The sequence below is a fragment of the Solibacillus cecembensis genome, assembly GCF_050272495.1.
GTDB lineage: Bacteria > Bacillota > Bacilli > Bacillales_A > Planococcaceae > Solibacillus > Solibacillus cecembensis.
On sequence record NZ_JBNNMF010000006.1, the window covers coordinates 104,923 to 162,593 of the forward strand.

Sequence of the window (57,671 nt, forward strand, 5' to 3'; positions counted from 1 at the left end):
ATATTTCTATTTTACCGAAATTTCTGTAAAAATACTATATGCAGTTGACGAATATCCTAAAGATATGGGTATTCATTATGTATATTTCACTAAAATGAAATTTTTTTAAAATAATTGTAACCTTTTTGATTAACATGCTACTAATCTAACGAGAACACGGAGAGGAATGACAAAAAATGAACATGAATATGAAACGTATTACACCATTAGCACTATCTGCATTATTACTAGGAACGGTAGCAGTAGGCGCAGAATCACCAGCGAACACAAGTCAACCAATACAAATCGAGGAAACGAATAATATTGCTTCGTTCGTACAAATGCAAGGTACAATCGATTCTATTGAAAATCGCAAAGACCAAACATTTTTCAGCACAGCGGATAAAAATAATCCATTCAATTTCACAACAAATGAAGACACACTTGTTTTCGATAAAAAAGGAAATAAAGTAGAGCTGAAAAAAGGCGATAAAGTTTCGATTTATACGCATGCAAATCAGCCGATGCTAGCGATTTATCCACCACAATATAACCCAGCTGTAATCATTGTAGAGGATGACAAAGTAGCAAGTTCTGCGAAAGTAACTACTTTTAATAAAGAATTTTTAAGTGAAGACGAAGATTTAAAATTAAACATTGGCGATGACACAGTGATTGTGAATGAAAAAGGTGAAAAACTAGGTAAGGAAGCACTTGCAGGTAAAGACGCGATTGTCTTTTATACATTTGCAACATTCAGCATCCCAGCTCAAACAACACCTGAGAAAATTATCGTATTGTCAAAAGATGAGAACGATTCAGCTGACGAGAAACCAGCACTTGAAGTGGCACCATTCACAAATGTCAAAGGGGCTATTAGCTCAGTTGAAAAGCTAGCGAACGGCACGACTCAGTTCAGCGTAACGGATGAAAACAATCCATTCCATTTCACGACTGACAAAAATACGATTGTATTAGACAAAAAAGGAAATAAAGTAGAGCTGAAAAAAGGCGATAAAGTTTCGATGTATATGCATGCAAATCAGCCAATGCTATTGATTTTCCCACCACAATATAGTCCAGCAGTAGTTATAGTAGAAGATGAAAAATCACCAACAAATGTTGTTGTAACAGATTTCAATGAAGAGTTCATCAATAAAGAAAATGATTTAAAATTAAACATTAGCGACAAAACAGTAATCGTTAATGCAAAAGGTGAAAAAGTAGGTAAAGAAGCACTTTTAGAAAATCATCACGCGATTGTTTTCTATGGCGCGACAACACGCAGCATTCCAGCACAAACATCACCAGACAAAATTGTTGTTTTCCCGAAAGTAACGGATGAAATCGTTGCTGAAGAAGGCGAAAAGGCAGCTGTTTTGGAAGAAGCAAAAGAAGTGAATGAAGTAGTTGTAGAAGAAGCGAAAGAAATCGATGCTAAAATTGCTACACTAATCGGTAAAGATATTCGTGAAGTAGACGGCAAAGTAATGGTACCACTACGTAAAGTTGCAGAAGGATTAGGATTTAAAGTGGATACGACAACAACTAAAACAGGTGCAATCGTTTCAAAAGGTGCATTATCATACACAATTACACGTGGTGAAAAAACGTACGGACATAACCGCGCGTTAGCACAATTTGAAGTAGCGCCGGCATTACTTGAATCAGGTAAAACGTATGTAGAATACGATTTTGCATTACAGTTATTAAACTAAACGGCTCAACCAATGATCGCATGAGAATCGAACGGTGATTCTCATGCTTTTTAGTTGAAACCCGTACGGAAGATAACTCCAAGTTTTGGTGATTAGTCCAAACGGTGTAAAATGTAATAGCATTGTAATGGAAATGTAACAAGATTTTGATGTTTATTCCCATTTTACCTATATAAATTTAGCATTCACTCCGATACAATAACTAGTGACTAGCTTGAGAAAGGAACTAAAGACAATGAAACAAAAATTGATGACATTTTTTGTTGCGATTCTCCTTGTTTGTACGCTAGCCGTTAATCCAACTTCGGCAAACGTCAAATTTGTAGATGTTGCGACAACCCATCCTGCATATGATGAAATTCAGTACTTGATTAACCTGGGTGCAATCAGAGGCTATGATGAAAAGGGAAAGACTTATTACAAGCCAAATATTAGTGTTACGCGCGGACATGCAGCGAAAATGGTTGTCATTTCTGCAGGTCATGAACCACTAAAAGTGAGCAAATCTACATTCACTGATGTAAAAGCAGGTACAGAAATTTCTGGTTATGTAGAGCGTGCCATTGAACTTGGCATATTCGAAAAGAAATCGACTAAATTTAATCCAAATGATCCATTAACACGTGAAGAAATGAGTTCAGTTTTAGCAAAAGCGTTTGATATTAACATAGCGGATTATCAAAGTTTGCCAATGGTATTCCCAGATATTCCTGCAACAAATACATATGCTTCATCGATTAAAGCGATTTATTATAATGGTATAACAAACGGCAGTGATGGAAAGTACATGCCGAAAAGTGCGGTGACACGTGCGCAGTTTGCATCTTTTATCGCACGTGCGAAAAGTGATAAATACCGTTTAGATTTACCAGAAATTCCAGAGCAAGTCGATACATCTCAAGTTATTGGTACCATTGCAGTGACAACGGACGCATTAAATGTCCGTAAAAAACCGGATACAAATGCGACTGTGTTAGGAAAAGTTGATACGGGCGGTAAGCTTTCCGTTTATGCGATTGAAGGTAGCTGGCTAAAGGTTTCTTACAAAGGTCAGTTTGGCTATGTGAGTAAATCTTACACAAAATATTTGGATGCTAATGGAAATCCAATCGGTGCTGCAATTAAAGAAGTAATTGCAAATGAAACATTAAATTTGTATGTGAAACCGACATCAAGTTCAAAAAAAATAGGGACAGTTGTACAAGATGCGACCGTTTCAGTTTATAACGAAAGTAGCGGTTATTATTTAACAACAGTTGACGGCTTACCAGGATATATTGTAAAAGCAAATACGACAACTGTGGAAAATGAAAATGAAACCCCAGATGTAGAAAACCCGGAACCAACGCCAACACCTGATCCAATTCCGGATGATTCAGTGAATACTTCAGACTTAATGGGTAAGGTGACGGTGAATGGATTAAACATGCGTGAATCAGCGGACAATAGTTCGAAATCAGTTGCAACATTATCGAAAGGCTCGATGGTATCGGTAAACTCGATTTCTGGTTTTTGGGCAAAAGTGACGGCAAATGGTCAAACAGGCTATGTGCATAAATCGTATATTAAACTCATCAATCAAGCAGGGAATGCTGTAAAAAATCGCGTTATTATCATTGATCCAGGGCATGGTGGGAAAGATCCAGGTACTGGGAAGGATGGACATACTGAAAAAGCCATTACGCTTAAAGTTGGAAATCTAGTACGCCAAAAGTTAGAGGCTGCCGGTGCGACTGTTCATATGACGAGAACGGGTGATTCGTATCCGACACTACAAGACCGTGTCGCTTTTACAAAAGCAAAGCACGGTGAAATTTTTGTCAGCGTCCATGTCAATTCCGCTTCATCTACTTCAGCAAGTGGCACAGAAACGTACTACAATGTTTCCGCTGGTGACCAATTTGAAGAGGATAAATTATTAGCGAAATATATAAATAATGAAATTGTAAAGAATGCGAATATGAAAGACCGTGGTGTCAAAGAAGGTCCGTTTTATGTTATTAAAAATATGATTATCCCATCTGTGCTAGTAGAGCTTGGTTTCCTGACGAACGCATCAGATCGCGATAAACTAACAAACGATAAGTATGCAGAAATTTTTGCACAATCGATTTATAACGGGATTGTTCAGTATTATACAAAGTAATCATATTAGCCTGTCAAATCCTATTTTGGAATTGGCAGGTTTTTCTGTTGTGCAAACGAAAAAATTTCCTTATACTGGATATGGTTGGGGCTTTACATGAGTAATATTAAATAAATGAAACTTATTAATCTAAGATAACGTATAAAAGGTTATGAGAAGATAATGATAAAATGTATTTTCTTTCAAAAGGGCCTATAAAAATCAATATTGTGAAGGCTTATTAAATAATTAGCACTTCATGAAATTTAGGGGGGAAACCGGTGACTTTACAGTTAGAAAAAGTAACAAAGCGTTATAAAGATTTTACCGCGGTGCAAAATCTGAATTTTACCATTTCAAAAGGTGAAATTTTTGGCCTAATTGGTCAAAATGGAGCAGGGAAAACGACGACATTCCGCATGATATTGGATTTGCAAGATACAACGGAAGGCATGATTATGTGGGATGGCAAGCCGATTAAGAAAATTAATCGTGACATTTTAGGGTATTTACCGGAAGAGCGCGGGATCTTTCCACAAATGAAGGTGGAGGAGCAGTTGTTTTTCTTTGGTGAATTACGTGGCATGGAAAAGGAAACGCTCAAAAAGGAAATTGACTTTTGGATTTCGCGTTTTGATTTGCAGGAAAAGCGTCATGATAAGGCGGAAACATTATCAAAAGGGAACCAGCAGAAAGTACAGTTAATCGCGAGTTTCCTGCATCGTCCGCAGTTTTTAATTTTAGATGAGCCATTTAGCGGACTGGACCCTGTAAATATGGAGCTACTGAAAAATGCGATTTTATTTTTAAAAGAGCAAGGGATGACGATTTTATTTTCAAGTCATCAAATGGATAATGTCGAGGAATTATGCGATCATTTATGTTTACTAAAGCGCGGTGAATCACTGTTTTCTGGTTCATTGCTCGATTTAAAAAAGCAATATGGCAAAACGAAATTAACGGTCCATTCTGATATGGCTGATACCGACCTTGAAAAACTGTCAGGGGTAAAGCATGTTGGGCGTGATCGCGATGGTCATGCGGTACTGACGTTGGAGGATGAATCTTATGCGCGTGAGTTATTTGAGCATTTTTCGAATGGGCAGTACATTGAAAAATTCAGCCTAGATTATTTATCTCTTCATGAGATTTTCAAAGAGAAAGTTGGTGCGACTCATGTCTAAATTTTCTGTGCTGGTGAAGCAATTATATAAACAAAAAATACGTACATTAACTTTTCGCCTAATGACCTTGTTATATTTAGGACTCATTTGTGCATTTATCTTTTGGCCGGAAATTAAAGGGCTACTGTTTTCAGATGATGCTGAAATCGTAAGTGTTGTGAACGAAACAGATTTTGACGTAGCACCATTTTTACAAGGCAATGATCAATTTGACTGGCAAGTAGTCGATGCGGATAGTGCGAAGAAAAATGTAGAAGAAGGCGAGTATTACGCAAATGTAACGCTTACTGATGACCAAGGGAAGCTTTCTGCAAATATTACGTCATTAGATCCATTACCACTAAATGACCAACAATCGATTTCTGGTCTTATAAGTCAAATGGGCCAAATGTATGCTATGGCGCAAATGGATTTAACAGCGGAGCAGCAGGCGGTATTATTATCAGCGGAGCCAATCATTTCGATGCATACATTAAATGAGCAGGCAAGTGATGGCAAATCGACAGAAGAAAAACAAGCGGGCATTTTTGTATCGTATGCAATAGGCTTTGTTATTTATATTTTTGTTGCAACGTATTTATCGATGATTACGACAGAGGTTGCATCGGAGAAAGGCTCGCGTGCACTGGAAATGCTACTCGTAAGTGTGAAGCCTGAAACGCATTTCCGTTCGAAACTAATTGGGGTCTTTTTAGTGGCTATTACGCAATTTGCCATCATATTTGGTGCACTGTTCCTGTTGTTACGCTTTACGTATGGTGGCGAAAAATGGACGCTTGTCACGGATTTACTAGAATCGATGTCAATCGGTTATTTCTTATACGTCATCGGTTTCTTATTCGGAACAATCTTAATGTACTTAATTTTAGGGGCATTATTCGGTTCGCTTGTGTCTAAAGTAGAGGAAGCCGGACAGGTAATGATGCCGGCACTCATGATGACATTAATCGGTTTCTACGTCATGATTTCAGGTATGGGTAACCCGGATACACTGTTAATTAAAGTATTCTCGTACATTCCATTTACATCTGGAATGGTGATGCCAATGCGTATTGGAGCAACGGATATAACTAGTATTGAGCCGATTATTTCATTCGTGTTACTTGTTGGGACGACGTTATTGCTATACGTCATTAGCTTAACGTTCTATAAACGCAGCGTGCTGACGTATTCATCTGGTGGATTGATTCAAAAAATTAAAACGGTGTTTAAAGTGACGACTTAATGTGCTAGGTGGAATGAATATTTTGCGGAAATCGCTAGAACTATGAGGTAGACGGATAACCGTAAAATATATATCAACGAATAAGGGCACTCCTACTTATACTAGCGGGAGTGTCTTTTTCTGTTGATTTGCCAAAAGAGGAGTGTTAATGCGAGTAAAATAATCGGAGTAAAACCTACATATCGCCATGCATTATTTGCACCAATAAAATAATAGGCAATCGGTAAAAATGTTAGCGTACTCAGCAGTAGTGCGTGCCATGACTTTTTTACAATACCAACAAAAAAAGCAACGATTGAAATGAGAAATGAAAGATACCACAAAGATAACATTTGATGGACGCCTCTCTATTTCTGTTTGATCAATATCATACGCGTTTGTTTCATGATTCATTATAAAATAGTGTTAATTTTTCGGGGAATAATCTACTACTTTACAAATTAATTCGAACTCCGAAAAAAATATCACCTTATATATCAAAATATTTAATTTTTTGCTAAAATAATGAGAATTAAAAAAGAAGGTGAATATGTTGAACGTTTTTTTAAAGTTAGGCTGGTTTTTCCGACAACGAAAAAAACAATATGTTATTGGATTAATTATGCTTACATTTGTTGCAATTTTACAACTGATTCCCCCAAAAATTATCGGCTATACCATCGATGAAATTGGGGAAGGTACATTGACGAAAGTGAGTCTGTTTAAATGGTTGGGAAGCATTGTTGTCGTCGCGTTAGTCATGTATGCACTGCGCTATTATTGGCGACAGATGATTTTCGGCTCATCGAATTATTTAGCCAAAATTTTGCGCCAAAAGCTACATCAGCATTTTACAAAAATGGCGCCATCCTTTTATCAAAAGCATCGTGTCGGAGATTTAATGGCACATGCAACGAATGATATTAACGCCGTACAACAAACGGCTGGTGGTGGGGTTCTCACATTATTTGACTCGATTACGACAGGTGGTTTTGTCGTTTTAGCGATGGCGATTACAATTGATTGGCGCTTAACATTAATCGCATTATTGCCGATGCCGATTATGGCCTTTTTAACGAGTTATTATGGCAAGCTGCTTCACGAACGCTTCCGTCATGCACAAGCAGCTTTTTCTGATCTAAACGACAAAACGCAGGAAAGTATTTCGGGCATTAAGGTGCTCAAAACATTTGGTCAGCAACGTCAAGATGTAGCTGATTTCACAAAATTATCCGATGAGGTCGTGGAAAAAAATCTACGTGTGTCAAAAGTCGATTCTTTATTTGACCCAACGATTAGCTTTGTTGTTGGTTTGAGCTTTATGCTAAGTTTAGGGTTTGGTACAAAATTTATTTTAGAAGGTGCGATGACGCTCGGGGATTTAGTGACATTTACGACGTATTTAAGCATTCTTGTATGGCCGATGCTTGCGATTGGGATGTTATTTAATATCGTTGAGCGAGGTAGTGCTTCATATGACCGAATTGAAAAAATATTAAATAATCCAATAGACATTGATGATCAACCAAACGCAATTGGGGTGATGCCAAGTGGAAATATATCGTTCCAGGTCGATTCATTTACTTTCCCAGGAGACCAACAGCCGACGCTCCATCACATTCATTTTAATTTAAAACGTGGTGAAACACTCGGCATAGTTGGGAAAACAGGTGCAGGGAAAACGGCCATTTTAAAGCTGATTTTACGTGAATTTGAGGGGTATGAAGGGAAAATTATGTTTGGTGAACACCGCATTGATGAATACCAAAAAATGAAGTTGCGTGAGGCGATCGGCTATGTGCCTCAGGATAATTTCCTGTTTTCCGCATCGATTTATTCGAATCTTGCATTTGCAAATCCGAATGCAACGAGAGCTGAAGTAAAGGCTGCTGCGCAAATTGCTTCTATCGATAAAGATATAGAAGGATTTGCAGAGGGTTATGAAACGATAGTTGGCGAGCGAGGTGTTTCGCTTTCTGGCGGGCAAAAGCAGCGGATTTCCATTGCACGTGCGTTATTAATGAAGCCGGAATTATTAATTTTAGATGATTCGTTATCAGCTGTGGATGCACGTACAGAGGAAGCGATTTTACAAGCTTTGAAGGAAGAACGAAAAGATGCAACGACCATTATTACGTCTCACCGATTGAGCTCGATTCAGCAAGCGCATGTCATCATCGTTGTAGATGGAGGCGAAATGATTGAAAAGGGCACGCATGAAGAGCTAATGGCAATGCAAGGGAGCTATTTTGAAATGTATCAATTGCAGCAGCTTGAACAATTAGTAGCGCAAGGGGGAGACAGTCATAGTGAATGAAACGATTTCAAGTAAAGAACAGCGCGTCATACTCCGCCACCTATTTCATTATTTACAACCGCATAAAAAGCTGTTAATTATTGCTTTATTGTTACTTGTATTAACGGTAATCGGGGATCTTGTTGGTCCTTATTTAATTAAAGTATATATTGATGATTATTTAACCCCCCGCCATTTTGACATGAATCCAGTCATGATATTAGCGGTTAGTTATTTCACAATTCAAGTGTTGAATATCGTCATTACGTATTATCAAATGTTGAAATTCCAAGAGCTCGCGCTAAAGGTCATTCAGCAACTGCGAATTGATGTATTTTCAAAAATTCATAAATTAGGCATGCGTTATTTTGATCAAGTGCCTGCGGGTTCTATCGTTTCACGTGCGACAAATGATACCGAGGCGATAAAAGATATGTTTGTCTCGGTACTCATTAGTTTTGTGCAAGCTGCGTTTTTAATTGTCGGTGTATATATCATTATGTTTATTATGAACGCAAAATTAGCATTTGCGATGTTACTTTTACTGCCAGTCATCATTTACATTATTTATATTTATCGTAAAATGAGTGCGGTTGTGTATATGAAAATGCGTGAAAAGCTAGGGGAGTTAAATGCGCGCTTAGCGGAATCTTTATCAGGTATGAGTATTGTCCAAGTTTTCCGCCAAGAAGATCGTTTTAATGACGATTTTGACAAAACGAATGAGGAACATTTTCAGGCGATGATGGCCAATACGAAAATGAACAGTTTATTGCTTCGTCCGATAATTGATTTAGTGTATTTTACAGCGATTGTCATTTTACTCTTTTACTTTGGTTGGACATCATTTGAAACGGCTGTGGAGGTCGGAGTTGTGTACGCCTTTATTACGTATATGAACCGCTTCTTTGATCCAATAAATCAAATGATGGAGCGTCTTGCCTTGTTCCAGCAAGCGATTGTTGCAGCATCTCGTGTATTTTCGCTGTTAGATAATGAGGAGCTTGAACCTGCGCAGAAAAATGACCCAATAAACGTGTCAAATGGACAGATTGAGTTCAAAGATATTTCATTCAGCTATGATGGTAAGCAAGATGTACTGAAAAACATTTCGTTTACCGTGAATCCAGGCGAGACGGTGGCACTCGTAGGACATACGGGGAGTGGTAAAAGTTCCATTATCAATTTATTAATGCGCTTTTATGAATTTGAGCGTGGTGATATATTGATTGATGGTGCATCGATTAAAAACTATCCTCAAGAAGAACTGCGAGATAATGTGGGTCTCGTGCTACAAGATCCGTTTTTATTTTATGGAACAGTGGCGTCAAACATTCGATTATTTAATGACGAGCTGACGTTAGAAGATGTGAAGGATGCGTCGGAATTCGTTCAGGCGAATGACTTTATCGAGGCACTTCCCGACGGTTACTCAAATAAGGTGACGGAGCGTGGTTCTACGTTTTCAAGCGGGCAACGTCAACTCATCGCCTTTGCGCGAACAATTGCGACCAATCCAAAAGTGTTGGTGTTGGATGAAGCAACAGCGGCCATTGATACCGAAACGGAAGTGGGTATCCAGCATTCGCTTGAAAAGATGCGCAAGGGACGTACAACGATTGCTATTGCTCATCGCTTATCAACGATTAAAGATGCCGAACAAATTTTAGTGCTGCATAAAGGGGAAATCGTCGAGCGCGGAACCCATCAACAGCTCATCGCACAAAAAGGGTTATATGAAAAAATGTATTTATTGCAGAATGGGATTGTCGGGTAGGGTGTTAAATTAACAATCAAAGATAATGCCAATGCCGTTTCGGGCGTAGTTGTTGGATAACAACTGCGCTTTAAATTTGGCAATTAAAGATGCGTTACACGTAAAATTTCAAAATTAATGGAATAAAACAACTTGCGAACATACATTCCCTTCTGGTAAAATGGGGAAAAGGACATAATTCGATTGCTGACATATTTCCATAGTCAAGGTCTGTGAAATTACGATGGAGATCATAAAGCATAACAAGGGGAGAAATAAATGAGGATTAACTTTGGTAAATATGACATACCAGCTACACTTCAAACATTAATTGATTTAGCAAATGAACTTGGCGATGATGAACAATTTTCCCTTTGCTTTAATTTTTATCTTTCTTTAGAGAATTTCAGATATTTTAATACGCCAAGTGATGTCGTTGTATTTGGATATACTGGAATGGATGGTATACATTATGGATTTCTTACTGACTATGGAACTGTAATGGATCTTGATGTAGCGCCAATTGTTTGCGTTAGTCCAATGGATTTTGATCGTCCAACGCGCATAATCGCAAAGAATCTGCGTGAATTTTTACAGATAAATTTGACTGATAGTGAACTGTTTTATAATCAATTTGACTGTGAAGAGTCCTATGTCGCAGCTAAAAATCAATGTGCTGCAGAAAACGCAAACTCCCTATATCAACCATCTGAAAATGAGAAATTATTGAAAACGCGTGCAACAAAGTTTTTGACGGATCATATTCCGATGCCTGTTATTGAAAATGCTTATCGTTATGTACAACATATAGAGTTGGAGCGACAAAGAAATGTAACGATTCCAACGCAAGATAGAATAGGGATTGTAACGGCAGTTCTGCAAGGTGAAGAACATGAACAATTCCAGATTCACAAGGAACTAGAACCTGATTTACAGTTGTTGCGTGAATATTTTCATTCTGCACCAGTTGCCTCATGTCTCGCATTATTTAAAGACATTCAGCTTAATTTTATTATAAAAGATTACCCAAATCTTTTTAAAGTTGTAATTGCAGCAATGATTAATATGGAGCTTTTTGATGAAACGAACAGATTATTAGAAGGCATCTAAATCTAGGCTAGAACACACGTGAAACAGAGATTATATAATAGGAGATGTATAAACGATGAAACAGAATAAATATGATAACCCCAATTTCTTTGCTGCGTATGCGCAAATGCCAAGATCTATTAAAGGGCTTGAGGGAGCGGGAGAATGGCATATGTTTAAAGAACTAATCCCGAATCAAAAAAATAAAAATATACTTGATTTAGGATGCGGTTTCGGTTGGCATTGTCGATACGCTCGCGAACAGCAAGCGAGTTCTGTCATAGGTGTAGATATATCTGAAAGTATGCTTAAAAAAGCCCGTGAAATGACAAATGACCCTTTAATTTCGTATATAAAAATGCCGATTGAAGAGATTAGTTTTCAAAGTTCACAATTTGATGTAGTCATCAGTTCGCTCGCTTTTCATTATATTGAATCGTTTAAGTCAATTTGTGAAAAGATTTATGAATGTTTGAAGCCTGGTGGAACCTTTGTTTTCTCAGTAGAACATCCAATTTTCACTGCTCGAGATGAACAAGATTGGTATTATGATGAACAGGGAAATCGCTTGCATTGGCCAGTGGATAACTACCAAATCGAAGGGGTACGTGAAACGACATTTTTAAATGAAGGTGTTACAAAATACCATCGTACGGTTTCAACATATATAAATGACTTAATTGATGCTGGCTTTACAATAAATGCGGTCAAGGAGTCCGTTCCTTCAGGTGAAATGTTAAAAAGCATTCCTGATATGGAAGATGAAAATCGTAGGCCGATGTTTTTAATGTTTTCAACAGAAAAGAAAAAGGGCTAGTTGTTTAGATAATCAATGGACCAAGTGCATGAGCGTAATTTTAGTTCATCTAAATGAGATAAAAAAAGAAAAAGCAATTACGTGATTTGGATTTCCATTCACGTAATTGCTTGAGTTACATACTTTAGTTTTTTTAGTGCCTTCCTAATGTTGGAAGGTTTTTTGTCGTTTAATTTTCTGGTGTCTGTGCACGCTTTACGAAAAACGCTACTACGACGGCAAGTAGTGCAAAACCAAAACCAACGATGAATGCATTGTGCACACCTGAAACCATAGCTTCAGTCAATTGAGTTGGGTCAGTAGGATTTGATGATTGCGCCAAATATTCCTTTTGCCCAGAAGTCATGATGCTGATGAAGAAAGCAACACCAATCGCACCTGCTACTTGAGATAAGGTGTTCAAAATAGCTGTTCCGTGTGGGTATAAACTTCGCGGAAGCTGGTTCAAACCATTCGTTTGGGCTGGCATCATAATTAACGAAATGGCGATCATCATACTCACATGTAAAAGGATAAACGTTGTTTTTGAAGTGTCCGTCGATACTTGTGTAAAGAACCACATGACCGTTGCTAAAATGATTGTCCCTGGAATAATAAGCGCTCTTGGGCCAAATTTGTCAAACAGCTTCCCAGAAACAGGTGAAAGAACACCATTCAATAAACTACCTGGAAGCATAATAAGACCTGTTGCATAAACAGTTAAGCCTAATGCACCTTGGAATAAGAATGGCAGCAATGTCATTGTCGAGAACATCGTCATCATCATTATAATTAATAAAATGGTCGTTAACGTAAACAATGGAAACTTGAATGGACTAAGATCCAATAACGGTTCTTTTAGTTTCAATTGGCGTAACACAAAGAAGAATAGTGCGATAAGTCCAATGATAATTATGCCGTATACTTGGAAGCTATCCCAGCCTTTACCCGAGCTACTGAACCCGTAAACAATCCCACCAAATCCGATTGTCGATAAAATAATGGATAACACATCCACTTTTGGTTTCGTAGGTTCAGAAACATTCTTTAAAAAGATGAAGGCGAAAATGATGGAAAAGATAGCAAATGGAATCACGATATAGAACAGCCATCTCCAACTCAATGAGTCAAGAATGATACCCGAAAGCGTCGGTCCAATAGCAGGGGCGAACATCATAACGAGTCCGATACTTCCCATTGCTGCACCACGCTTTTCAGGCGGATACAAAAAGAGAATCGTGTTCATTAATACGGGCATCATTAATCCCGTACCTGCAGCTTGTAATAAACGACCGACTAATAGTACGGAAAATCCAGGTGCAAGGGCACTTACGATTGTACCGAAAGTGAAGATCATCATTGCCCCTATAAATACTTGTCTCGTTGTAAACCACTGCACTAATAAAGCAGAAGCTGGGATTAAAACGGCAACAACAAGCATGTAGCCAGTTGATAGCCATTGAAGTGTCGAGGGCTCTACATTTAACTCAATTGACAATTGTGGAAAAGCAACGTTTAATAATGTTTCATTTAAAATCGTAAAAAAGGCTCCAATGATCATGGATATTAAAATTGGCAGCCTTTTTATATTGTCAAGCCCCTTTGGTTGCGGAGCGTTCGGTGTAGATTGTGTATTCATAAATAAAACTCCTCGTATACATTTTTAAGTGGAAATTTGTCTTGTAATTTCCCAAATCTGAAGGGATTAAAAATTATTGAAATTCTAGTGCTATAATAGTCATGTACAATCCTCCGTTATTTATGTGTTTGCTTTTAAAGCTATATGTAAGTACACCTTATACCACGCTCCAATATGCATTTCTCTACATTTGAGCATCAATTACATTAATTAATTTTCTGAAAATATAGCGGTTTACACATTATGAGTATACAATATAGTGAGGAGACTCACTAATAGTATACAATAAAATAATCAAACCAACAAAAATTTAACTTGCTTGGGTAAAATTCGCCTGCTTACTTCTATACATAGTTTTCCGAGCAAAGCCTCAACAAATCTAGGGAAAACTTAGCTAAATGATTAAAAAAATGAAGGAGGTTTTGATTCATGAACTTAAATTCTCCAGCATCAATAGATATCATCCATATGTTAATGAAATCGACCAATTCCGTTCAGAGAGAATTTCAATCTCAATTAGTATTGCTGAACACCCCTTATCAACTGACAGGCCCAAGACTGCGTGTGTTATCGACTGTTGCTGAAAGTGGCCCAATCAGGATGAATGAATTAGCTAGTAAATTAGGTGTCAAAGCACGTACAGTGACCGATTTAGTGGATGCGCTCGAACAGGATCAACTGTTAATTCGTATACCTGATCCAACTGACCGTCGTGCGACATTAATTCAACTGACTGAAGTCGCGAAGTCCAATATAGAGCGGGCACTTACTTTTCAAGATAAAGTCGCGGACACTATTCTTGAGAACCTCTCCATCGAGCAACGTAAGCAGCTATTTGAACTTTTATTACAATTAAAAAAATGAGCTTAGAGTTACTCTAGCTCATTTTTTTACAATTTAAAGTTTTTCAGCGTACCCGTTTTTAGAAACCCTTTTTAATTTAAAACGCCCTTTTGAAATAAAATGGCGACTGCATGTGTACGGTTGAGGGTATTTGTTTTGACCATGACACTTTTAACGTACTGTTTAATTGTTGTTTCACTAATATCTAATAGATTGGTTATTTGTTTTGAACTATGGCCAAATGCAATGCACTTCATTACCTCGTATTCTCGCTTCGACAGTTTAATCTCACTTTTTTTCATAGTACTTGGATAGAGGGACAGTATTTCTCCTACCTTGTTCGTAAATAATTGCGCTTCAATTAATAGCTGTGGGCTCATGGGTTTTTTGAATCGCGTACTTAAAAAGTAGCCAATCACGACACAATTGAAAGTAATCGGAACAACGAGTAGTGCATCCATAGCTTGGGCAATAATATATTTTCTAGGAAAAGTTAAATGAAAATCGTTGCCTTCAAAATATTGAGGGCTTTGCTTTTGGATTGCTTCAAATATGGGTGGAATGGTCGTTACATCATCGCGTACAGATGTGATGCTTTTAAATTCAGTTTCAGTTGCTGAAAAAATGCCTTCTGCTAAATGGTCGATAGGGGAATAACGAAAAAGTAGTGTTTTTTCTAATGAAAAGGTGGAGAGAAAACTTTCCATTAACAATTTAATTTTTTTGTCTGGATCTTCTAGAGTTTTAATTTTTTCTAGGTCACTTTCCCAACAATTCATGCCAACCTCCAAATGAACACCCCTTTAAAATAACCGATTTCATTATTCAATATATAACTTATGTTACGAAAAGTTGGTGTAAAATACAAATTTTAGCACGAAAGTATATGGATATTTCTCGAAAAGTAGGAATATCTATTAATTTTGATGCGTAATAAAATAATGATGTAAGCGATTGCATCATTTATTTTACCTAAAGGGAGGAAATAAAATGGCAAATTTAACGGATAAAGCAAAAGCATATTTAGAGGTATTTAATAGTGGACCTAAGATTGAATCATTTGACCCGATTGCATTAAAGGCGATGCAGGCACAAGCTCCAGCACCACCTCAAGATAATTTACCGAGCATTCATCAATCGGAGGACCGTTCGATAAAAGTAAAGAACGAGGAAGAAATTCGAATTCGGATTTATACCCCTGAAGGAGAGGGACCGTTCCCTGCATTAGTTTATTATCATGGGGGTGGTTGGGTAATCGGTTCAGTTGAGATGTTTGAAGCAGCAAATCGATTGATTGCAACGGAGGGAAATGTTGTGGTCGTATCTGTTGATTACCGTTTAGCTCCCGAACATCCATATCCAACACCGATTGAAGATTGCTATGCTGCACTTGAATGGGTCGCTGCAAATGCAGAAGAAATCAATGTAGATCCGGAGAAAATTTCAGTTGGTGGAGATAGTGCTGGTGGAAATTTAGCTACGGTTATAACGAAAAAAGCATTGGATCAAAACGGTCCAGCCATTCAATCGCAAATTCTTGTTTACCCGGTAACGAATTTAGAATTTAATACAGATTCATATAAGGAATTTGCAGAAGGATTTGGACTAAGTCGGAATTTAATGAAATGGTTTGGCAAGCATTACCTGAGTGACGAAAATCAAGCCAATAATCCAGATGTTTCACCGTTAAAATATGATTCTGTAAAAGGGCTACCTCCAGCTATTATTATTGCTGCGGAAAATGACGTACTAAAAGATGAGGGCGTCGCTTATGCCGAAAAATTAAAACAAGACGGCGTTCATGTTCAATACGAACTGATTCTCGGAGTGATTCATGCTTACTATAGTAATATGGTTTTCTTTGAAGATGAAACAAGGCAGTCTGTGCAGCATATTGTGAAGTTCTTAAATAAGGTTGAACAAGTGATTTAACTTGATTCAGCAGAAGTTCTCTACTTTTATAAGTCGGTGGTGAATGCCAAATACGCAATTTTATTCAGTGGGGTTCAAACCCTGGCTGAATAAAGTTAAGCCCCGGCGGATGTCACAGATTTTTTAGGGGAGTTTTTCGATCGAGCTCGAAAAAAATCTGGACGCAATTACGCTGAGGCGTAATTGATCTTGTACTACTTAACGGAAGGGGAATGTGAATGTCAAATCATTTTGATGCAATAGTTATTGGCGCTGGATTTTCGGGAATTTATATGACGTATAAGTTACACCAAGATGGCTTTACAGTGAAAACCCTTGAAAAGGCAGCTGGCGTTGGGGGCGTATGGAATGTCGCACGTTATCCTGGAGCGCATTGTGATTCGGAGAGCCATTGCTACAATTTTATGTTTTCTGAAGAGTTATATAGAAAATGGGCTTGGTCTAAACGATTTGCCCCTCAAGAAGAAATTTTACGCTATTTGAACTTCGCAGCAGACGAGTTAGACGTAAAAAAACAAATGCAATTTAATACGGAAGTGTCATCTGCAAAGTGGGATGAAGAAAAAACACAATGGCAAATCCTAACGAGCGAAGGGGAAGAGTTTACAGCAACATACTTAATTTCGGGTGTAGGTTGCTTATCCACTTCCAATATTCCTAATTTTGAAGGTCGCGATAATTTTGCAGGAGAAAGTTATCATACAGGTGCTTGGCCGCATACACCTGTAGATTTAAAAGGGAAACGAATCGGCGTAATTGGGACAGGCTCTAGTGGTGTACAATCCATCCCAATGATCGCACAAGAAGCAGCTGAGTTGTATGTATTCCAACGTACACCACAATATACTTCGCCCGCACGGAATCGGACAATAACAGAAGAGGAAAATGCGCAACTTAAAGCAGATTATGCTGGGATACGCGAAAGAATCGTTGCCTCTTATGCTGGTTATCCATATGTTCGATCGACAAAATCAGCTGTTGGAACTCCTGAGGAAGAGCGACTAGCGATGTTGGAAGCTACATGGGAAAAAGGCGGTTTGAGTTTCGGAAGTACTTTTAATGATATTGGTATAAATCCAAATTCAAATGACATTGTTTCCGAATTTATACGTAGTAAAATTCGCGAAACAGTGAAAAATCCAGAAACCGTAGAAAGCTTATTGCCGAATTATTATTATACGACGAAACGACCAATAATCGATACAAATTATCATGAGACCTATAATAAGGAGCATGTCACGTTAATTGATTTAAAAGAACAACCTATTGTACGCATAACAAAAAGTGGTATTCAAACGGCGGAAAAGGAATACACATTAGATATTATCGTTTATGCAACAGGTTATGATGCCATGACAGGTACACTATTAAAGCTCGATATTATAGGTCGCGACGGAGTAACTTTAAAAGAAAAATGGGCGGACGGGGAGAAAGTTGAAACTTATTTAGGTTTAGGCGTTTCTGGATTCCCGAACTTCTTTACCATTACAGGTCCACAAAGTCCGTCCGTATTAACGAATGTGCCAGCATCTATTGAGCAGCATGTAGAATGGATTTCGGACTGCTTGCAATATTTGAAAATGAATCAAATAAAAACGATTGAGCCAACCGAAGAGGCAGAACAACAATGGAGCAAACAATGTATGGATATTGCCAATAGTACACTATATACGAAAACAGATTCCTGGTATACAGGTTCCAATATAGAGGGGAAAACACGAGGCTTCTTAATCTACTTAGGTGGGTTGAATAGCTATCGTCAAATATGCAGTGATATCGCTGGAAATGGGTATGAAGGTTACCAATTAAAGACTACTGAAGCGATAAAGTAACGAAATATTTTAAGTGAAAAGGCGCTCCTACTTGTGTAAGTGGGAGCGTCCTTTTTGGGTTAAAGTAAGCTGAAATGACGCAATGTGCTTTGTCATGCTTAAAGAAATATGTGAATTAACGTGATATGGATTCCTAAAATTGAGCTTTAACAGTAAACAGCCTTATGAGGATTGAAGCAAATGAATAAGCATCTCTTTTTGCACTATGTAGCTTAGGGAATGTTTTGAAAAATTAGTAAGGGATTTTATCAGTTAATTATTTACAAATTGTTAATTGAACTTTATTGTTATGTTATACGATATATCGTGTAACATAATAGTGGGGGTGGTAAAGATGTCTTATAATGGTGGACCTATGACAGAGGCAATGTATTACGTTTTATTAGCGTTAATGCGTCCGAATCATGGTTATCAACTGATGCAATCGATTACAGAAGTCTCAAATGGACGATTAAAAATGGGACCGGGCACATTGTACGGGGTACTTTCACGAATGCAAAAAGACGATTTGATTGTTTTATCAAAAGATGATGGCAGAAGGAAAACTTATGAGATTACTTCAGAAGGTGAGCGGGCTTTAAGGATAGAGTATGAACGTTTAAAATCCTTAATTATAGATAGTGCTTTATTGGAGGAGGGTGAAAAGCATGACTAAAATTGTGCGCAAATTACGACCTACTGACTTTTGGCGCATTGGGGAACATGAAAGCTGGTTTTCAGATATGTCTGCAAAAGGATTGCATCTTCATAAAATGGGCCTGCATTTTGCACATTTTAAAATAGGCGATCCGAAGCGAATGGAATACCGAATTGAGGTTACGAAAAAGAAGGGAATGCCCTATGAACAAAGTGAAATGTATGAGGAAATTGGTTGGGATTATGTAACAAGTTATCAGTTTTTTCACGTATTTTCATCCCCTGAAGAAAATCATGCACCAGAGTTACATACAGATCCAATGGAGCAATCCTATACTTTAGATCAATTGAAAGAAAGACTTATTTTAAATTTTACTGGAACTTTAATTGGATTTCTATTTATTATCGGTATGTTATTAGCCATTTGGTTTTTAGATGGCACACCAGTATTACGATTAGTGGAAGGGCATGCAATTCAACTAACAATTTTAAGCTTAATCATTCTTTATAATGTATTTTACTCAACAAGAGCGATGATATCTATTCAAGCGTTACGGAGAAATTTACAAGAAGGTAAGGCAATTGATCATCATGCGCCATGGGAAAAGAGTCTGCATAAAAACACAGCATTTTCAATTGTATTTATAGCCATTGCTTTAGTCAGCGCCATTCTTCCATTCGTACAATTATTTAAGCATGAGACATTCACCTTACCAGAAAATGATTCGAACTTACCGATTGTCCGGTTGGCCGATATCGAGCAAAATCCGCTACTAGTACGGGATGAATATTATATCGATGAGATAGATTGGGCAAATCGATATACTACTAATTGGAGTGTATTCGCACCTGTGCAATATAAGTACGACGAAAGTGGTATGATAGAAAATCGGAAATGGTTAGATGAAAGTGGTACTTATTCACCAAGCGTATCTGCAGAAGTTTATCATTTAAGGTTTAAAGTTTTAGCAGAGCCATTAATAGATGACTTAATTAAATGGTATTCATATGGGGATGAAATGGAACCGTTTGTTGAAAAACAGCATCCTGACTTTGACCAATTAATTATTCATAAAGATGCCGAGATGAAACAACTATTTGCTTCCAAGGATAAAGTGGTTATGTATGTCCGATATAATGGATATGCAGAGATGGATGTTTTAATTAGAAATGCGGCTCAAAAAGTTAATTTACTTGAGGGAGAGTAGATTTTGGTAGAAATATACTGCAATGGGCGTACTTTTCAAATTAATTACTTTCACTACTATATAAAGAGGAACAATATCATAAATGATTAAGTGGCTTAAGACCATCTAAATTTAGGAATCAAGCCGCTTAACTCCTATTCACTAGTGCTAAGTATTTCGTATTTTGATTACTATTGGAGGAAAGACATGACTAAAATTGTGCGTAAATTACGACCTACTGACTATTGGCGCATTGGGGAACACGAAAGCTGGTTTTCAGATATGTCTGCAAAAGGATTGCATCTTCATAAAGTGGGTATACATTTTGCACATTTTAAAAAAGGTGATCCGAAGAGAATGGAATACCGAATTGAAGTGACGCAAACAAAAGAGATGCCCTATGAGCAAAGTAATATGTATGAGGTAAATGGTTGGGATTATGTGGCAAGTTATCAGTATTTCCACGTATTTTCATCCCCTGAAGAAAATGATGCACTTGAGCTACATACAGATCCAATGGAGCAATCCTATACTTTAGATCAATTGAATAAACAACTTATTTTGAGCTTTATTCCAACTGCATTCGCAGTGCTATTAATTATTGGTACGTTAGCGGCAATGTGGTTTTTAAATGACACGCCTGTATTAGGATTAGTAGAAGGACAATTAACTCAACAAATGGCTTTTAGCATAATCTATCTTTATTTAGCGTATTACTCAACAAGAGCTATGCTTTCCATTCAAGCGTTACGGAGAAGATTAAAAGAAGGAAAGGCAATTAATCATCACGCGCCATGGGAAAAGCACTTGCGAAGAAACACAGCATTTTCAATTGTACTTGCGATCACCATCTTAATCGGCTCCACACTGCCATTAATACAAATATTTAAGAGCGAAACGTTAACTTTACCAGCGGATGATTCGAAATTACCTATTGTCCGATTAGGTGATATCGAGGGAAATTCACTGCTCGTACAGGATGAGCATTATATAGAGGGAATTGATTATTCGAATTTCTACACTTTTAATTGGAGTTTATTTGCACCTATGCAATATGTGACCTATGAAAATGGTGTGATAGAAAATCAGACATGGTTAGATAAAAGTGGTACTTATTCCCCGACTATATATACAGAGCTCTATCATTTAACATTAAAACCATTAGCGAAGCCATTAAATTCTGATTTAATAAAACGGCATTCATTTGGAGTTGACAGAGAGCTGTTTGTTGAAATAAAACACCCTAATCTTGATAAATTAATCATTCATGATGCTGGGGAGATGAAACAATTAATTGCCTCTAAGGGTAAAGCGGTTATGTATATACGATATTCTGGAAATGTGGAGGTGAATGTCATAATTGAAAATGCGGCTCAAAAAATTAATTTGCTTTCGGAGGAGTAGGGTTAGTTCAACTAAAAAGGATACTCCGATTTGTGTGAGGGGAGCATCCTTTTTGTTGTAGAAAAAAACTGTATTCCCCGACGTCATTTTTTGAGTAATGAACGAAGGGTGGATAAATTTAATGATTTGAAGTTGGTGTCACTAAAATCTTTGCTTGTGATTTGTCATGCAATAACTTCTCAAAACCTTCTTCAACTAAATCATCTATGGCAATCTTATGTGTAATAACAGGCTTTACATCGAGTTGTCCAGCAGCAATTAAATCAATTACTGTTGGGAAAACATTTCGATATGCTAACGTAGAAGTAATGTGTAACGCTTTGAACATCACAAGATTCACATCAATTTCGATCGGCTTTTTAAAGGTAGCAATAATCATGATTTGCGCACCTAGTTTAGTTGTATAAAGTACATTGTTAATTGTTTGCTGAGCACCAGCGCAATCATAAATAACATCGGCACCGCCATTTGTTGCTGATAAAATAGTGGGAATTAAGTCATCTTGATCACCACGAAGAACCATAGTTGCCCCTAATTGCTGTGCTTTTTGTAAGCGTTCTTCTGAAATATCGACGACGATAATTTTCGCTGCTCCGGCTGCTTTCACACAAATTAATGTGAGCAAGCCGATTGGACCTGCACCATATATAATCGCGGTATCACCAGTTTTTAATTTACTTTCACGAACGGCATAAAAGGATACAGCTGTTGGTTCCACTAATGCCCCTTCTTCTAATGACACATTATCAGGTAATTTATGTAGTTTACTAGCATCGACAACCACATATTGCGCAAAGCCACCATCCGTGTTTAATCCAATAAAACCGACCATTTGGCATTGATTATAGTAACCACTGTTGCATGCTGGACATGTTCCGCAGAAAATTAACGGTTCAACGGTTACATGGTCGCCCACTTGAAAATGATCTACATTCTCACCAATTGCCACAAGTGTACCTGCAAACTCATGACCTAACGTTAACGGTGCTTTTCTTCCTGTGAGTGGATGAATATTTTCGCCTAATCCGTATTGATAAACCGCCAAATCACTGCCGCAAATCCCAGCCCAAGCCACTTCGATTAATACTTGATCTGGACCGTGCTGTGGCTTGTTCACTTCCTCAATTCTTAAATCATTTGCGTTATGAAGTACTGCTGCTTTCAAATAAACATCCCCCTTAAAATGATTGAATTAGAACTACTTGTTTAATTCTCTTATTGTTTCAGTAATACCTTCATAATTATTTCGCCTTCAATAAAATAGGGGGAAGCAATAAGTCTTAATCTAATGTTGGCGTTTTTTATGAGGCAGACGGATAGCCGCAATAATATACGTGAGAAAGGGGCACTGGATTTTCAAAATGGTAAATTTCATATCGAAAATGCTCATCTAGAGTAATGAACTATCAATTCATAATAATAACTTTCACCATATTAGAATCAAAGTTATTTTTCTCCAAAACGTCTTTGCCTATTTTTTGTATTTCTTTTTTTAACTTTTCACTAATCGGATCAGCAAAACTTATGATAACCTCTGTGGATTCGGGCAAAATTTCATAATCTAAACGGAAGCTTTCCACACCATTATTTAACAATAGGGAACGAATGGACTCCATTAAATCATGATAGCTTATTCTATTTGCTGTTATTAAAGCGGATGGAGTGGAATTGGATAGTTGAATTTGAAACGTGGCCGGATCAAAATGTTGTTGCGCTATCAATTGGTTTACGGATTTTTCTATCTTCTCACTTTCTCTTGGTTTAAGTTTTTGGTTATTTTCAAGTCTTTGAATAAGAATTTTAACTTTTTCATCGTTTAACATAGCGAAATCTACCGTTAATGCGTAACCATGATCCCGTAAGTTTGTATGGATGGAATGCATGAAACTAGCATATTTTTTATGGTAGTGCATTAATTGTATGTTACTGTACGTAGTCGTTTCGGTTTTATTGGCAATGTTAGCAAAAGGGTTTGTAAGAATAATAATCAACGCACCTGTTAATATCGCGAATGGTAAAAGGTACCTTTTGAAAAATTGCATAAAGGACATGCCAATACCTCCTAAAAGGGATAGTAAAGGATATGTGTACGATTTGGGAATAGAATGAAAATGAATAGATCGTAAAAAATTCACGATTTAAAGGGAATTTACATATTGTAGGGAATTATATGGATAAGGATATAAACTGGGGAGATGATTATGGATAAAAAATTACGCAAATATTTTTTTAACTTTCTCGTAATGATTAATATGATAAATCTCATTAGACTCATTTATGCTGAAGCTTTTGATATGCCCAAACCACTTTTAATTTATGGCTATGTCGCTTTTTTTAGTGTGTTTTTTGTATTTATCATAATACGAAACATTCTAAAGCTAGTGGGTGAAGAGAAGGGGAAAGTAGAACTGATTTTTAAAGGGATGATTTTTGTATTTTCGGTGCAACTATTTGTTATTTCAATTGTTCTGGTAAGTGCATTATCGCTTATGTTTTCAATGGGAATGACTGTTATATTAAGTATAGATTTTTATCAGATTTTTAAAAATTATAAACCAAAAACATTACCCCCTGAATAAATTGTTGATTCAGGGGGCACTTTCAATGCTTCTAAAATTAGATTACAACTTAGCCCATCGTTCCTCTAACCAAGTCATGAATTGATCACCTTTGTCGCCTTCAAACGCATCATATACATCTAAGCGCATACGTTTAAGCTTGTCTGCAAATTCTTCCACTGTGTGGTCCTTTGGTAAGCTTTTTTTCACACGTAGGAAAATTTTATTTGGACCTTTAATAACATCAAAACGAGCAGGTGTAGGTTTTTCTACGTTTTCACCAAATGCTACAAGCGCTTTATAAGCTGCCGTTTGCACTTTGAAAACCGTATCATTTTTCATACGATTGTTTAATAAATCGATTACTTTTTCATGTTGATAAGCGGATAACGTTGTAACTGCGTCTAAACGGTCGCGCCAGCTAGACGTATAATTGGCTTTCTTCTTTAATGCATCATAGTTTTCTGGTAATTCTTTTTCAAACGATTTCAAATAATTGCACCTCTTTTTTTAACTAGAGGAAAAATAGAATTCTTCTTCTGCTTCTTTATATTATACGTTGTCTCGATGAAAAAAGCGAAACAAATAAATTCCTCCTCGGCTAACTTTTGTCCAAAATTTTTTTTATGCTCTTTCGAAAAACTTCTCTTAAATTTTATTTACTTTACAAAATCCGACCTCTATAATTGGTTTTATCCATTAATTAGAAGAGTAGAGGTGCAGCAATGAGTGAACATAATAAAGGCGTGGTGAATGCGATTGTCGCATATGCATGCTGGGGCGTATTTCCGCTCTATTGGATATTATTAGAACAAGTGTCAAGTATGGAAATTTTATTGAGTCGTGTCATTTGGTCCTTTCTCTTTACGACGCTTTTTATCTTGCTTATCGGACAGCGAAAAAATTTGCTGCAAGATATTCGTTTTTTATGGGCCAATCAAAAACAATTTTGGTCGTTGTTCGCGGCTTCCATTGTTATCTCAATCAACTGGTTTACATATATTTGGGCAGTCACACATGGACAAGTATTACAGTCAAGCTTAGGTTACTATATTAACCCGCTCATTTCGGTGATATTTGGCATGCTTATTTTCCGTGAAAAACTATCGAAGGCCACAATTATCGCTGTGTCGATTGCAGGAATTGGGGTTACCGTCATGACTTTTTCAGCAGGAACGGTACCTTGGACGGCGTTAACGATGGCGATTTCCTTTTCGATTTACGGTGTACTAAAGAAAACAATTCAGCTTGAAGCAGCGCGCGGGTTAGCGATTGAAACGCTCTTTATGCTACCGGTTGCGCTCATTTATTATGCGTACATATGGAATTCAAATGAAATGAGTTTTTTACAAGGTGATATAAAAACCGATCTTTTATTGATGGGAGGCGGAATTATCACAGCTATTCCACTTGTTCTTTTTGCGAAAGGCGCACACCGGATTCCATTGTACTTGTTGGGCTTTATTCAGTTTTTATCACCAACGATTACATTATTTTTAGGGGTTGTGTTATTTAAGGAGCCATTTACAACATTGGAATTTTTCACATTTGGCTGCATTTGGATTGCGATTGTTATTTTCTCAGCATCTAAATTTATGGAAGCTAAACGTCGTTACCTAACTGTTTAACTTGTTATGATGAATCAATACAGCATGAAATTCATTAAAGTAAATTGTCCTAGTACAGTTTGCTTTTTTTGTTTTGGAAAAATCTATTGTCTTTTATTGTACTGAAAATAACCTTAATCAGAAAATTTAAACTTTTTAGAGGGATTGCGCGAAATTTAGCGAATATTATCGATTGGGGGATATTTTTGAAAGGGGATGAAGATGTGTTTGTTATGATTAATGAAGAGCAATTTGATTTTCAAAAGGTTGAAATTATTGTGTTAGAACAGGGGATTCGAAATTTATTTTCTAATTTTGATAAAATGACACTTCGGGAGCTAATCAGACAAAAAAAATATGAGCAAATAAAAGACGACACAGAAAAAAACTTTGCTTATTTACTCGAACAACCTGCTGGTAAAGCCATCCAGCAAATGAAGGATTATGGTCATCCATTTTATAAACAATTTTTGAATAATTATGGGGATTTGGAGTATTCAAGGTTTGTCGTGAAGGGCAATGATGAGGCGCTTCGGAAAAATGGGGTGTACATGATTATTGCCGATAATGAGCTTGTTTTTTGTGGTGTTTGTGCACGTAACTTTAAGGAAAGAATTAATCAGCATATTGGTAGTATTTATGCAAAGGGCTGCTTCCGCGACGGTACAGCAACGCATTGTCATGTCAACGCCAATATTACGCAAAAAATGCAAACGTCCAAAGTCCATTTTGGCATTTGCCCGATCGATGATAAAAAAGAAATGAACCAATTAAAAAATGCAATCATTAAACGATTTGAACCACAATGGAATTTGCGGTCTAATCAAGTAGTCATGAGCTTAAATTATTAAGGAATAGCCCATACGTAAGTAAATTTAAACACTAATCAGCTTGAATATTTGATTCCATCGCATGAAATTTATCGACAGGACATAGTTTATTATGACATGAAATGAGGGAATAATAGACAAAATGTATGGGTAGGTGATTATCTTGCGAATGGCATTGAAATTATTTCGGCAAACGCATTTAGAATACTTGTGGCTTCATTTTCTAATGGCGGTCGTATTAATTTTTACCTCCGTTTTTTGGTTTGTGTTACCTTATTTTATTATTAGCTATGGAAACTATACGCCTTCTATTTGGTTGCAATCATTTCTACTAGTAGCCTTATTTATCATTCCATCGCTCCTCATTACACTCCATTGTTGGTTCATCAATTTTCAAGCAGCACAGAAATGGAAAAAGGAGCATCCTGATGAAAATATGTGGCGCTGGGTTTTCCGCTTTCAAAGCTTCACATTTATTATTGTCATTTCATTTACCGCGATTATTTATTCACTTCTTTTTATAATAGATCAAATGAGATAAGGTAAATTTGCTAGCAAAGTAGTTCATTTCTTATTTCACAGCCACCTCACATGTCCGTCAAAAAAAGTTCACATGTAAAAAAGCAGTAATGTTGTGTGAAATTTGGTACGATTGATGCATTACTGTGAAGGAGAGACTAAGACACTATGAATACAGACATCAATATTTTTTTAGCCTTAGCTGCAGGTTTTTTAAGCTTTATTTCACCATGTACGCTACCACTTTACCCAGCATTCTTGTCTTACATTACAGGTATGACACTGGACGAACTAAAGAATGAACGGGGAATGCTACAAAAACGCGCGATCTTACATACGCTATTCTTCTTACTAGGATTCTCGATCATTTTTATTGCGATTGGATTTAGTGCGTCATTTGCAAAGGAGTTTTTCATACAATATCAAGAATTACTACGCCAAGTGGGTGCGATTTTAATCGTTGTATTCGGTTTAATGATTGTCGGACTGTTACAAGTGGACTTTTTAATGAAAGATCGAAAGTTCCAATTTAAAAATCGTCCGTCTGGTTATTTTGGCTCGACATTGATTGGTTTAGCATTTGCAGCCGGTTGGACACCATGTACAGGGCCGATTTTAATGTCGATTATTGCATTAGCAGGAACGAATCCAGAATCGGGTATTTGGTATATGCTCGCATACTTCCTTGGGTTTGCGGTTCCATTTTTCGTTTTATCCTTCTTTGTTTCACGCATGGGTTGGATTCGCAATCACAGTCAAAAAATAGTGAAAATCGGGGGATGGATTATGATTGCAGTCGGCGTACTCCTATTCTTCGATGGCTTGACGTACATCATTACGATTTTATCACCGATTTTTGGTGGTTTTACAGGGTTCTAACTAGGGTAAATGAGAGGACCACGAGCCATATGGAAGTGAGGGGATTTTCATGCCAACTATTTTAATCGTTGATGATACACTGTTTATGCGTGTTGCGATAGGGGATATGGTAAAAAAATGGGGTTTTGAAGTTGTTGGAGAAGCAGCCAATGGGCAAGAAGCTGTGCAGCTTTATGATCAATTACAACCCGATATTGTCTCAATGGATTTAACGATGCCTGTTATGAATGGGCTAGATGCAGTCAATGAAATTATCGCAAAAGATCCAAATGCTAAGATTATTATGGTGACGGCATTAGGGCAACCGCGTATAATGGTAGATGCAATTGAAAGGGGTGTGAAAGATTTTATTACAAAACCTTTTACACCAGAAAAATTAAAAAGTGTTCTTTACAATGTTTTAGGTTTAGTAGAAGATTCGTCAAAGTAGAGGAGGATTACGATGTTTGACAATATACCTTCTCAATTTTTATTGATTGGTTCGACGATTATGGCGGTAGTGATGGGTACGATAGTTATGGTCATTCGACTGCGTTCTCAAAAAAAACCAGTATCGACGAAAAAAATCATTATCCCACCAATTGCAATGTCTACTGGGGCACTGATGTTCTTATTTCCAGAATTCCGCGTTGAACCGTTACAAATTGTTGAGGCGGTGGTCGTCGGTTTACTATTTTCGACGGTACTCATTGCCACATCCAAATTTGAAATGCGAGAAAATCAGATTTATATGAAGCAATCAAAAGCATTCCCATTTATTTTAATTGGACTGCTTGTGCTGCGCATCATTTTAAAGCTTGTTTTCTCAAATAGCTTGGATGTTGCGGAATTAGGCGGCATGTTCTTCATTTTGGCATTCTCAATGATTTTACCTTGGCGTTTAGCGATGCTGATGCGCTATAAAAAATTACAAAAGATGCAATTGAGTGAATAAAAAAATCCTTACAAGGCAAGTTATTAAGCCTTGTAAGGATTTTTTTCGTTCATGGGGAAGTTTTTAAGCCTGTAATAGGTGATCATAAGGGGCTGTATCTATTTGCATTTGCGTCAGCTTTTTAAGTAAAAACTTATGGTCGCGCTTTGGTGAAGCGATAATATAGCCTCGAACAATTAAATCCAAATTGATTTTTGGTGCGTTCTCCTCTAATGCAAGCTCGCCAATCTTACCTGCAATCTTCTCCTTTGCCACTTGACGAAATAGCTCCGGAACTGGGCTAACAAGCTCTAACAGTAACGCCTTTTCTTCGTCGCCCCACAAATGAATTGTTTTATCGAGAAACATATTTTGCCAATCCAAATCGGATTTTCCATCTGCCTTTGGCAATGCTTTTAAAAACTTACGGAACATGAAGAAACCGCCAATTGCCATTAATGAAATAAGAACAACTACCCAAAATAAAATAAACCATAAAAACCAACCACTTAAGTCCACGATATTCACCTCTTTAAATCCTCTTTTTATTGACTCTCTTATCCATTATAGAAGGTTTTGACAATATTTTCACCCCCTTGTCCCTTTTTTCATGAAATCGTGACATGTATAGAGTAAGGAGGTGAACAAGATGAACCCATTCGTATTCCAATCGGCAACAATGACTGTTTTTTATCAAGCCGGTGTAGATGAACTTGGTGAGCCAGCTGTGAAAGGCACAACGTATCGTAATTTGATCAATACTGTAACAGGTGAACAAATTCAAACTGTTGCGCAAACGCTTATCGGTTTAACGGATTTTCCTTATATTGAATCCGTGAAAACGCAAAAAGATGTAATTGGTGCGTAATGATAAGGCACCAAAAACGGAAGAAAGGAGGGGGTTTCTATGGCACAAGTATTGCAATTAACTTTTGCGAATGCGTTAAATAACACGATGACATTAAACATTGCGGAGCCAAAAGCAAATTTATCAGAAACGGAGATCAATGCGGCGATGCAAATCATTGTAGATCAAGATATTTTTGCGAAGGATGGCGCGATTTTTAACTTAAAAAAATCGGCGCGTGTAGTGGAACGTCATGTAACAAGCTTCGAAATAAACGTATAATAAAAAAGCCGGTGAAGTGCCAAACTTTACCGGCTTTTCATTCCTTCATGAGGGAAGGAGGGGGCATATAATGGAACAGTGGTTTGCTATCATTCAAGAAGTCAGTTTTCCAATCTTTATTTCATTTTATTTGTTATATCGCATTGAAACAAAACTTGATGCAATTCACAGTGCGCTGATTTCATTGAAAAGCTCAGGCTAACCTTTGATGAATTGTGAAGTTTGTTTTCACAATATCGCCACACAACATTTCATAGGGAAAGTATTGTGTAAATGCGCCCGGTTCGCTAAGATGAATGTAATGATGTGTAGAGTGGAGAGAGAAGCATGAAAAAGAAATCGTTAGCATTAGCACTATTGCTCGTTGTTTCAATCGTAATGAGCGCTTGTAGCAATTATCAATTCAAACCAACAACAAGTTATGAAATTTCTGATTTTACGACTACGGATCATCGTGGTGAAGAAGTTTCGCTTGAAAGCTTGAAAGGTGAGCCGTGGTTGGCGATGTTCATCTTTACAAATTGTACGACGATTTGTTCACCAATGACGTACAATATGAGCTTAATTCAAGAGGATCTTGTGAAAAAGGGCATTGAAGATTATAAAATTGTGGCATTTTCGGTGGACCCAGCCAATGATTCACCAGAAGTGCTGTCAGAATATTTAAATCGCTTTAATGTCCCAGATGAGTCGAAATGGCATTTAGTGACAGGCTATGACCAAAAATTCATCGAGCAATTAGCGGTTGGTTCTTTTAAATCTTTAGTTAAAGCGATTGAAGGGGACGACCAAGTGATGCATGCGAACACATTTTATTTAGTCGATGAAAAAGGCGTTGCGGTTAAAAATTACACAGGCTATTCTCAAACAGAAGACGGTGTACCATATGACACAATCGCAGTAGACTTAGAATCATTAATTGAAGAACGATTAGGAAAATAATTTATTTAAGAGAGTGTAAACCAATATGCGTTTATGCTCCTTTTTTGCGCAAAAAATTTAAACGAAAGGGATGGGTACAGTTGTTTTTAAAGACAGTCAAGTTAAAGGATGGATTCGTACCAAATACAGCCATTTATCCATTTTCAATACCCGCACTGGCGCAGTTAAAAGAGCTATCTTTTGATCATGCAGTCACTTTTTTTGTTGGGGAAAATGGTTCTGGTAAATCGACTTTGCTTGAAGGAATGGCAGATCGAATTGGCTTTAATCCTGCAGGAGGTAGCAAGCAAAACTTCCAAGCATATGATGTACATGCGGCTGAATCGGCGCTTGGTGAATATTTACGTCTTTCATGGATGCCACGTGTCACAGAAGGATTCTTTTTACGTGCCGAAACATTTTATCAGTTTGCTTCTCATATTGATGAAGTCGACATGACCGGCTACCGCGATTATGGGGGGAAATCTTTGCATGCACAGTCACATGGGGAGTCTTTCTTTTCGTTATTCCAACATCGTTTTAAAGGAAATTCAATTTATTTATTGGACGAGCCTGAAGCGGCATTATCTCCAAATCGGCAGCTTGCTTTTTTGCGATTAATGCATGATTTGCTGAAGGACGGCAATGTTCAGTTTATTATCGCCACGCACTCGCCCATTTTACTCGGCTATCCGAATTCGCAAATTTATCACTTTGATGAATCGGGAATTGAATCGATTGCCTATTCTGATACTGAGCATTATCAAGTGACGTCCTATTTTTTACAACACCGTGAGCGCATGTTGGAGCAATTGTTTATAGATGAAGATGATGAGTGAAGTATAAAAACAGCAACAGGATTGGGATAAGCCCTTTCTTGTTGCTGTTTTCGTAGATTAGTGTACATGTTGTGGGATGCAATAGCCAATAAAGTTAAACACGGTAATCGACATAATTCCCATATAAAAACAAATGGTCATTGCTAAGCATAATAAAATCGGTATAATGAGTGGTGCTCGTTTAATAAAGCTCACAATAAACAGCCCGATAAAGACTGCTGTCAAAATAAAGAAGATCACGCCGATCCCGTTCATCTGAAAATGTCCTGTCATGCCATCTTCAAGTGGCATAGAAAGCATCCACTGGATGAGCAATGATACATTATCGGTTTGAACGAATGGCATTGGTGGCTGATGTTCACTAAAAATAGCCGTTACCAGCAAGATTAACAGTAATAATACCGCCTCGAGTTTCGTCCAAATGGTAGGATTGAAGTTCGGTTTAGCAAGTTGTAATTTTATCAGGACTCCATTCGCAAAAATGATGAAAATAAGTGGCATCAACAGCACATGCTTTATAAATAACCAATGCCCATAAGGACTAGACCAGCCCGTAATATAATCCGGTACAATCGTTTCTGTTAAAAAAATGCCACTCAGTGCAACGGCAGTTAAAGCAACGATTGCAGTCGGGGAGAACCACTTTAAAAAAGCTTCCCAATTGGCATAAGATGTTGTAAAAAAGCTCACTTGTAAAAGGATGCCAACCCAAATACTAAAGGCGAATAAATGAATAAAATCAATGAAAAATCCTGCTGATGACCCCATTGCATGTGCATGACTCGCAAAGGCAATCGCAGCGATGATCGCAGTTAAAATAAATAGATAGATCACTGTAAACATGTGGCTAGTACGATTTTCACTCACTTTAACCAGTGCAGCTAAAATCAACATTAGTACGACGGTAGCAAGCCAAGAATGTCCCACTTGATAGTTCGTTACGATTTTTAGTAAACTCGGAAACAACCCAAATTGTTTTGTTAAAATAGCGAGCAACTGTAAAATGGGCGCAAATGTCACGATGGGAATACTCCACAAACTTGCATAAATCCATTTAGTTGAAAGTGAAATATCCGGCTTTAACGACGTGGGAATGAGTCGCATAATAAATGAACCCATCAATACGGACAGGCTAACGTATAAAACAAATTGACTTAAAATCGTCACAACAATCATGCTTATTTTTTACGCTTCCATAAAACGAATGCACTAATCGCGATTAAAACAGTTAGAATGATACCGGCGATAATTAATGGTGTAGATGAATTTTGTTCATCCTTTTCTACAACTTCCGTTGAGGGCGTCATATATTCTGATTCCTGTTCAGTGTTTTGGATGTTTGGTTGTTCCTCAGTTTTCACTTCATCAATTTGTTCACCTACTGCTTTGTCTACTGTAAATGAAAAATCACCTGATAATGGATGCCCGTCTTGACTAATACTATTCCACTTTACCGTATACGTGTCGTTATTAAGTGGTTCATCTAAATGTCCTGTTAATTTGCCGCCATTCACTGCAAACGAGCTAACAGGAATTTCATTGCCGTCGCTGCCTTCGAGTGTAAAGAAGCTACCTTCTTCAATTTGCCCAGAATAGTTTAATTCAATAGTTTGAATATCCGTTGTCACTACTTCCTCGTTTGCTGGTGTTGTCACATCCAAATAAGTATGCGCAAACGCTTGTGGTGAAAATAGTAAAAATAATGCAAATGCTGATAAAATGATTTTCTTCATATGTGTATAAATCTCCCTGCTTATAAATGTTATGACACTGTTTATTGTAGCGGAAAAGTATTAACTTTTCATTTTTTATGAATCTAAATTCACTGCAACCTTCGAACATTTGTCATATTAACGACCAAATTGTGAAATCCTAATGTTGAAATGAACATGTTATAATAAAAACGATATGTTTGGAGGTGAAGAGATGTATATTTTATACATTATTTTAGGTGTCTTTATCATAAATGTAGGCATTATAACACCGGCCAGTTTTTTATTAACGCTTACTCTAGGGCTCGTGAGTATCTGTTTTGGCATATATAAAATGATGAAAATGCCAAAACAGATAGAAAAATAAAGCGTTATGTACGGAGGAAGTAGTATGGTAGAACTGATTATTGTTTTGGCCATTTGCGCGGGAATTGTCGTATGGAAAATGCGTCCGGTTGCTGGTGTTCAAACGATTACAACAGATGATTTACAAACAATGTTACGCGATCCAGATAAGATATTTATCGATGTTCGGAGTGCAGGGGACTTTAATAAGATGCATGTGGCGCCATTTTTGAATGATCCAAATGGGAAAGGTATTGCCGCTTTACCAAAGGACAAGGAGATTGTTGTCATGTGCCGCTCGGGTTTACGTTCACTTGAAACGTGTAAAAAACTAAAAAAGCTTGGCTATGACCGCGTGACGAATGTAAAAGGTGGGATCACGTCTTATCAGCAGCGTGGCGAGTTGTAGGGCGAGGGAATCATATGTCATGAAAAGTGTTTTAATGGATTGGATAAAATTGTATAATAGATAAAAAGGGAGTGAGTTCAAATGATTTGGATTGAAAAAGGTAAACCGATTTGGCTCGTTTTACTAATACTCGTAGTAGGGAGTAATTTCGCACTTTATCAAACCGCGATTGGCACAAGTATTTTGCCAGATGAATCAAAGTTTGTCGTACTAGGTTCGTTATTTGATTTAATACTCATTGCACCGATCTTATGGATGCTGTTCCGTAAACAATTTTCATGGAAAATGGCGATTGCACTTATTGCATTCAGCTGTATTGGCATTCGATTACTCATTCCAAGTGACCTGTTGGCGCCATTTTCGACGATCACATTGGCAGGTATCGCGATGGAAGTGCTACTCGTTCTGTTTGAGCTTTTACTCATTGTCACACTGCTGCGCTATTTACCAAAGATTATTCAAGAAGTGAAGCACGATGAGCTACCTTTATTGTATACATTTAATACAGCAGTAGAAAAATATGTAAAAAAAAACTTCCTTATTCAAATGATTTGCTCTGAGCTGCTTGTGGTGTATTATGCGCTTTTGAGCTGGAAGAAGCCAATTCCAAACGGAATTACATTGTATAAAAATTCAAGTAACATCGCATTTCAAGTGATGTTGATTAATGCCATTATCGTGGAAACACTTGGTATTCACTATTTTTTACATGCAAAGTGGCCAATTGTTTCGTTTGTGTTACTCATTCTCAATGTGTATTCAGTCATTTTTTTATTAGCAGATATACAAGCAGTGCGAATGAATCCGGTGCAAATTCAGCAAGGTCAACTTTATATTTCATTAGGTTTAATGAAGCGAATGAAAATGGATTTACATAATATTGAAAGCATCATTGAAGACAGGGCGGTGCTGGAACAAAAATGCACAAAAGATACGCTTGAATTTATCGCACGTGATTTTGAAAAAGTGTATCCTGATTTCATCTTAAAAATGAAGCAGCCACAAAAGGCGACGTTATTTTTAGGAAAAGAAAAGCACTACAACTATATTGCGATAAAATCCGATGATCCTGTGCGATTGAAACAAATGATTGCGTTAGGGATGGGAAGTAATCCTGCTGAATATAAATGAAATAGTCTAAACTAATAAGAGGATATTGTGCTCAATATAGGAGCACAATATCCTCTTTTCTTATGCGAATTTGATTTTTAAATATTTGTAATATGGTGAAAATTGGATTATTATAACAGTGATATATTTACTGAAAAGGGGGTATTTAAAATGAAAAAATTGTTCTTAGGGATGTTCCTTGCATTGATTCTAATCCTTACCTCGTCACCTACTTATGCGGCGACTACTCAAATAAAAGTTGACGGTGTTACGATTGTATCCGATGTGAATCCAGAAAGTAAGAGTAACCGTACAATGGTTCCATTACGTGTCATTAGTGAAAATTTAGGAGCCAACGTCAAATGGTCGGATTCGCAAGTCACGCTTACTAAAAAAGATATGAAAGTAATCTTAAAACTTAATAGCAATAAAGTGGTGAAAAACGGTAAAACGGAGCTTCTTGATGTAAAGCCATACATGAAGAATAATCGTACTTTTGTTCCGATGCGTTTTATTGCCGAAACATTTGGCAGTAATGTCAATTACAAAAACGGCACAGTAGCTGTTGATACAAAGCCATTCGTTATAGATGGTGTAATAGTAAAAGCGTTGCTGCACGAATATCATGCGACAATGGGCGGAGTAATACAGCAAATCAAAGGAAATGGTTATAACGAAGCCATTTATAATATTTTTATAGAAAACAAAGGAAGTAAGGTCGAACCGCCTTCAGATTACACATGGTCTGTTCATAGCATCACAACTGGGGGGTATTATAAAGGTGGTCAATATGATTTTCTAGACCAAGAAGGGAACAGCGTAGAACGTTTTGATATCTATAATTTAGTTCGAGGTTATGATGAAAAGTTGCCTATTCCACCCGAAACTTTGATTCATGTGCCTACTGAAAATCAATGGTATTTGTTTAGTGATCCCGCAGGACAAGCCATTGATCAATTAATTGATAGAGCTTCGGTGAGCGGCTTTGTAACGGTTATTATTAATACAGTTCCATAACGAGAAAAGTGTTCTTCTCGTTATGGATAAGGATAGTGTAAGTGGGGAAGAAAAGGGCATAACATATGAGCTATGTTATGTCTTTAATTTTTTTAACATAATATAAAGTGGTAGTTTTAAAAATAAAAAAATAAAGGAATTTACATGAATGGAATTAAAACAAAACTCAAAGCAATGTGTTATTCTACTTCATGAAATATATGGGGTTAATAAACATATAAAACATTATGCTCATGCATTTTATCAAAGAGGGTTTGATGTATATGTCCCGGATTTATTACAGAAAACTACACCTTTTTCATATGATGAGGAAGAACTCGCATATCAAAATTTTATGACAAACGTTGGTTTTGAAAAAGCGCAAAATGAAGTGAATGCTTTAATTCACCAATTATCAAGCAAATATTCACACATACGTATTGTCGGCTTTAGCATTGGCGCTACAATTGCCTGGCTTTGCAGTAATAATCCTTCTGTACACAAAGTAGTTAGTTTTTACGGCTCCCGAATTCGACAATATACAAAAGTAGTTCCGAATGCAGAAACGATTTTAATATTCGGAACGCAAGAGAAATCGTTTAATCCGATTGATTTAGAAGAGAAACTTTCTTCTTATCCTAATGTATTAGTAAAAATTGTAGATGCTGCACATGGCTTCGCGGATCCGTACTCTTCAAAATACGATGAACAAATCACTCATAACTTATTACCCTATTTGTTTGATTAATTTATTGTGTATCCAATGTTTGATTGGTGCACTTACTTAATTGGCAAATTGCTTTTTGTAGGGACGAAAATCATAAACCTTTAATGATTTAGTAAAACAATTATTAATTTTCTTAAAAAGGGGCTATCAAAAAATGAAAAAAATAATCTCAAGCATTTTTCTTGTACTAGTTTTAATCCTTACCTCTTCACCTAGTTATGCAGCAACTATTCAAATTAAAGTGGATGGTGTGACGATTGCAACGGACGCGCATCCAGAAGTTAAAAATAATCGTACAATGGTTCCGTTACGCGTCATTAGTGAAAATTTGGGCGCTCAAGTGCATTGGTCAAATTCACAAGTCACGCTTACTAAAAACGATATGAAAGTAATCTTAAAACTTAATAGCAATAAAGTGGTGAAAAACGGTAAAACGGAACTTCTTGATGTAAAACCATACATGAAGAATAATCGTACTCTTGTCCCGATGCGTTTTATTGCCGAAACATTTGGTAATATCGTTGATTACAAAAACGGCACTGTGTCGATTGGTACAAAGCCATTTACTATTGATGGTGTAATAGTAAGTGCATTGCAGCACGAATATCATCTAGTGATGGGCGGGGTAGTAGAGCAAAGCAATGGGAATGGTTATAACGAATCCATTTATAATACTTTTGTAGAAAAAAAAGGAAGTAAAGTCAAAGCTCCTGCTAATTACACATGGGATTTTCATAACGTTTCTGCTGGAGACTATTATAAAAATGCACAATATGACTTTTTAGACCAAGAGGGGAACAGCATCAAACGTTTTGATCTTTATTCTTTACGTGGATCGGGGCATCTTGAAGTCTTAGTTCATGAGCCTACTGAAAATCAATGGTATTTGTTTAGTGAACCTGCACAACAATCTATCTATCAATTGTTTAATAGAGCTACTGAGAACGGCTTTGTAACGGTGATTAGTAATACAGCTCCATGAGATAGACAAAGGTTTTTCTCGTTATGGTAATGTAAACGTAATTGGTTGATTTTGAATTAATCCTTATCAACTTCAATTATCGAGATAGTTGAAGAAGTGTAACTTTAATCCACTTGTTTCGTCAAATTTGTTAAGACCCTAGAGGAAGAGGAAGAGGAAGAGGATGAAAAATTTTTATCATAGTCTAATCATGTGGATACCGTTTATATTGTTGTTTTCCTTTGCAACAGTTGGATTAGAAATTGTAGAAGGGAATAAAATAAGAACAACAGAATATTTTGGGCTTGATGATATAGGACCGACATATTTGCTCCTTGCAACAGCCTTATTTGTAATTTTATACCCGATTTCATTTTTACCTTTAACATCTATCGTAAATAAATGTGTAACAAAATCGAAAATCAAAATTGCTATATTTACTTTATTTGGCGGAATCTTAGGCGCTTTTGTTTTTAAAATAATCTACAATTCTCGTTTTGGTTTTATAGAAGAATATAATTTAAATGTTTTTAGCGCCGTTATTTTATTTGCTATTGCAGGTTTAATCTTTGCTCTGGTTGAAACATCAATCAAAAAAAATATAAAATTTGTTTAGCTAAAATAGAATAATCCCAAATGAGCAAGTTCGAAAAAATCTAGACGCAATTGATAGTACAGTGTAAATTTACTTGAAAAAGGAGTGTTTAAATGATGAAAAAAGTATTCTCAGGGATTTTCCTTACATTAATTCTATTCATTATATCGTCACCTACTTATGCAGCAACCGCTCAAATAAAAATTGACGGTGTGACGATTGCAACTGACGCGAATCCAACAGTTAAAAATAATCGTACAATGGTACCGTTACGTGTAATCAGTGAAAATTTGGGCGCTACAGTCCATTGGTCGGATTCACAAGTCACGCTTACTAAAAACGAGATGAAAGTAATCTTAAAACTTAATAGTAATAAAGTGGTGAAAAACGGTAAAACGGAACTTCTTGATGTAAAGCCATTTATGAAAAATAATCGTACTTTTGTTCCGATGCGTTTTATTGCCGAAACATTTGGCAGCAATGTTGATTACAAAAAAGGTACTGTTACAGTTGATACAAAACCACTCGTTATTGATGGTGTAAAAATTAAAGCAATGCAGTACGAATTTCATATGACAATGGGCGGAGTAATCCAGCAAATGAAAGGAAATAGTTATAACGAAGCCATTTACAATATTTTTATAGAAAACAAGGGAAGTAAGGTTGAAGCGCCTGCAAATTATTCATGGTATTTTCAACTTGTTTCAGCTGGAGATTATTATAAAAATGCGCAATATGATTTTATAGACCGAGAAGGGAAAAGTGTAAAGCGTTTTGATATTTATACTTTAGTTCAATCTTCAGATGGGACTTCCTTTGCGCAACCCCAAGTTTTGATTCATGACGCGACCGAAAATCAATGGTATTTGTTTAATCAAACCTCAAGTCAGGCCATAGATCAATTATTTGATAGAGCCTCGATGAACGGTTTTGTGACGCTTATTAGTAATACAGTTGTATAGGGTAGACAAACGTATTTTTATCATAAGCCCCTTCCAGTGACAACTCATTCAAAAGGCATTCTTGGAAAGGGCGTTAAATGGAATTTTACGATGTTTAGTTGATCGTGAGGGTGAAATACAAAAAGTAATAGTTTAAGAAAATGAAGGGTTCATGCACTGATTGTGTATGAACCCTTTTTGCTTTCTTGTAAGGTAGATGACGATAAAGATTTAAGGTTCTTGTAAGCTTGCCACAACTTTCTTGTAAGTTTGGGTGGATATACTGTAGTCATATGCATAACACAGAAGAGGTGAGCGACAAATGACTCCATTATTAAAAGTACAAAATGTAGGGAAAGTTTATGGAAACGGCGCAAATGTATTTACTGCCCTTTCGAATATATCATTTGAAGTAGAAAAGGGTGAATTTGTAGGTGTGATGGGACCTTCGGGTGCAGGGAAATCGACGTTACTGAACGTACTCGCAACGATCGATACACCGACAACAGGTGATATCGTAATTGGTGACTCCAATTTAGCACATATGAAAGATGCTGGTTTAGCGGATTTCCGTCGTGATAATTTAGGGTTTATTTTTCAAGATTATAACTTGCTTGATTCGTTAACGGTACGTGAAAATATTGTGTTACCACTGGCAATTGCAAAGGTGCCAGCGAAAGAAATTAATACGCGTGTAGCGCACATTGCAGGATTATTTGGTATTGGCGACCTACTAGACAAATATCCTTATCAAATATCAGGTGGGCAAAAGCAGCGTACTGCATCATCTCGTGCACTTGTGACAGAGCCACAGCTTATTTTCGCGGATGAGCCAACAGGTGCGCTCGATTCAAAATCGGCAACGGATTTACTGGAAAGACTGAGTGATTTAAATAAATCACAAGCTTCAACAATTATGATGGTGACGCATGATGCATTTGCGGCAAGTTTCTGTCAGCGTATTCTTTTTATCCAAGACGGACAGCTATCGAAAGAAATTCACCGAGGAACGCAAACACGTAAGCAATTTTTCCAAGAGATCCTGCAGGTGTTAGCAGGTATCGGAGGTGAGGTTAATGACGTTATTTAGTCTTGCACAAAAAAATATTCAACAAAATTTATCGAATTACTTTTTATATATTGCCTCTATGGTATTCAGTATTGTTATTTACTTTACGTTTGTGACACTTAAATACAATGATGAAATTTTTGCGTTAACAGGCACATCTCAAAGAGTCCAAGGGCTGATGAATGCATCGTCTATTATTTTACTGTTTTTCATCGTCATTTTTATAGCGTATTCCAATTCGTTTTTTATGAAGAAGCGAAAAAAAGAAGTGGCGCTTTATTCATTATTGGGAGTCCGTAAGCAAAAGATTGGTTTAATGCTTTTTTTCGAGAACCTAGTTATTGGGCTTATATCACTTGTACTAGGCATTGTTATTGGATTTTTCATGTCAAAAATTTTACTAACGGTTTTAGTGCGCTTGATGGGCTATGAGGTCGTGGCAAATTTCACGTTTTCAGGACAAGCTGTACTTAATACAGTAGTAATTTTCTCTATATTGTTCCTGTTCACCTCATTACAAGGGTATCGTGTAATCTATCAATTCAAGCTAATCGATTTATTTCACGCTGAAAAGCAGGGTGAAAAAATGCCACGTGCATCCATTTTTGCAGCAATGGTAGGTACGATACTTGTCGGATTTGGCTATTACACTTCAGTTACAGATATGTTTACTAGCTCAATTTGGCGTTTTTTCACTGTACTTGGAACGCCCTTATTAGTGATTGGGGTTACAATTTTCGGGACATATTTATTGTTCCATAGTGTAAGTGTATTCGTGTTAACGGCGTTGAAAAAGGCGACGGCATGGTCATGGAGAGGGCTTAATTTAATCGGGGTGTCTCAATTACTTTATCGCATTCGTGGGAACGCTAAGTCGCTATCCATTATTGCCATTTTAAGTGCGACGACAATTACAGCAGGTGGTGGAGTATTTGGGATTTACTACAACGCGGAGAGTTCTGTGCGTTTGGCAACGCCTAATACATTTATGTGGAAAGGAGACACAGTAAATTTACCACAAAAAGACGTCGTGTATAACGAGGCACTAAATGTGAAAAATTTACGAGTCGATAGTGACTTTGCCTTTTTTGAATACACATTGTTGAAAGAATCGGATTACAATCATTTAGCGAAGTTGCAAGGTTTAGAGCGTGAATTACATGTTGTAGATGGTTCAGCGATTTTACTTGATGTTATGTATGATGAGCGCTTTTCACACGATTTCACAGGAGAAGAATTTAAATTAGCAAACAACGAATCTTTCTATGTGGAAAAAATGTACATGGAAAGTGTACTGAACTTTTTTCCAGCAGGTACAGTACTTGTAGTAAATGATCAGGAATTTGCTAAGACAACCGCTGAAGACTTGGTCATGCAAGTGGTTGGCATGAAAAATGATTTAAAACAGCAAGCAGTGTCTAAGGTCATTTATGATCAGTTGTCACCAGAGCAGCAAGAATCGTTTTCAAGTGTGCCTCAAAGCTATGAAGATAGCATGGCTAGTGTAGGCTCATTACTGTTCGTTGGTAGCTTCTTAGGGCTTGTATTCCTAGCAGCAACAGGTAGTATTATTTATTTCAAAATTTTAACCGAAGCGGAAGAAGATCAAGCAAAATATGCGATTTTAAATAAAATCGGAGTTAGTGGCAAGCAAATGGTTAAAACAATTGCAGGGCAGGTAGCTGTAATTTTTGGTGCACCACTTCTTGTCGGAATACTGCATAGTGCATTTGCTTTAACGGCACTTTCACAGCTATTTAACATGGATATTACAAAACCCGTCATTATTTGGATGCTTGCATATACAGCAATTTACGCAATTTACTACGTATTTACAGTGCGTTCATTTTATAAAATTGTAAAACAAGGAGCAAAATAATATGAAAAAAGTATATATTGGAATTGGTGCGACTCTAATCCTATTTATTGCTGCGTTGGTGGCATTATTGACTGTCGATTTTAATCGTTTAAATAAGGATACGTACTATGTACAAGTGACGATAGACGGCGAATTAGAAGAATTTAGATTAGATACAGGTGAGATAGCTGAGTCTTATTGGTATGAGCTACCGTCTTACGATGAGAGTGGAGAAGAGCAAACATTGAAATTTTCTGCTACTAAAAACTTACGTAAAGATGCGTTTTTAAAATTGTATGTTAAAGGTGGAAAGGAAGTATCATCGTATGATGAAGTACAATTCGATGAGATACCAACAAAAGCACAAGAAAAGCTGAAATAATAAATGAAAATGCCCCGGAAATTTCGGGGCATTTTTTAGTGCAACCTACTGTGTTGTTAAATGAATACTAACTGTAGTACCTTCATTCACTTTTGAGATGATGGAAACAGTACCGCCATGCGCTTCAATAATATCTCGGGCGATGGCAGTGCCAAGACCTGTGCCTAAATTATGTTCTGTATTCGTACCACGGTAATAACGTTCGAAAATATGTTCAAGGTCTTCTGCAGAAATGCCCTTACCGTTATCAGAAATGGTGATAGAGTCTGCTTCGACATGGACCTTTATCTCAACATCACGTGGATTGTGCAGCAATGCATTATACAAAAAATTCACAACCGCACGTCGCATAAAATGAGCATCAATGCTCTGTATAATGGTATCTGCAGAGGCGTCGAACTCAATATTTGCATGCTCGTACTGTGCCATGTTGAGTGTATCTATTACAATTTCACGTATAAACTGCACGATATTGGTGTTGTTCAGTTGTAAAGGTAATTGCTGATGACGGAGACGCATTGTTAAATTTAAATCATCCAGTAGATCCTGCATGTGGAGTGACTGTTTTTCGATAATACGAGCGTATTCTGCTTGCTCATTTTCCGACAAATTACCTTCGCTTAATAGCTCAGAATAGCCACGAATGGAAGCGAGTGGCGTTTTCATATCATGCGACACATTACTAATCCATTCTTCACGCATTATTTCAAGACGATTTCGTTCGATTTCGTGTGCAGCAAGTTCGCGCGATACCTCATTTAAATTTGAAATAACAGGTTTATACAAACCTTTTGGCGTTTTTACTTGTGCGTGCTTGCGATTTTTTAAATGTTGAATTTGCTCGATTAGTGCATAGAGTGGTTTCGTCAGTGCACGACCAAAAAACCATCCAACAAGGGCTGTCACAAGTAAATCAGCAATGACTATAGCTAAGCCGAACTTTCCAAGAAGCTGTAAAAAAGATGAGGGTGAAAAGTTCCATACCACACGAGACACGCTTCTATCTTGAATCCCAACTAAATAGTTAAATTCATTATTTCCTCCAATATAAACAGTTGTAGATGGATCGATTTCGCGGTATTTATAAGTTTGGATTAATTCAAGCGGTGAATAATGAACCAAGGCATTATCCGGTACATTATACCCGCCAATCATGTCTCCGTTTTGATTTAGCACTTGTACCCACGCATTATGTTCCTTCAATAACTGCAAACCTTTGTCATCAAAGGAAATATCACCATTTTGATATTGAATGTATTGCTCAAATTCCCGTGTGAATTGCTCGGAGTTAGTAGATTCTGGTGCTTGAAAATTTGTTGTTTGCTGATAAATGAACAAGCTAATGAAAATAGCTGTATTGACGAAAATCACAATGATAGCGATGGATAACACAGATAATAAAAACTGTGCAGTGAGTCTCCATTTCATAAATAACGAGCCCCCTTACTTAGCAATAACAAATTTATAGCCTAAGCCTTTTACGGTAGTGATAAAAATCGGATTAGAAGGGTCACTCTCCACTTTTTCACGTAGACGTCGAATATGCACCATGACTGTATTATCAGAGCCGTAAAAATCTTCGCCCCATACACGTTCAAACAATGTTTCCTTACTTAAAATTCGATTTGGATTGTGCATAAAGCAAGCCATTAAGCCGACTTCCTTAGCCGTTAGCTCTAGCAATATGCCATCTTTATGTACTTCCGTTTCATCAGCATTCATCGAAAAGGGACCATTTTCTAGTACATCTTTTTGTGTATCAAGTATAGATGTAGTATCTTGAGTATGATAGCCTGCTCTACGTAACTGTGCTTTCACACGATAAGCGACTTCTTTTGGGCTAAAGGGTTTGGTAATGTAATCATCTCCGCCGATTGCAAGACCTAAAATTTTATCGATTTCTTCTGTTTTGGCCGACATAAAGAGTATCGGCACATGTGAAATTTCACGAATGCGACGACATAAATCATAACCTTCACCATCTGGAAGCATGACATCAAGTAATATAATGTCTGGCGATTCCTTTTGAAAGCTTATCCATGCTTCGGAAATGGTACCGGCTGTGTGAATATTTTTGAAACCTTCCTTTTGAAGGCTTATTTTTAGGAGATTAGCTAAATCCGCCTCATCATCTATGACTAAAATTGTTGGTTCTGGCATATTGTTTCGCTCCAATCCTTATGATATTTGATTATAAATGAAAATTTTCCGAAATACGAAGTGTAGACATCACACCTGTTGATTATCTAGATTCTACCAATATAATATAGCGAAAAAGAGAGTTTCTCTTGTAAAATAGTAGTCATCACAATATACCTTTTTACAAGTGGAATCTCTCTTGGCTAAGAATAAAACGATTTTTAACCTACTTCAAAACTTTCATAAGAGGATATTATGTTTAATAAATGAGCATATATCCTCTTTTCTTTTGCAATTTAGATTTGATATATAAATATTGAAATTATGGTATTTTTATGTATAAAAAAATAGAAAGAATAAATTGGATTAGTTGGAGCGACGTATGCGGTGAAAGTCGCACGTACGGTGTAAACAGGGGGAAAAGCCAGAGATAACTTCAAAGGCTTACCTATCTGTATGAATTATACTTGGTATGGTGAAAATTGTGTTTGTAGAATAATTTTTCGGGACTAAAGATGGAGAATGAAAAAGATTATTTCTAATTAGCTTAATAATGATTTTAAGTATTAGTATTTTAGTAGCAGCGACATTATAAGTCATATCAGTACAGAACAAATTTGCGGTGTCTATACATCATTTATTCTCCTTTTTTAAAAAAATAATAGTTACTATTAAAGATGAACTTTTTTTAGAAGGGGATAAAAACTACTATAAGTGAAAAAAGGCATTAAATAATGAGACCCACCTATAAATTTAAGGTTCCTGTAAACTGTTCTAAAAGTTACTGTAAGGATGGGAGGCTATGATAGCTATAAAGTAATAAAATGCGAAAGAAAAGGAGTTTTTAAGAATGAATTCGTTTGTTACTCAGAAAGAAAGAATCGTTTCCTTAGATATTATTCGTGGGCTAGCGTTATTTGGCATTTTGTTTATAAACGTGGCGGCCTTCAAGGTATTGGTAGAGGGTGAACTGCCTGAATATAGTGGAATTAATGTTACTATTGAAACGCTCATTGATATTTTTATCGAGAAGAAATTCTTTTCGATTTTTTCATTCCTCTTCGGTGTAGGTTTTTATATTTTTGCTTCACGTGCAGAAGCACGTGGCGATAAGCCAAGATGGCGTTTTGCACGACGTTTACTAGCTTTATTATTAATTGGTATCGTCCATATAATTGTTTTTTGGGGCTCAATCCTTTCTATCTATGCAATTATTGGTTTTTTACTTATTCCATTCTATAATGCAAAGATTTCAACGATTAGTAAATGGCTATTTGCTATCATTACTGTTCATGTACTTTCCATTCTCGGACAATTATTTATGCCAAATCAAGGAACCTTTTCCACTGTATTTGGAATATTAGGAAATGATGTAGTTACTATTTTCATCATGTTTTTAACTGGTTTTTTAGTAGCAAAAGCGGATTGGATTAATCATATTAGTGAATGCTCAAAACAACTAAAGTGGATTCAATTTGTGACATTCCCCATTTTTGTAGGGATCTCTCTTTGGATTGGGTTTGCCCCAAAAGGAGATTATCAAAATCTACAATTAATTATTGGTTTAGGTGTAGTTCCGACAACATATTTTTATTTAACTTGTCTATTTGTTATGTTGGAGAACAAAAGCATTGCGAAGTTTCTTAAGCCAATTGGTCGAGTTGGTCAAATGGCATTCACAAATTATTTGGCACAAAGCTTTATTGGCCTAGCTATTATTTCTTTAATGGGGCTTGAAGTTGTTTCACCTTCTTATGTGGTTATTATCGCAATCTTAATTTTTGCCATTCAAATTATCTTTAGTGTTAGCTGGTTCAAATTCTTTAAAATGGGACCATTTGAAAAGCTATGGCGCTATATGACCTATGGAAGAAAAACAGTGCCAAAGAAATAAACAATTACATGCGAAACTCCCTGTGGTGAAAGATCCAATCCGCCGGGGAGTTTTTCGATTAAAGGACTTTCTTGTTGAAGTAACGGGAGCTTTAGTGCATCAAGGATCTTTAAAGCATACAAAAATAAACCTAATAACGTTCCAAAATGCAAGTTTAGGGACAAAATAAAACACTAAAAACATTGTCATACCAATGTTTTTAGTGTTTTTCTTTATTTTATTCCTATGCAGTTTTTGATGCACAATTGTTTGAACCTATATTTAACAAGGTTTTGATGCGGTTCAAAAGAAACTGCACAAACACACGTGTTGAATAAAATCTTGCATACGCAGCCGAAACTTTAACGCTATAAATCAATCTATTCTTTTTAACCTAGATCTTGAACAATCCATTCATAATGCTTTTAGTATAATGAGCATTCAAAAATCGTAATGCTCATCCTTTTTCTCACGTAATGCGGCATGGACTTCTACTAAATCTACCGTGTCGTCAATGAGGCGGTCCAGGCGGAATAATACATCGTCATTGACGATTTCCTTACGGTGAAAATCCTTTTCTTCCGCGAATACATACGTTGGTACGATATGGGCTTTCATGTAAGATAAAATTGGTTTTAGCTGTTGCTCAACCATCATGTAATGCTTGGAAGTACCTGCTGTCACAACCATGCTGACAACTTTATCGCGTAGTCCATTGACAGGGAGTAGGTCAAACACATTTTTCAATGTCGCCGGGATCGAAGCTTGGAACGTCGGTGTTCCGATAATAATGGCATCCGCTTGCATCATCTCTGTTGCAACAAATAATGTATCGCCTTCATATTCAGCATAATTACGGCCATCACTAAAGCGTACATCATAATTCGCTAAGTCAAGCATTGTCACGTCTGCTTGAGGGTATTTTTTTTGTAGTAATTCCACAGTTGTTGACATGGCCGTACGTGTTTTTGAGCCGATTGTTGAACCGACTAATGCTACGATTTTCATTGTACTGCCTCCTTATTTCGCTGTATGTTTTTTAATCGCCGGAATGATGTCATTGCCGATGATTTCAATATTTTTCATCAATTTATCGAATGGCACGCCACCGAAATCAATTTGCGCCATAAAACGTTGCATGCCGAATAATTCATGCTGGTACAGGATTTTTTCGATGATTTCGTCTTTACTGCCGACCATTAATGCATCACGCACATCTGTAGATTGGGCAAATTGTTGCTTTGGATAGCCCGAGCCGCGAATTGCTTGGAAACCACCATTAAGATGTGGGTACATGCCTTGCAATGCTTCTTTTGTTGTATCCGCTACATAAAATAAGCTCGTCGTTGCAATCGGTAATGTTGCAGGATCAAAACCACTTCTTTCTGCCGCTTCACGATAAATGTCAACAGAAGGTTTAAAGTTTACTGCCGGACCACCAAGTGTTGTAAGCATCATCGGAATACCCATGTAACCTGCTTTAATCGCACTTGCAGGAGGACCACCAACCGCGCGCCAAATAGGTAACGAACCGTGCAATGGCTGTGGTAAAATTCGTGCATTTTCAAGTGGCGCACGATATTCACCTTGCCAATTGATAATCTCTTCATCATTAATTTTTTTCAGTAATTCCAGTTTTTCCTCAAAAATTTCCTCGTAATCTTGTAAATCCACACCGAGTAAATGGTAGGCACCGACACGCGAGCCACGACCAGCTACGATTTCTGCACGACCGTTTGAAATTAAGTCAATCGTCGCAAAATCCTCATAGACGCGAACCGGGTCGGATACACTTAACACAGTTGCTGAACTTGTAATTTTGATTTTTTTTGTTGCCTGCGCAATTGCACCTAACACGACAGTATGTGCTTGTGTTGTGAAATATTGCTGATGACTTTCACCTACACCAAATACATCAATGCCCGCTTGCTCAGCTAACTGACTTAATTCAATTAGCTCCTGAATGCGTTGCTGAGGAGAGATAGTTTGCCCTGTTAATGGGTTTGGCATATGGTCTCCTAATGAATAAAGTCCAAATTCCATGCCTTTTGATTGATCAATACGATATTTTTCCATTTTTCATTCTCCTTTAAAATCCATTTTGCTTCCGCTGTAAGTTAAACGATTGGGTGTAATTTTTCTACGATTTCATCACGACGCTCTTCTAAAAAGTCGGGTAAATCAAGTTGTTCACCTAAAGTTTCAACGTTGCCATCACGTAAAAAACCTGGTCCATCTGTTGCGATTTCAAATAAAATGCCGTTTGATTCACGGAAGTACAAGCTCTTGAAATAGAAGCGGTCGATAATGCCAGATGATTGGAAACCGCGTTTTTTTACTTGCTCATCCCAATGCTGTAATTCTTCGTCATTTTTCACACGAATCGCTAAGTGATGGATACTGCCTTTTCCTGGTTTTTCAGAAGGTCCATCTTGCTGAATGATATAAATTTCACCGAATACTTCACCAGCTACTGATTGGAATAGGGCGTCTTGTTCATTTTCAAATACCGTATGATAGCCAAAAATTTCTGTTAACGTACGAGATAGTTTTGACAAGTTTTTCACGGTCATTTCTACGGTGCCCATCCCTTGAATTTGATGTTCATGAGGAACAGGGGAGCCGTCATACGTTTCCCAATGTGACACTTTCTCACCATTTGCAACGATAAGTGCCATGCGTAAGCCTTCCTCATCTTCAAATAGAAGAGCAGGGCGGTTCGCATACGTGGAAATACCTTCATGTTGCACTTCATAGTCATTAAAACGTTTCATCCAATAGTGCAAGCTTTCCTCTGAAGGAACGATCAAGCCAATTTTTGTAATCGCATTTGTACCGCGATGTGTACGTCCTACTAATGGGATTTCAAAAAACGATAATTCAGTCCCTGGGCTACCCGTTTTATCTCCGTAGAATAGGTGGTACATAGATGGTGCGTCTTGGTTTACCGTTAATTTGACACGACGTAAGCCTAAAATTTCACGATAAAAATGGTTATTGTCATTTGCATGTTTCGTAATCATTGAAATATGGTGATGACCTGGAATGTTATACATAAAGTTTCCTCCTAAAGTGTGATTGTTATTTTGCTTTGTTTTCGCTATTTTTTTGTACTCGAGATATTAATTCATATAATGTTTTTTGCTCTTCGACGGATAAACAATCATCGAAAAAGGAAGATTGGAAGGCGAGCTGTGCATCAAATGCATTCGCTAATTGTTGTTTTCCTTTTTCTGTTAATGAAATGTGTTTTGTTTTCCATTGTTGTGTACGTTCGATCAAACCGTCCTGTTCAAGGCGTGACAACATTCGAGAAATACCACCTTGTGTAACGGTTACTTTTTCTGCTAAATCGGATTGTGTAATCGGTGCATAGGAGTCGATTTGCATAAGCACATCAAATTGGGCTGTTGTTAAACCAAAAGGCTTCAGAAATTCATTGGATAATAAATTACTTTGGTGCGTAAAACGCGTAATCCGTAACCAAATGAGCGAGCCGCGTGTATTGTTTTTCATGCCGCCACATCCTTTCGTTACTATCACTTTACTACTCAACTGATAAAAACGCAACACAAATATCTCGATTTCGAAGTAAATTTCTAGGAACGAATTTTAAATTGCGGAAATGGAAATATTTCTTCTATATAGTGGACGTAATTTTGTGCGTTCATGCAAGATAAAATGGAACGACTAAAAAGGATGCTGGATAATCCGAGATAGGACGTATCTCGTATTTCCAGCATCCCATTAATTTGAATCATCGAACATATGAATATGCTTCATTTCATAAAATAAACCTTTCGCTAGTAAAAGTTGTTCAAAGGAGCCGGATTCTACTAGTTGTCCATCTTGCATAACGAAAATTCGATCCATTTTTTCTAATCCGTCTAGCTTATGTGTAATTAAAACAACAGTCCGTGATTCGGGACTTATGAGCAATTCATGGAAGAGGGCGCGTTCTGTTTGAGTATCTAAGCTTGTAAATGGCTCATCTAATAGCCAAATGGCACCATTTTTCAAAAGCACACGTGCAAACGCGAGGCGTTGACGTTCACCACCGGATAAATTTTCGCCCTTTTCTAAAATGGCGTCATCCAAGCTTTTTGGTAGCCGCGCATGCTTTAACGCTTCGATAAGCAGTTCGTCGGTTGCCTGGTCATTGGCAAGTAAAAGATTGTCACGAATCGTCCCCGAGAAAAAGTGATTATGTTGCAGTTGCACGCTCATCTGTGACCATAACGAATCGGCTTCAATCATAGCAATAGGTTGCCCACCAATTAAAAGTTGTCCACTAGTTGGATCTAGTCCTTTTATAAGCAATTGAAAAAGAGTGGATTTCCCTGAGCCACTCGGACCGACAATCGCAATTTTTTCACCTGATTGTATCGTAAATTGGATATCTTTTAAAATTGGCTTATTGAACTGTGCATAGGAAAAATGCACATTTTTTGATTGTATTGTGAAATCATTTGAAAGTGGTAACGGCTTTGTATTTGCTGTGGGGTGTGATGTCACATCTTGCAAACGTATCATCGCTTGTGTTGCACCTTTATAATGATGCGGCACAGTAGCTAATGGAATCGCGGTTTCAAATACAGTGAGCGCGATTAATAATAGCATCGCCAAATACAGTCCGTCCAGCTCGTTCGTTGTCACAAAATACGCACCGATTGTCACGATTAGAAATACCGTCAACAATGAGGCGCTTTGATTGTATAGCTGCATACGGACGAGAGCTTGCTGCTCCTTTCTCACTTCATCGGTATACGCATCACTTAAACGCAGTAGCTCTTTGCTTTTTTGCGCATCTAAATGATGATTTTTCAATTCGCGAAAGCCGTATAAAAACTCAGTTGTATCGGTCAGGAGTTCGCGTTTATAGGGGGCAGGTTGTGTTTTCCTTGCGATTAAAAGCGTTGGAATAATGACAGCCACTAATAAAAATCCAAGTACTAACAGCAAGGCTATCCAAATCGAGAAAAATGCCGTGAAAATGACGGTCCCCAAAAATACAAGCAACGCAACGAGCGGTGGATAAACGACACGTAAAAAGAAGTTTTGAAGCGTCGTGACATCATTCGTAATACGAGCTAACAATTCACCACTTTGATAATGTAAAAATAACTGATTGGCAATGGGCTCTAACCGGTCAAAAAAACGCATTCGAATGGCGGATAAAAGGGAAAATGTCACGCGATGCGAAATATAATGCTCTGCATATTTGCTCGTCGATTTTGCGACACCAAATATTTTCAAAAAGGCAGTTAAAATTAATATGACATAAAACGGTGGCATTAAGGCTGCTTTTGAAATAAGAAAACCGCTTTGTGCAAAAAGGGCAACCGCTGTTAAGCCGCTTATCGTACCCGCAATTAACGCGAGTAGCATCTCTTTTTTCTCATGCCAAATCATTTCATAAAGCTCTTGCATCGGGCAAACCTCCTTTTTTCATCGCCTCAAAATACCGTTCGTGTTGCAATGCTTCAGGTGTACCGCTCGCATGAATGGTGCCATTTTCCAAAATGTATAGAAGATCGGCATGTTGCAATGTTTCGAAGCGGTGGGTTACGAGAATGACGGTTGCATGAGATTTTAAAGTTTGAATCGCATGGGCAATGAGCTGCTCAGTTAACACATCGAGTCCAGCAGTAGGTTCGTCGAAAAACACGACGGTAGGCTGATGAATAAAAGCACGAGCAATGGCAATCCGCTGTTTTTCCCCACCAGATAGTCCGCGACCTGCTTCCCCAATTTTCGTATGGAAACCATCTTGTAAGGAAGTAAACCAATTGCCTAATTGCGCTTTTTGTAATGCATGCCAAATCGCCTCATCGTCAATGGTTTTTCCCATCGTCAAATTGTCTCGCAGTGTACCAGCAAATACGTACGGATGTTGTGAAATCATCGTCATTTGCGCATACCAGCTTTGTTCACTGCATTCGGTGCGAGCGATGCCGTTTATGAAGAGAGAGCCGTGCGTTAGTTCCACTGCGCTTGATAGCATATTTAAGACGGTTGTTTTGCCATGTCCAGTCGGTCCGATAATGGCCACCGTTTTCTTTGCTGGAATGTCGATAGTAATTGGTCCAATCGTAGTCCCATCTGGATAACGATACTCGGCACCTTGTAGTGCAAGAGCAGGGGCGGGCGTGATTGATTGTTGTCCCCATGTGACTGTCTGCACCTCTTTTTCAAGCTCTGTTTGAATGAGCTGCATTGCGCCAAGGCTGCCTTTCCCAGCATGAAACGCAGTACCTAATTCCTTTAAAGAGCTGTAAAATTCAGGTGCTAATGTTAAAACGAAAAATGCTGCAGCAAAGCCGAGCGTCTCAAATACAATCATTTGAAAGCCGATTTCAAGTGCGACAAGCCCGACACCAAGCGTAGTGATAAGTTCGATAAACAGCGTTGATGCAAACGCAATTTTTAACACATCGAGTGTCGTTTCCATAAAGCGTGTATTGTAATGTTGTAAAATATTTCGTTGTTTTGCGCTTTGTGAAAAAAGCTTCAGCGTCTGTAAACCTTGTAAAACATCTAAAAATTTTCCAGAAAAGCGATTCATATTTTCAAGCTGTTGTTCCGATTTTCTTTTCGTTTGTACACCGATAATAATATAAGAAAGAGGAATAAACGGTGCCGTTATGAGCAAAATGACCGCGCTCATTGGATGGGCAAAAAATACGGCAATTAATAAAAACAATGGCACAACGAACGTTTTCATTGTTTGCGGTATATATTCCCGAAAATAGGCGTCGAGCTCATCAACCGTGTCGACGAATAACGAAACTTGATAGCCCGTTTGCTGTAATTTTATATTTTCAATGGAATCTTGACCCCAGCGAGTGAGGAGCTGGGCGCGTATCGATTTTTTAACATGTGCGGAAAGTTGATTACCTGTCCAATGAAGAAAATAATTAGATGTAACCCGAAGTGAAATCGCCAAAAGCAGTCCGTATACATATGGTAAAACGGCTGTAAAAGCGGATTTTTGAATAAATACAGAATCCACAATTTGAATGATGCTATATGCTTGTAAAACAATCGCGAGTCCAAGCAGTAGGGCAATAAACATGAGCGTCAAACGGTAATTTTTCATTGATGGAATCCATTTTTGAAACTGGCGCATTCTATTCCCCCTAAATAAAGCATTATTGTTATTTATTTCACTCTTTTAGATAGATTAAACACAAAAAAGCTAAAGAAGGGGGAGATTCAGTGATTTTTTATAGGGGAGACGGATAGAAAGGGAACAGTGACGGATAGAAAATGAAAAATGATGGATAGCCGCAGTTATTTTATAGGAAATAACAGCAAAAATCGCGCATAAGAAAAAACCAGGCAAGAAGCTACCTGGTTTTATTAGGAGTAATAGGGCATTTAACTAAAAAAATTCAGCGAGCAGCTTGAGCCTTTTCCAATGCTTGTTTAAAATCTTCTAGTAAATCGTCTTCATTTTCTAATCCGACTGAAAAACGTAGAAGACCGTCTGTAATACCGCGTTTCGCACGTTCCTCTGGTTCCATTGCCGCGTGACTCATTTTCGCAGGGTACGATAAAATCGATTCAACTCCGCCAAGGCTCACTGCGAATACTGGGATTTTCATGGCTTCAACGAAAACTTTTGCTATCGTATAGCTCGGTAAAGTAAACGATAGCACTGCACCAGCAGATGTACTCTGGCTTGCATGAATTTCATAGCCTGGATGTGATTTTAACCCAGGATAATAAACGTTTTCTACAAGTGGCTGCGCTTCTAAAAATTCAGCGATGCGCATAGCTACACGCGATTCCTCATTAAAACGCACAGCGGTAGTTTTCATATTTTGGATGAGAGTATAGCAATCTTGTACACCTAAAACAGAGCCAAAAGAGTTTTGGATGAAATAAATACGATCAGCAAGCGCCTCATCTTTTGCTACTACAAGTCCCGCAAGGATGTCAGAATGACCTGATAAAAACTTCGTTGCCGAATGAATGACCACATCTACACCCATTTCGAGTGAACGTTGATGAAGCGGTGTCATAAATGTATTATCTAAAAACGTCATTGCACCGTTCGCCTTTGCGATATCAACAACTGCTCGAATATCCGTAATGCCAAGTGTTGGATTAGAAGGAGTTTCGAGATAAATCAGCTTCGTTTCCGGTTTTACTGCTGCTTTGATTGCTTCAATATCTGTAAAGTCTACAAATGTATGCGTAATGCCAAAGCGCGGCAATACTTTCGTCACAAAGCGGTATGTACCACCATATACATCCTCGGTAATGACAATATGGTCGCCAGCAGATAAAATCATAAAGCAGGCAGATACAGCCGCCATCCCAGTTGCAAATGCAAATCCGCGGTGACCACCTTCAAGTTCAGCAATCGCTTTTTCAAGGGCTGCTCTTGTTGGATTGCCAGAACGGGCATAGTCATATTCGCCAAATTCATCGATTGATTCTTGATGGAATGTTGAGGATAAATACATTGGGACATTGACTGCACCTTTTTTATCCGCGAAGCCTTCACGAACAGCACCATGAATTAACGCGGTTTCGATGCGATTATTCATGCGAATTCACCTCGCAATGTATCAAAGACTTGCTGTAAGTCAGCAATTAAATCGTCCGCTTCCTCAACGCCAATCGAAAAGCGTAGTAGTCGGTCACAAACACCGCGCGCGACACGTTCTTCATATGGAATGTCCGCATGCGTTTGCGTTGCAGGGTACGTGATGAAGCTTTCCACACCACCTAAACTTTCAGCAAATGTAATAAGCTGCATCGCTTTTAAAAATGGATTAACCATCGCGGCATCCTTCACTCGGAATGACAGCATGCCACCTTTACCTGTATATAAAACATCCGTTACAAGTTGTTCAGTAGCTAAATAAGCAGCGATTTTTTTACCATTTACATCATGTTGCTTTAAGCGTAAATGCAATGTTTTTAATCCGCGAATTAAAAGCCAAGAATCCATCGGTGATAGCACTAAGCCCATTCCGTTATGCATAAATGCCAGCTTGTCACAAAGTTCTGCCCCTTTGGCAACAACAATTCCTGCAAGCACATCATTATGACCACCAATATATTTTGTTGCACTATGTAATACAATATCCGCGCCTAATTCAATCGGGCGTTGGAAATATGGTGTATAGAACGTATTATCAACAATTAACAACAGGTCATGCTTTTTCGCTAACTCGGCATAAGCGACTAAATCAATTTCCTGCATTAACGGATTTGTCGGTGTTTCAATGAATAACGCTTTCGTATTTTCTGTAATTAATGATCCCACTTCATTTAAATTAACAAAGGCGTTATAAACAGGACGGATGTTGTAGTTTTCTGCGTATGTTTTAAATAATCGGTAAGTACCACCGTATAAATCGTCCGGTACGATAATTTCATCGTTTGGTTTGAAAATAGAAAGAACTAATTGCACAGCCGCCATCCCAGAGCTACATGCAAATCCAGCATCGCCACTTTCTAAATCTGCCATGCCACGTTCCAACAGTTCACGTGTTGGATTTTTTGTACGTGAATAATCATAACCTGTTGATTCACCAATTCCTGCATGCTTATACGCAGTCGACATATAAATCGGTGGGTTCACCGCACCTGTTTTCGGATCGCTTAAATTGCCAAGCTGAACTAATTTTGTATCAATTGAACGTTGTGACATGAAAGAACACTTCCTTTTTGAATTTACGAAACATTTGCAATGAATCGATTATTACTTCAATTTAACATGAGAAAGTGTTCGGGACAATAGGGGGACAGCTGAAATGTAAAAAACGATGGAATTTCGATAAGAAAAGGAGGAATAAGCATTTAAGTGGGGGATAAATTGATAAAAGAGACATCTTCTATATAAAATAAAAGATGCCTCATAATGTAAAATATTCAATTAGACCGTACGAAGCTTTTTCCGTTTCGTCGGGTCGAGGCGCCGCTCCAACCACAAGAGCAATATGTCTGCCAAAATCGCCATAAGAGCAGTAGGAATCGCACCTGCTAATATGATGGCTGTTCCGTTCGTTGCATTGGTACCGCGAATAATAATGTCGCCTAATCCACCTGCACCGATAAAGGCACCAATCGCGACAATCCCAATCGCGACGACTAACGCAATGCGAATGCCTGTAATGATGACCGATATGCTAAGCGGTAATTCAATCATATAAAGTACTTGCAACTTGGTCATGCCCATCCCACGTCCCGCATCCGTTAAGCTGCGATTAATCGTTGTAATGCCGACATGCGTATTTTTAATAATCGGTAATAACGAATAGAAAAAGACGGTTACAATGACAGTCGTTTTTCCAAGACCTAAAACAAGCATAATCATCGCCATTAATGCGAGCGTCGGAATCGTTTGAATAATATTCGCTAAAGTAGTAATCGGTCCTGTGAAGCGCGGGAATTTTGAAATATAAATACCAATTGGAATGCCGACAACTGAGGCGAGTAAAACACCATAAATGGATAACAAAAAATGACTTACAAATTGCGAAAAGATATAGGATCCGTTTTCATTCATGTAGAAGAAAAATTGCTCTACAACGGATAGTTGCGTTATGTCAGTCATGGCGTGTCACCTCCTGCGAAGTAATTATTTTCCATTAAAAAGTTTTTAGCGACGATACGAGGTTCAATTAAGTTATTATCTGCTAAAAAGTTTAAACGCTGCATTTCTGCGTTCGAAATTTGTCCGACAAGAAGTTGTAATACTTTTTTCACTTCTGGCTTTT

Annotated in this window: 59 protein-coding genes (1 of these 59 running past the window's edge); 38 read left to right on the forward strand and 21 right to left on the reverse strand. The window is 37.5% G+C overall.

The genetic code is table 11. The features are described from left to right. Positions 1-176: 176 nt before the first annotated feature. The 4 genes from ACQKIH_RS07290 to ACQKIH_RS07305 all read left to right on the forward strand — a co-directional run bounded on the left by ACQKIH_RS07290 (position 177) and on the right by ACQKIH_RS07305 (position 6,231). Positions 177-1,697 (forward strand): stalk domain-containing protein, encoded by a 1,521-nt coding sequence (locus ACQKIH_RS07290; RefSeq protein WP_427764569.1) that lies wholly within the window; start codon positions 177-179, stop codon positions 1,695-1,697. Positions 1,698-1,932: 235 nt separating this feature from the next. Further along, positions 1,933-3,843, forward strand: a complete 1,911-nt coding sequence (locus ACQKIH_RS07295) for an N-acetylmuramoyl-L-alanine amidase (protein ID WP_427764572.1) — start codon at positions 1,933-1,935, stop codon at positions 3,841-3,843. A gap of 260 nt (positions 3,844-4,103) precedes the next feature. Then, complete coding sequence (locus ACQKIH_RS07300) at positions 4,104-5,006, forward strand: ABC transporter ATP-binding protein (RefSeq protein WP_427764575.1); 903 nt, start codon at positions 4,104-4,106, stop codon at positions 5,004-5,006. Beyond that, positions 4,999-6,231 (forward strand): ABC transporter permease, encoded by a 1,233-nt coding sequence (locus ACQKIH_RS07305; protein WP_427764578.1) that lies wholly within the window; start codon positions 4,999-5,001, stop codon positions 6,229-6,231. The genes ACQKIH_RS07300 and ACQKIH_RS07305 overlap by 8 nt, the downstream gene beginning before the upstream one ends. 101 nt (positions 6,232-6,332) lie before the next feature. Here the strand turns inward: ACQKIH_RS07305 and ACQKIH_RS07310 are convergent, their stop codons facing one another. Then, positions 6,333-6,563 carry a hypothetical protein gene (locus ACQKIH_RS07310; RefSeq protein WP_427764581.1) on the reverse strand — a complete coding sequence of 77 codons (231 nt, stop codon included), beginning with the start codon at positions 6,561-6,563 and terminating at the stop codon, positions 6,333-6,335. A 200-nt stretch (positions 6,564-6,763) separates the two neighbouring features. Between ACQKIH_RS07310 and ACQKIH_RS07315 the strand changes: the two genes are divergently transcribed. From ACQKIH_RS07315 to ACQKIH_RS07330, 4 genes are all read left to right on the forward strand, one after another. Further along, the gene (locus ACQKIH_RS07315; RefSeq protein WP_427764583.1) at positions 6,764-8,527 is read left to right on the forward strand and encodes an ABC transporter ATP-binding protein; all 1,764 of its coding nucleotides are present in this window, start codon (positions 6,764-6,766) and stop codon (positions 8,525-8,527) included. Continuing rightward, on the forward strand, positions 8,517-10,283 hold the full coding sequence (locus ACQKIH_RS07320; protein ID WP_427764719.1) for an ABC transporter ATP-binding protein: 1,767 nt from the start codon (positions 8,517-8,519) through the stop codon (positions 10,281-10,283). The genes ACQKIH_RS07315 and ACQKIH_RS07320 overlap by 11 nt, the downstream gene beginning before the upstream one ends. 258 nt (positions 10,284-10,541) lie before the next feature. After that, complete coding sequence (locus ACQKIH_RS07325) at positions 10,542-11,372, forward strand: hypothetical protein (RefSeq protein ID WP_427764586.1); 831 nt, start codon at positions 10,542-10,544, stop codon at positions 11,370-11,372. Positions 11,373-11,427: 55 nt separating this feature from the next. Further along, complete coding sequence (locus tag ACQKIH_RS07330; RefSeq protein WP_427764589.1) at positions 11,428-12,168, forward strand: class I SAM-dependent methyltransferase; 741 nt, start codon at positions 11,428-11,430, stop codon at positions 12,166-12,168. 169 nt (positions 12,169-12,337) lie between these two features. On the opposite strand, the gene ACQKIH_RS07335 is transcribed toward ACQKIH_RS07330, so the two are convergent. After that, entirely contained in the window at positions 12,338-13,786 is a 1,449-nt protein-coding gene (locus ACQKIH_RS07335) for an MDR family MFS transporter (protein ID WP_427764592.1), read from the reverse strand. Between the two features lie 429 nt (positions 13,787-14,215). Between ACQKIH_RS07335 and ACQKIH_RS07340 the strand changes: the two genes are divergently transcribed. Continuing rightward, a complete protein-coding gene (locus ACQKIH_RS07340) occupies positions 14,216-14,650 on the forward strand; it encodes a MarR family winged helix-turn-helix transcriptional regulator (protein ID WP_427764595.1) in 435 nt (144 codons plus the stop codon). A gap of 71 nt (positions 14,651-14,721) precedes the next feature. On the opposite strand, the gene ACQKIH_RS07345 is transcribed toward ACQKIH_RS07340, so the two are convergent. Then, complete coding sequence (locus ACQKIH_RS07345; protein WP_236706697.1) at positions 14,722-15,408, reverse strand: LuxR C-terminal-related transcriptional regulator; 687 nt, start codon at positions 15,406-15,408, stop codon at positions 14,722-14,724. A 211-nt stretch (positions 15,409-15,619) separates the two neighbouring features. Here ACQKIH_RS07345 and ACQKIH_RS07350 point away from each other — a divergent pair, with 211 nt between their 5' ends. The 5 genes from ACQKIH_RS07350 to ACQKIH_RS07370 all read left to right on the forward strand — a co-directional run bounded on the left by ACQKIH_RS07350 (position 15,620) and on the right by ACQKIH_RS07370 (position 21,620). Next, positions 15,620-16,561: an alpha/beta hydrolase gene (locus ACQKIH_RS07350; protein WP_427764598.1), complete on the forward strand. Its 942-nt coding sequence runs from the start codon at positions 15,620-15,622 to the stop codon at positions 16,559-16,561. 218 nt (positions 16,562-16,779) lie between these two features. Next, complete coding sequence (locus ACQKIH_RS07355; RefSeq protein WP_427764601.1) at positions 16,780-18,393, forward strand: flavin-containing monooxygenase; 1,614 nt, start codon at positions 16,780-16,782, stop codon at positions 18,391-18,393. A gap of 334 nt (positions 18,394-18,727) precedes the next feature. Then, the gene (locus ACQKIH_RS07360; RefSeq protein WP_427764603.1) at positions 18,728-19,048 is read left to right on the forward strand and encodes a PadR family transcriptional regulator; all 321 of its coding nucleotides are present in this window, start codon (positions 18,728-18,730) and stop codon (positions 19,046-19,048) included. Beyond that, the gene (locus tag ACQKIH_RS07365) at positions 19,041-20,237 is read left to right on the forward strand and encodes a DUF2812 domain-containing protein (protein ID WP_427764606.1); all 1,197 of its coding nucleotides are present in this window, start codon (positions 19,041-19,043) and stop codon (positions 20,235-20,237) included. Before ACQKIH_RS07360 ends, ACQKIH_RS07365 begins: the two co-directional genes overlap by 8 nt. Positions 20,238-20,423: 186 nt before the next feature. Continuing rightward, on the forward strand, positions 20,424-21,620 hold the full coding sequence (locus ACQKIH_RS07370) for a DUF2812 domain-containing protein (RefSeq protein WP_427764609.1): 1,197 nt from the start codon (positions 20,424-20,426) through the stop codon (positions 21,618-21,620). Positions 21,621-21,738: 118 nt separating this feature from the next. Here the strand turns inward: ACQKIH_RS07370 and ACQKIH_RS07375 are convergent, their stop codons facing one another. Together ACQKIH_RS07375 and ACQKIH_RS07380 are read right to left on the reverse strand one after the other, a co-directional pair. Then, the gene (locus tag ACQKIH_RS07375) at positions 21,739-22,785 is read right to left on the reverse strand and encodes a 2,3-butanediol dehydrogenase (protein ID WP_427764611.1); all 1,047 of its coding nucleotides are present in this window, start codon (positions 22,783-22,785) and stop codon (positions 21,739-21,741) included. 241 nt (positions 22,786-23,026) lie between these two features. Continuing rightward, complete coding sequence (locus tag ACQKIH_RS07380; RefSeq protein WP_427764614.1) at positions 23,027-23,671, reverse strand: hypothetical protein; 645 nt, start codon at positions 23,669-23,671, stop codon at positions 23,027-23,029. A gap of 150 nt (positions 23,672-23,821) precedes the next feature. On the opposite strand from ACQKIH_RS07380, the gene ACQKIH_RS07385 reads away from it, so the two are divergent. Beyond that, positions 23,822-24,199: a hypothetical protein gene (locus tag ACQKIH_RS07385; protein ID WP_427764616.1), complete on the forward strand. Its 378-nt coding sequence runs from the start codon at positions 23,822-23,824 to the stop codon at positions 24,197-24,199. A 42-nt stretch (positions 24,200-24,241) separates the two neighbouring features. On the opposite strand, the gene ACQKIH_RS07390 is transcribed toward ACQKIH_RS07385, so the two are convergent. Beyond that, the gene (locus tag ACQKIH_RS07390; RefSeq protein ID WP_427764618.1) at positions 24,242-24,670 is read right to left on the reverse strand and encodes a HEAT repeat domain-containing protein; all 429 of its coding nucleotides are present in this window, start codon (positions 24,668-24,670) and stop codon (positions 24,242-24,244) included. 233 nt (positions 24,671-24,903) lie between these two features. Between ACQKIH_RS07390 and rarD the strand changes: the two genes are divergently transcribed. The 6 genes from rarD to ACQKIH_RS07420 all read left to right on the forward strand — a co-directional run bounded on the left by rarD (position 24,904) and on the right by ACQKIH_RS07420 (position 28,947). Beyond that, the gene (rarD, locus tag ACQKIH_RS07395) at positions 24,904-25,806 is read left to right on the forward strand and encodes an EamA family transporter RarD (RefSeq protein ID WP_427764621.1); all 903 of its coding nucleotides are present in this window, start codon (positions 24,904-24,906) and stop codon (positions 25,804-25,806) included. Between the two features lie 185 nt (positions 25,807-25,991). After that, on the forward strand, positions 25,992-26,636 hold the full coding sequence (locus ACQKIH_RS07400; RefSeq protein WP_236706698.1) for a GIY-YIG nuclease family protein: 645 nt from the start codon (positions 25,992-25,994) through the stop codon (positions 26,634-26,636). A gap of 148 nt (positions 26,637-26,784) precedes the next feature. After that, a complete protein-coding gene (locus ACQKIH_RS07405) occupies positions 26,785-27,156 on the forward strand; it encodes a hypothetical protein (protein ID WP_057983082.1) in 372 nt (123 codons plus the stop codon). Positions 27,157-27,302: 146 nt separating this feature from the next. After that, positions 27,303-28,013, forward strand: a complete 711-nt coding sequence (locus tag ACQKIH_RS07410; protein WP_057983084.1) for a cytochrome c biogenesis CcdA family protein — start codon at positions 27,303-27,305, stop codon at positions 28,011-28,013. Between the two features lie 49 nt (positions 28,014-28,062). Beyond that, on the forward strand, positions 28,063-28,443 hold the full coding sequence (locus ACQKIH_RS07415) for a response regulator (RefSeq protein WP_427764624.1): 381 nt from the start codon (positions 28,063-28,065) through the stop codon (positions 28,441-28,443). A gap of 12 nt (positions 28,444-28,455) precedes the next feature. Beyond that, positions 28,456-28,947, forward strand: a complete 492-nt coding sequence (locus ACQKIH_RS07420) for a CcdC family protein (protein WP_057983087.1) — start codon at positions 28,456-28,458, stop codon at positions 28,945-28,947. A gap of 63 nt (positions 28,948-29,010) precedes the next feature. Here the strand turns inward: ACQKIH_RS07420 and ACQKIH_RS07425 are convergent, their stop codons facing one another. Then, a complete protein-coding gene (locus tag ACQKIH_RS07425; protein WP_057983089.1) occupies positions 29,011-29,445 on the reverse strand; it encodes a DUF2621 domain-containing protein in 435 nt (144 codons plus the stop codon). Between the two features lie 130 nt (positions 29,446-29,575). On the opposite strand from ACQKIH_RS07425, the gene ACQKIH_RS07430 reads away from it, so the two are divergent. The 5 genes from ACQKIH_RS07430 (at position 29,576) to ACQKIH_RS07450 (ending at position 31,815) form a co-directional block, all read left to right on the forward strand. Next, positions 29,576-29,794, forward strand: coding sequence for a DUF1659 domain-containing protein (locus ACQKIH_RS07430; RefSeq protein WP_427764626.1), 219 nt, complete (start codon positions 29,576-29,578; stop codon positions 29,792-29,794). 39 nt (positions 29,795-29,833) lie between these two features. Next, positions 29,834-30,055 carry a DUF2922 domain-containing protein gene (locus ACQKIH_RS07435; protein ID WP_427764629.1) on the forward strand — a complete coding sequence of 74 codons (222 nt, stop codon included), beginning with the start codon at positions 29,834-29,836 and terminating at the stop codon, positions 30,053-30,055. Between the two features lie 70 nt (positions 30,056-30,125). Then, on the forward strand, positions 30,126-30,257 hold the full coding sequence (locus tag ACQKIH_RS07440) for a YvrJ family protein (protein ID WP_083493586.1): 132 nt from the start codon (positions 30,126-30,128) through the stop codon (positions 30,255-30,257). A gap of 125 nt (positions 30,258-30,382) precedes the next feature. Beyond that, positions 30,383-30,997, forward strand: a complete 615-nt coding sequence (locus ACQKIH_RS07445) for an SCO family protein (protein ID WP_057983095.1) — start codon at positions 30,383-30,385, stop codon at positions 30,995-30,997. Positions 30,998-31,077: 80 nt separating this feature from the next. Next, positions 31,078-31,815 (forward strand): AAA family ATPase, encoded by a 738-nt coding sequence (locus tag ACQKIH_RS07450; protein ID WP_057983097.1) that lies wholly within the window; start codon positions 31,078-31,080, stop codon positions 31,813-31,815. Positions 31,816-31,872: 57 nt separating this feature from the next. Here the strand turns inward: ACQKIH_RS07450 and ACQKIH_RS07455 are convergent, their stop codons facing one another. Then, on the reverse strand, positions 31,873-32,991 hold the full coding sequence (locus tag ACQKIH_RS07455) for a copper resistance D family protein (RefSeq protein ID WP_427764633.1): 1,119 nt from the start codon (positions 32,989-32,991) through the stop codon (positions 31,873-31,875). A 2-nt stretch (positions 32,992-32,993) separates the two neighbouring features. Beyond that, the gene (locus tag ACQKIH_RS07460) at positions 32,994-33,548 is read right to left on the reverse strand and encodes a copper resistance CopC family protein (RefSeq protein WP_427764636.1); all 555 of its coding nucleotides are present in this window, start codon (positions 33,546-33,548) and stop codon (positions 32,994-32,996) included. Positions 33,549-33,918: 370 nt separating this feature from the next. Here ACQKIH_RS07460 and ACQKIH_RS07465 point away from each other — a divergent pair, with 370 nt between their 5' ends. The 10 genes from ACQKIH_RS07465 (at position 33,919) to ACQKIH_RS07510 (ending at position 42,920) form a co-directional block, all read left to right on the forward strand. Continuing rightward, positions 33,919-34,281, forward strand: coding sequence for a rhodanese-like domain-containing protein (locus tag ACQKIH_RS07465; RefSeq protein WP_057983103.1), 363 nt, complete (start codon positions 33,919-33,921; stop codon positions 34,279-34,281). Positions 34,282-34,362: 81 nt separating this feature from the next. Continuing rightward, on the forward strand, positions 34,363-35,412 hold the full coding sequence (locus tag ACQKIH_RS07470; RefSeq protein ID WP_427764639.1) for a beta-carotene 15,15'-monooxygenase: 1,050 nt from the start codon (positions 34,363-34,365) through the stop codon (positions 35,410-35,412). Positions 35,413-35,562: 150 nt separating this feature from the next. Next, positions 35,563-36,408 carry a copper amine oxidase N-terminal domain-containing protein gene (locus tag ACQKIH_RS07475; RefSeq protein ID WP_427764642.1) on the forward strand — a complete coding sequence of 282 codons (846 nt, stop codon included), beginning with the start codon at positions 35,563-35,565 and terminating at the stop codon, positions 36,406-36,408. 148 nt (positions 36,409-36,556) lie between these two features. Beyond that, the gene (locus tag ACQKIH_RS07480; protein WP_057983108.1) at positions 36,557-37,135 is read left to right on the forward strand and encodes a dienelactone hydrolase family protein; all 579 of its coding nucleotides are present in this window, start codon (positions 36,557-36,559) and stop codon (positions 37,133-37,135) included. A gap of 133 nt (positions 37,136-37,268) precedes the next feature. After that, the gene (locus tag ACQKIH_RS07485) at positions 37,269-38,096 is read left to right on the forward strand and encodes a copper amine oxidase N-terminal domain-containing protein (RefSeq protein ID WP_427764644.1); all 828 of its coding nucleotides are present in this window, start codon (positions 37,269-37,271) and stop codon (positions 38,094-38,096) included. Between the two features lie 163 nt (positions 38,097-38,259). After that, positions 38,260-38,691 (forward strand): hypothetical protein, encoded by a 432-nt coding sequence (locus tag ACQKIH_RS07490; RefSeq protein WP_427764646.1) that lies wholly within the window; start codon positions 38,260-38,262, stop codon positions 38,689-38,691. Between the two features lie 95 nt (positions 38,692-38,786). Beyond that, entirely contained in the window at positions 38,787-39,632 is an 846-nt protein-coding gene (locus ACQKIH_RS07495) for a copper amine oxidase N-terminal domain-containing protein (RefSeq protein ID WP_427764649.1), read from the forward strand. Positions 39,633-39,933: 301 nt separating this feature from the next. Continuing rightward, positions 39,934-40,701 carry an ABC transporter ATP-binding protein gene (locus ACQKIH_RS07500; protein WP_057983111.1) on the forward strand — a complete coding sequence of 256 codons (768 nt, stop codon included), beginning with the start codon at positions 39,934-39,936 and terminating at the stop codon, positions 40,699-40,701. Beyond that, positions 40,688-42,559, forward strand: a complete 1,872-nt coding sequence (locus tag ACQKIH_RS07505; RefSeq protein ID WP_427764651.1) for an FtsX-like permease family protein — start codon at positions 40,688-40,690, stop codon at positions 42,557-42,559. Before ACQKIH_RS07500 ends, ACQKIH_RS07505 begins: the two co-directional genes overlap by 14 nt. Before the next feature lies 1 nt (position 42,560). Then, positions 42,561-42,920: a YxeA family protein gene (locus ACQKIH_RS07510; RefSeq protein WP_057983114.1), complete on the forward strand. Its 360-nt coding sequence runs from the start codon at positions 42,561-42,563 to the stop codon at positions 42,918-42,920. A 45-nt stretch (positions 42,921-42,965) separates the two neighbouring features. Here ACQKIH_RS07510 and ACQKIH_RS07515 read toward each other — a convergent pair whose 3' ends face one another. Further along, positions 42,966-44,348 (reverse strand): sensor histidine kinase, encoded by a 1,383-nt coding sequence (locus tag ACQKIH_RS07515; RefSeq protein WP_057983116.1) that lies wholly within the window; start codon positions 44,346-44,348, stop codon positions 42,966-42,968. 15 nt (positions 44,349-44,363) lie between these two features. Further along, positions 44,364-45,080, reverse strand: coding sequence for a response regulator transcription factor (locus ACQKIH_RS07520; protein ID WP_057983118.1), 717 nt, complete (start codon positions 45,078-45,080; stop codon positions 44,364-44,366). A gap of 829 nt (positions 45,081-45,909) precedes the next feature. Between ACQKIH_RS07520 and ACQKIH_RS07525 the strand changes: the two genes are divergently transcribed. Both ACQKIH_RS07525 and ACQKIH_RS07530 read left to right on the forward strand, forming a co-directional pair. After that, positions 45,910-46,953, forward strand: coding sequence for a DUF418 domain-containing protein (locus tag ACQKIH_RS07525; RefSeq protein WP_427764655.1), 1,044 nt, complete (start codon positions 45,910-45,912; stop codon positions 46,951-46,953). Next, positions 46,925-47,122, forward strand: a complete 198-nt coding sequence (locus ACQKIH_RS07530; RefSeq protein ID WP_427764658.1) for a hypothetical protein — start codon at positions 46,925-46,927, stop codon at positions 47,120-47,122. Before ACQKIH_RS07525 ends, ACQKIH_RS07530 begins: the two co-directional genes overlap by 29 nt. A gap of 251 nt (positions 47,123-47,373) precedes the next feature. On the opposite strand, the gene ACQKIH_RS07535 is transcribed toward ACQKIH_RS07530, so the two are convergent. The 10 genes from ACQKIH_RS07535 to ACQKIH_RS07580 all read right to left on the reverse strand — a co-directional run. Continuing rightward, complete coding sequence (locus ACQKIH_RS07535; protein WP_427764661.1) at positions 47,374-47,940, reverse strand: NADPH-dependent FMN reductase; 567 nt, start codon at positions 47,938-47,940, stop codon at positions 47,374-47,376. A 12-nt stretch (positions 47,941-47,952) separates the two neighbouring features. Further along, positions 47,953-49,008 carry an LLM class flavin-dependent oxidoreductase gene (locus ACQKIH_RS07540; RefSeq protein ID WP_427764664.1) on the reverse strand — a complete coding sequence of 352 codons (1,056 nt, stop codon included), beginning with the start codon at positions 49,006-49,008 and terminating at the stop codon, positions 47,953-47,955. Between the two features lie 41 nt (positions 49,009-49,049). After that, the gene (locus tag ACQKIH_RS07545; RefSeq protein WP_427764666.1) at positions 49,050-49,988 is read right to left on the reverse strand and encodes a ring-cleaving dioxygenase; all 939 of its coding nucleotides are present in this window, start codon (positions 49,986-49,988) and stop codon (positions 49,050-49,052) included. Positions 49,989-50,013: 25 nt separating this feature from the next. Continuing rightward, a complete protein-coding gene (locus ACQKIH_RS07550; RefSeq protein ID WP_427764669.1) occupies positions 50,014-50,448 on the reverse strand; it encodes a MarR family winged helix-turn-helix transcriptional regulator in 435 nt (144 codons plus the stop codon). 231 nt (positions 50,449-50,679) lie between these two features. After that, the gene (gene cydC / locus ACQKIH_RS07555; RefSeq protein WP_427764671.1) at positions 50,680-52,362 is read right to left on the reverse strand and encodes a thiol reductant ABC exporter subunit CydC; all 1,683 of its coding nucleotides are present in this window, start codon (positions 52,360-52,362) and stop codon (positions 50,680-50,682) included. Beyond that, positions 52,346-54,061, reverse strand: coding sequence for a thiol reductant ABC exporter subunit CydD (gene cydD / locus ACQKIH_RS07560; protein WP_427764673.1), 1,716 nt, complete (start codon positions 54,059-54,061; stop codon positions 52,346-52,348). Before cydD ends, cydC begins: the two co-directional genes overlap by 17 nt. A gap of 265 nt (positions 54,062-54,326) precedes the next feature. Beyond that, a complete protein-coding gene (locus ACQKIH_RS07565) occupies positions 54,327-55,490 on the reverse strand; it encodes an aminotransferase class I/II-fold pyridoxal phosphate-dependent enzyme (protein ID WP_427764675.1) in 1,164 nt (387 codons plus the stop codon). Next, entirely contained in the window at positions 55,487-56,602 is a 1,116-nt protein-coding gene (locus ACQKIH_RS07570; RefSeq protein WP_427764678.1) for a methionine biosynthesis PLP-dependent protein, read from the reverse strand. Before ACQKIH_RS07570 ends, ACQKIH_RS07565 begins: the two co-directional genes overlap by 4 nt. Positions 56,603-56,827: 225 nt before the next feature. Continuing rightward, positions 56,828-57,508 (reverse strand): ABC transporter permease, encoded by a 681-nt coding sequence (locus tag ACQKIH_RS07575; protein ID WP_057983143.1) that lies wholly within the window; start codon positions 57,506-57,508, stop codon positions 56,828-56,830. Then, a protein-coding gene (locus ACQKIH_RS07580; protein WP_427764681.1) for an osmoprotectant ABC transporter substrate-binding protein crosses the window boundary here: on the reverse strand, positions 57,505-57,671 show its end. Its footprint extends 733 nt past the window's final position; only the last 167 of its 900 coding nucleotides appear in the window; the start codon falls outside the window, past its right edge — the gene reads right to left on this strand; its stop codon occupies positions 57,505-57,507. The genes ACQKIH_RS07575 and ACQKIH_RS07580 overlap by 4 nt, the downstream gene beginning before the upstream one ends.

Bases quoted from the DNA above. Each gene is read 5' to 3' on its own strand.
- ACQKIH_RS07475 (WP_427764642.1), top strand. From the start codon at position 35,563: ATGAAAAAATTGTTCTTAGGGATGTTCCTTGCATTGATTCTAATCCTT.
- ACQKIH_RS07565 (WP_427764675.1), bottom strand. From the start codon at position 55,490: ATGAATAATCGCATCGAAACCGCGTTAATTCATGGTGCTGTTCGTGAA.
- rarD (WP_427764621.1), top strand. From the start codon at position 24,904: ATGAGTGAACATAATAAAGGCGTGGTGAATGCGATTGTCGCATATGCA.
- ACQKIH_RS07465 (WP_057983103.1), top strand. From the start codon at position 33,919: ATGGTAGAACTGATTATTGTTTTGGCCATTTGCGCGGGAATTGTCGTA.
- ACQKIH_RS07500 (WP_057983111.1), top strand. From the start codon at position 39,934: ATGACTCCATTATTAAAAGTACAAAATGTAGGGAAAGTTTATGGAAAC.
- ACQKIH_RS07325 (WP_427764586.1), top strand. From the start codon at position 10,542: ATGAGGATTAACTTTGGTAAATATGACATACCAGCTACACTTCAAACA.
- ACQKIH_RS07460 (WP_427764636.1), bottom strand. From the start codon at position 33,548: ATGAAGAAAATCATTTTATCAGCATTTGCATTATTTTTACTATTTTCA.
- ACQKIH_RS07515 (WP_057983116.1), bottom strand. From the start codon at position 44,348: ATGAAATGGAGACTCACTGCACAGTTTTTATTATCTGTGTTATCCATC.
- ACQKIH_RS07355 (WP_427764601.1), top strand. From the start codon at position 16,780: ATGTCAAATCATTTTGATGCAATAGTTATTGGCGCTGGATTTTCGGGA.
- ACQKIH_RS07385 (WP_427764616.1), top strand. From the start codon at position 23,822: ATGGATAAAAAATTACGCAAATATTTTTTTAACTTTCTCGTAATGATT.
- ACQKIH_RS07430 (WP_427764626.1), top strand. From the start codon at position 29,576: ATGAACCCATTCGTATTCCAATCGGCAACAATGACTGTTTTTTATCAA.
- ACQKIH_RS07440 (WP_083493586.1), top strand. From the start codon at position 30,126: ATGGAACAGTGGTTTGCTATCATTCAAGAAGTCAGTTTTCCAATCTTT.
- ACQKIH_RS07345 (WP_236706697.1), bottom strand. From the start codon at position 15,408: ATGAATTGTTGGGAAAGTGACCTAGAAAAAATTAAAACTCTAGAAGAT.
- ACQKIH_RS07495 (WP_427764649.1), top strand. From the start codon at position 38,787: ATGAAAAAAGTATTCTCAGGGATTTTCCTTACATTAATTCTATTCATT.
- ACQKIH_RS07295 (WP_427764572.1), top strand. From the start codon at position 1,933: ATGAAACAAAAATTGATGACATTTTTTGTTGCGATTCTCCTTGTTTGT.
- cydC (WP_427764671.1), bottom strand. From the start codon at position 52,362: ATGCAAGAGCTTTATGAAATGATTTGGCATGAGAAAAAAGAGATGCTA.
- ACQKIH_RS07370 (WP_427764609.1), top strand. From the start codon at position 20,424: ATGACTAAAATTGTGCGTAAATTACGACCTACTGACTATTGGCGCATT.
- ACQKIH_RS07365 (WP_427764606.1), top strand. From the start codon at position 19,041: ATGACTAAAATTGTGCGCAAATTACGACCTACTGACTTTTGGCGCATT.
- ACQKIH_RS07480 (WP_057983108.1), top strand. From the start codon at position 36,557: ATGGAATTAAAACAAAACTCAAAGCAATGTGTTATTCTACTTCATGAA.
- ACQKIH_RS07520 (WP_057983118.1), bottom strand. From the start codon at position 45,080: ATGCCAGAACCAACAATTTTAGTCATAGATGATGAGGCGGATTTAGCT.
- ACQKIH_RS07470 (WP_427764639.1), top strand. From the start codon at position 34,363: ATGATTTGGATTGAAAAAGGTAAACCGATTTGGCTCGTTTTACTAATA.
- ACQKIH_RS07360 (WP_427764603.1), top strand. From the start codon at position 18,728: ATGTCTTATAATGGTGGACCTATGACAGAGGCAATGTATTACGTTTTA.
- ACQKIH_RS07525 (WP_427764655.1), top strand. From the start codon at position 45,910: ATGAATTCGTTTGTTACTCAGAAAGAAAGAATCGTTTCCTTAGATATT.
- ACQKIH_RS07535 (WP_427764661.1), bottom strand. From the start codon at position 47,940: ATGAAAATCGTAGCATTAGTCGGTTCAACAATCGGCTCAAAAACACGT.
- ACQKIH_RS07380 (WP_427764614.1), bottom strand. From the start codon at position 23,671: ATGTCCTTTATGCAATTTTTCAAAAGGTACCTTTTACCATTCGCGATA.
- ACQKIH_RS07485 (WP_427764644.1), top strand. From the start codon at position 37,269: ATGAAAAAAATAATCTCAAGCATTTTTCTTGTACTAGTTTTAATCCTT.
- cydD (WP_427764673.1), bottom strand. From the start codon at position 54,061: ATGCGCCAGTTTCAAAAATGGATTCCATCAATGAAAAATTACCGTTTG.
- ACQKIH_RS07415 (WP_427764624.1), top strand. From the start codon at position 28,063: ATGCCAACTATTTTAATCGTTGATGATACACTGTTTATGCGTGTTGCG.
- ACQKIH_RS07335 (WP_427764592.1), bottom strand. From the start codon at position 13,786: ATGAATACACAATCTACACCGAACGCTCCGCAACCAAAGGGGCTTGAC.
- ACQKIH_RS07510 (WP_057983114.1), top strand. From the start codon at position 42,561: ATGAAAAAAGTATATATTGGAATTGGTGCGACTCTAATCCTATTTATT.
- ACQKIH_RS07290 (WP_427764569.1), top strand. From the start codon at position 177: ATGAACATGAATATGAAACGTATTACACCATTAGCACTATCTGCATTA.
- ACQKIH_RS07350 (WP_427764598.1), top strand. From the start codon at position 15,620: ATGGCAAATTTAACGGATAAAGCAAAAGCATATTTAGAGGTATTTAAT.
- ACQKIH_RS07530 (WP_427764658.1), top strand. From the start codon at position 46,925: ATGGAAGAAAAACAGTGCCAAAGAAATAAACAATTACATGCGAAACTC.
- ACQKIH_RS07455 (WP_427764633.1), bottom strand. From the start codon at position 32,991: ATGATTGTTGTGACGATTTTAAGTCAATTTGTTTTATACGTTAGCCTG.
- ACQKIH_RS07575 (WP_057983143.1), bottom strand. From the start codon at position 57,508: ATGACTGACATAACGCAACTATCCGTTGTAGAGCAATTTTTCTTCTAC.
- ACQKIH_RS07435 (WP_427764629.1), top strand. From the start codon at position 29,834: ATGGCACAAGTATTGCAATTAACTTTTGCGAATGCGTTAAATAACACG.
- ACQKIH_RS07545 (WP_427764666.1), bottom strand. From the start codon at position 49,988: ATGTATAACATTCCAGGTCATCACCATATTTCAATGATTACGAAACAT.
- ACQKIH_RS07310 (WP_427764581.1), bottom strand. From the start codon at position 6,563: ATGTTATCTTTGTGGTATCTTTCATTTCTCATTTCAATCGTTGCTTTT.
- ACQKIH_RS07490 (WP_427764646.1), top strand. From the start codon at position 38,260: ATGAAAAATTTTTATCATAGTCTAATCATGTGGATACCGTTTATATTG.
- ACQKIH_RS07305 (WP_427764578.1), top strand. From the start codon at position 4,999: ATGTCTAAATTTTCTGTGCTGGTGAAGCAATTATATAAACAAAAAATA.
- ACQKIH_RS07420 (WP_057983087.1), top strand. From the start codon at position 28,456: ATGTTTGACAATATACCTTCTCAATTTTTATTGATTGGTTCGACGATT.
- ACQKIH_RS07330 (WP_427764589.1), top strand. From the start codon at position 11,428: ATGAAACAGAATAAATATGATAACCCCAATTTCTTTGCTGCGTATGCG.
- ACQKIH_RS07570 (WP_427764678.1), bottom strand. From the start codon at position 56,602: ATGTCACAACGTTCAATTGATACAAAATTAGTTCAGCTTGGCAATTTA.
- ACQKIH_RS07410 (WP_057983084.1), top strand. From the start codon at position 27,303: ATGAATACAGACATCAATATTTTTTTAGCCTTAGCTGCAGGTTTTTTA.
- ACQKIH_RS07445 (WP_057983095.1), top strand. From the start codon at position 30,383: ATGAAAAAGAAATCGTTAGCATTAGCACTATTGCTCGTTGTTTCAATC.
- ACQKIH_RS07540 (WP_427764664.1), bottom strand. From the start codon at position 49,008: ATGGAAAAATATCGTATTGATCAATCAAAAGGCATGGAATTTGGACTT.
- ACQKIH_RS07405 (WP_057983082.1), top strand. From the start codon at position 26,785: ATGGCATTGAAATTATTTCGGCAAACGCATTTAGAATACTTGTGGCTT.
- ACQKIH_RS07550 (WP_427764669.1), bottom strand. From the start codon at position 50,448: ATGAAAAACAATACACGCGGCTCGCTCATTTGGTTACGGATTACGCGT.
- ACQKIH_RS07340 (WP_427764595.1), top strand. From the start codon at position 14,216: ATGAACTTAAATTCTCCAGCATCAATAGATATCATCCATATGTTAATG.
- ACQKIH_RS07505 (WP_427764651.1), top strand. From the start codon at position 40,688: ATGACGTTATTTAGTCTTGCACAAAAAAATATTCAACAAAATTTATCG.